The organism is Ruegeria sp. CDSC051, assembly GCF_059610665.1.
Map to the genome: position 1 here is coordinate 337,141 of NZ_JBXWOC010000004.1, position 55,552 is coordinate 392,692.

Sequence of the window (55,552 nt, forward strand, 5' to 3'; positions counted from 1 at the left end):
GCCTGATCGTCGTGATGCCGGTACTAGGCCACGCCACCTGGCATCTCTATCGGCGTGCTGTGGCCTGAAACATAGCTTTATCCCGCAACTTTCAGAACAATCTTGCCAATATGGCCAGAGCTTTCCATCCGGGCATGGGCCGCCGCCGCATCAGCCAGATCAAACTCACTATCCATGACAGGGGCAACTTTTCCCGCCTCGAGCAAAGGCCAGACCGCTTCGTGCAGATCCGAAGCGATTTTTGCCTTGGCCAGATCGCTTTGCGGGCGCAGGGTACTGCCAGTCAAGGTCAGGCGTTTGACCATCATAAGCGCAAAATTCAGCTCGACCACGGGCCCCTGAAGGAAGGCTATCTGCACCAGCCGCCCATCCTCGGCCAGCGCCTTGACGTTGCGTGGGATATAGTCGCCGCCCACCATGTCCAGTATCAGGTTCGCCCCGCCCTCGGCCCGCATCGCGGCTACGAAATCCGCGTCACGGTAGTTGATCGCCTGTTCGGCACCCAGCTTTTCACAGGCCTCACATTTTTCAGCCGAGCCTGCAGTCGTAAAAACCCGCGCTCCAAAGGCGTTCGCCAGCTGAATCGCCGTTGTGCCGATACCACTGGAACCACCATGCACCAGAAACCGCTCACCGGCCTTCAGGCTGCCGCGCATAAAGACGTTGGACCAGACGGTAAAGAAGGTCTCGGGCAAGCAGGCGGCTTCTTTTAGGCCCATCCCCGCTGGCACCGGCAAACAATGCGCCGCAGGTGTGGCCACATATTCGGCATAGCCGCCGCCCGGCAGCAAAGCACAGACCTGATCGCCAACGGATAGGTCTTCGACCCCCGCCCCGACGGCCACGACCTCTCCCGCGGCCTCAAGACCCGGCAGATCACTGGCACCCGGAGGTGGATTATAGGCACCGGCGCGCTGCAGAGCGTCCGGGCGGTTCACCCCCGCATAGGCGACTTTGAGGATCACTTGACCGGCCAAAGCTTGGGGCATCGGGCGTTCTGTCAGTTGCAGAACATCCGGACCGCCGGGTTCGGTGATTTCAACGGCGCGCATCATCTGAGTCATGGGTAGATCTCCTTTGGCCAATGCCTAGCAGGCTGAAACGTCAAGGCCCAGTAGCAAGAGGACTACTTGCGCGGTGTCAGGAATCCGGGAAGCGTGCCGTGGGTTTTAGTCGGAGCCTTCACCTGCCCGGCCAACCAATTCGGAACAGCAAGAAACGGTCTGAACAGAGGATTGTCCCTCACCTGCCCCTTAAGCTTTTCGAACTGCATGACATTGTCGATACGACGGTCCAGAAACTCCCACGTTTTCTGATTCCCGGGCGAATCGTCCCCCAACCAGAACAACAGGGTCGAGGAATAGACCCCCGACAATGTCGCCCGCTTGGTGTACCAGTTCACGTCGTCGGACGTATCCCCCAGCGTGTCCCAGATCAGATCACAGGTTTGCCATACTGCCCTTGCGCCATCAGCCGCGTGGCTTGGCAGCGAAAACATGGTCATACCCCGGCGCACGAGTTCCTTATCCGGCACGGCCTGCAGCCGGAACCGGACGGCAGCAGCGATCCGGTCACGGAATTTGATATCGCCCAAATCCTCAGTTTTAAGGCGATCTGCCATCACAGCGTCCCCGCGCGCATGAAATGCCAACGCTAGGTCAACGGCACCACGCGGACAAATCGCCCGCACCAGAACGTCATCCATTCCACATTCTTCAATCGCCGCGCGAAAGCTGGTTTCCGACCAGCCATCGAAGGGAACATGTGTCAGCATCGCATCCAAAAGCTGCTGCTTGGCGTCTTCATAGGTGGTTGTCATGGCGGTTCTCCGGTTATCAGGACCAGTACTAGACAAGATAGAGGCGCTTTGCTATACGGCCAATTCCTGCAATTTCCTTGCAACTCTATCTAGAAAGGTGGTGACAACCACATGCAGGTTAGTGTTCGCGACAATAACGTCGATCAGGCGCTTCGTGCCCTGAAGAAAAAGCTGCAGCGCGAAGGCGTGTTCCGCGAAATGAAGCTTAAGCAACATTTCGAGAAACCGTCCGAGAAAAAAGCGCGCGAGAAAGCTGAAGCGATCCGCCGTGCCCGTAAACTGGCACGTAAGAAAGCACAGCGCGAAGGTCTGCTCTAAGCACCTTCCTCGTCCAGTTTTGGATGACACTATTTGACGACCCCCGAGGCATCGCCCGGGGGTTTGTCGTTTTCAGGGTGACGTTGCGCGCTTTTTCGCGACTGGCTGACGCAACCCAGCGTCAATGCGCGATAAATCGCGAACTCAGATTCAACTTCCGGTGGCGATCTGCCCACCAACCGCGAGCGGCACGATTGTGTCTTCTCGTCGCCAAGTTCTCGCCACTAATGTCCCGCCAAAATAACGCAATCTATTGGAGGCAGAATCATGTCAACGGCCAGCGATCTAGAACGGCAGATGCTCGCATTGATCAATGCAGAGCGGGCGAAGGCGGGCTTACAACCGGTCAAGCTTGAGCTTCGGCTGAACGCAGCGGCGGAAGATCACAGCGAGTGGATGCTGAACGTCGATAAGTTCAGCCATACCGGCGCCGGAGGTTCGCGACCATCGGACAGAATGGAAGATGCGGGCTTCGAATTCTCCGGAAGCTGGCGTGCGACTGAAAACATCGCATGGCAGAGTGTCCGCGGTGCGCCGGGGCTGTCGGATGACGTTCAGGATCTGCACAACAGCCTGATGAATAGTTCCGGCCATCGCGCGAATATTCTGGACGCCAACGTGACCGTTATCGGAATTGGGATTGAGGTCGGAAACTATGACGGCTGGAACGCCATCATGGTGACCCAGAACTTTGCACGGACCTCTGCGCCTTTGCAGCTTGATACCAGCAGTTCGGGTGGTTCCGGTGGTTCCACACCTCCACCGCCCTCGGGGCAGTTGGACGTCAGGGCTGGCAAGATCGGCACTGCTGCGGATGACTGGTTCGTTTTGAAATCCGGACAGGCTGGCCTTTTGGATGGGCGCGGCGGTGATGATACCCTGGTTGGCGGCGGCGGCCGAGATAAGCTGCTTGGCCGCTCCGGCGACGACACCCTGAACGGCGAAGGCGGAAATGACACTCTGGTTGGCGGTGCTGATAATGACGACCTGAATGGGGGGGATGGCAAAGACCTTCTGAAAGGCGGCTATGGCATTGACCAGCTGGACGGTGGCGGCGGAAAAGATGTGCTTAAAGGCGGAGGAGGCAACGACATTCTTGTCGGCGGCGCGGGCAACGACAAACTGATTGGCGGCAATGGCGCAGATGTCATGACCGGTGGCACCGGAGTGGATCAATTCTACTTCACCAAGGGCGCGGATACTGTAACGGATTTCACTGACGAGGATATCGTCAACCTCCGGCAGGCCAAGTCTATCGTTGGGTATAACGATCTGATGAAGAACCACATTTCGCAATCCGGAAATGACGTCATCATCGATGCCGGTAACGGCCACACCCTGACACTAGAAGATACCTTGTTATCAGACCTGGCAAGAGACGACTTTGTGTTCTGAAGGCCGGACAAGCGAAAACTAAAGCCACGCCCCCGGAATCCGGGGGCGTTTATCGTGATCAGTAAATCTTGGGCACGTACAGCTCGTCCGGCAAAACACGCCGTTCGTATTCCGGATTATATTTGCGATCCGGGAGGTCGACTTTTTCCTGCGGTACATCCGTATAGGGGATCTTGGTCAGAAGATGCTCAATACAGTTCAGGCGCTCACGCTTTTTGTCGTTGCCTTCGACGATGTACCAGGGCGCCTCTCGGATGTTGGTACGGAACAGCATGTCCTCTTTGGCTTTGGTATAGGCCTCCCAGCGGATACGGGATTCCAGATCCATGGGGGACAGTTTCCACTGTTTCATAGGATCGTGAATCCGCATAAGGAATCGCAGCTGCTGTTCCTCATCCGTGATCGAGAACCAGTATTTCAGCAAGATGATCCCGGATCGAACCAACATCCGTTCGAATTCGGGAACGTCCTGAAAGAACTGATCAACCTGATCTTTGCTGGCAAACCCCATCACCCTTTCGACCCCGGCACGGTTATACCAGGACCGATCGAACAGAACGATCTCACCGGCGGCGGGCAGATGCGGAACGTAACGCTGGAAATACCACTGGCTCTGCTCACGACGACTGGGCGCCGGCAGAGCTACCACCCGGGCAACACGCGGATTCAGACGCTGCGTAATCCGCTTAATCACCCCACCCTTGCCAGCACTGTCCCGGCCTTCAAACAAGATACAGACCTTGGCACCGGTATGTTGCACCCAGTCCTGCACCTTGATCAGTTCAGCCTGAAGTCGCAGCAAGTTACGGAAATAGACCTTGCGATCCAGCATGTCGGGATGCTGATCCTTGTAGATCTTCCGCACTTCCACCGACAGCATGGGCTCGCTGAATTCGATCTCAAAATCTTCGTCCAGCGCGTCTTCCAACTCGGCTTCGAGCCAGTCTTTTGGTGCATGGTTAAACTCGTCGGTCAAGGTCTGCTCCTTATCAATTGTCGGGTCAGGACCCTATCAGGCGCGTGTAACCGCCTGATGTCATCACAGAGGTAGATGAAAGCCTTTTTCTAAGCTTATCTGCCGGGGTCAGCAAGATCACTGCCCTAGGAATTCGGAAACTTGGCATTTCCGCTCGGCTGGATCATTCAATCGCCAGAGCCACTCCTACTTCAGTTTGTATGAAACCTGTTAACACGACTTGCCAGCCCGAGTGTTCTGAGGGCATCAAAGCACAGGTCATTTCAGAGAGGGGCCGTGGCGCATTTCATATCTGTTCTGCCGGTTGTTTGGCCCTGGTTTATCCTGATCGCCGCGCAGATATGCGCTGTTTCGGGGAAATGGTCTTTGGGGATCGTTCTGCTGACCTGTTTTGGCCTGATTGCCCTGACCTTGGGTCTGGTCACGCCCTTTGCCGCAGCTATTTCGTCAGCAGGTCTTGCCGGGGCGTTGATGCTACGCGGTTTGAACGGTGCGTTTTCCTTTGTTGGACATATCGCCTTGATCCTGTGGTGCTTGGCCATGGGCGCACATCTGGTTCCGGGCTTTCATAACCTTCTGGTACTGGACCGGGTTCATTCCGGTCCGGGCAGCACCGATTTCACAATGTACCTGAACCTGGACAAGCCTCTGATCCTGTTCGCCGTCCTTCTGGCGTGGCCACGCATGAATGATGGGGTAGCGTATATACGCAAATCGCCGCTGGCGGTCGGGCTGGTCGCATTGCCGGCCCTGTTTCTACTGGGCCTCTCAGTTGGTGCCATCCGGCCAGAGTTCACCCTTCCCCATTGGTGGATGATCTTTGCACTTTCCAACCTGTTTCTGACCTGCCTCACGGAAGAGGTCTTTTTCCGTGGCTATCTGCAATCAGCACTTTCCAAACGCCTGGGGGCTGCTGCGGGGATTGCTGCGGCCAGCCTGCTTTTCGGGCTTGCACATTTTGCAGGTGGACCTGCATTGGTTTTCTTTGCAGCCCTTCTTGGCGCGGCATGTGGCCTGGGATATTACGCGACAGGACGTCTTTGGGTTCCGGTTCTGATGCATTTCGCCTTTAACGCGGCGCATCTGGTGATTTTCACCTATCCCGGCCCAGCCTAGGTTAAACCGGCAACGCCGTCGTCTTGAACACAGTCCGAAGCGCGAATGAACTTTGCATCTGCGCCACGCCTGGAAGTCGAGACAGATATTGGCGGTGGATGCGGGCGAAATCCTCGGTGTTTTCGGCAACGACCTTCAGGATGTAGTCCGCAGTTCCTGCCATCAGGTGGCATTCCAAAACATCCGGGATCCGCGCAACGGCTTTCTCAAAAGCCTCCAGTACTTCCTCGGCCTGGCCCTGCAAGGTGATCTCGACAAACACCGTTGTTGGCACATTCATCTTGCGCGCGTCCAACAAGGCAACGTAGTTGCGGATATAGCCATCGGCCTCAAGCCTCTGTACCCGCCTGTGGCAGGCCGAAGGCGACAAATTCACCTGCTCGGACAATTCGGCATTCGACATACGACCATTCCGCTGCAAGGCGGCCAGAATCTTTCTATCTGTCGTATCAAGGCTCATCCACGCAATTCCTTTGCGGGTTTTACCCATTGTAGCGAAGATTTTCCCGAAGAAAAGCCGGAATGCGGGCAGAGTTTCACAGAAATTGCACCCGAAACCGCCCATTATTTAGGCAGTTTAGGAACGGAGAGACCTAATGAAAATCGGTTGCCCCAAAGAAATCAAGCCGCAGGAATTCCGTGTCGGCATGACGCCCAACGCCGCACAAGAGGCGGTGTCTCGTGGCCATGACGTGATAATCGAAAACGGAGCTGGCATTGGCGCCGGGTTTGATAACGATGATTACGTCGCCGCAGGTGCCCGCATCGTGGACAGTGCAGAAGAAGTTTTTGCCACCGCAGATATGATTGTCAAAGTCAAAGAACCCCAGGCGGGCGAACGCAAGATGCTGCGTGAAGGGCAGCTTTTGTTCACCTACCTGCATCTGGCCCCGGATCCGGATCAGACCAATGACCTGCTGGAATCGGGCTGTACGGCTATCGCCTATGAGACAGTGACCGATGCAAATGGAGGTCTGCCCCTGCTTGCACCCATGTCCGAGGTTGCGGGCCGTCTGGCACCACAGGTCGGATCTTGGACGCTGCAAAAGGCCAATGGCGGCCGCGGAGTTCTGATGGGTGGCGTCCCCGGCGTTGGTCCAGCAAAAGTTGTGGTTATCGGTGGAGGCGTCGTCGGCACCCATGCCGCCAAGATCGCCGCAGGTATGGGCGCGGATGTGACGGTACTGGACCGGTCCCTGCCCCGGTTGCGTTATCTGGACGACGTGTTCGGCGGTCAGTTCAAGAACCAGTATTCAACTGCAGGTGCGACCGCGGAGCTGATCCAGACCGCCGACATGGTGATTGGCGCTGTGCTGATCCCGGGTGCGGCAGCACCGAAACTGGTGACGCGCGCGCAGCTGTCCACCATGAAGCCCGGCGCGGTTCTGGTGGATGTTGCCATCGACCAGGGCGGCTGTTTTGAAACCTCAAGGGCCACAACCCATGCGGACCCGATCTATGAAGTTGACGGCGTCATGCATTACTGCGTGGCCAACATGCCCGGCGCGGTTGCAAGAACGTCAACAATAGCACTGGGCAACGCCACAATGCCGTTCATGCTGGCGCTGGCGGATAAAGGATGGAAACAGGCCTGTCAGGATGATCCGCACCTGCTGGCTGGCTTGAACGTTCACGCCGGCCAACTCACCTATTATGCGGTTGGCAAAGCGCTTGGGATTGACGTGGTATCCCCCAACGTCGTCATCAAATCCTGACGAAAGCCTCCAGCCCCTGAAGCGCCCTCAACCGAGGGCGTTTGCAGCGTTGGGCATAGCGCCGCCTTTTCGAAGCGGCGTGACCTGTTTACAGCGTTGAACGGGGCACCAAAAACAACGACGCCGCGCGATTAGCGCGGCGCCGGGCCCAACCGGAGGAGGGTATTTCAATGCCCGAGCGACGGGCGGGAGCATCATCCCTGTTTCTGGATCTCGACCGAATGCGGGTATGGAATCGAAACGCCTTTTGCATCAAACGCTTCTTTGACTGCTTTGGTCATTTCAAATTTGACATCCCAATAATCGACAGCGGCACACCACAAGCGCGCCGTCAGATCGACCGAGCTGTCCCCCAGATTTGTGACCCGCACCCAGGGCTCGGGATCGCCGTGGATGCGCCCGTCAGCCATTGCGAGGTCCAGAATGATTTTCATCGCCTCATCCGCGCTATCGCCATAGTCGATACCAAACACCAAATCTACACGACGCGTCTCGTGTGCCGAGTAGTTGGTGATAACTGACCCCCAAGCCTGGCCATTGGGTACAATGATCTGCACATTGTCGGGGGTCACGAGTTCGGTCGTGAACAGATTCAGATCTTTGACAGTTCCGGCTGTTCCGCCGATGTCGACATATTGACCAAGCTTATACGGCCGGAAGACAACCAACATCACGCCTGCCGCCAGATCACTAAGTGTACCCTGCAGCGCCAGGCCTATGGCCAGCGAAGCAGCGCCCAAAATGGCAACGATACTGGTTGCTTCGATCCCGAAGATGCCCAGAACAGCCACAATTACCATGGCCAGAATGGCCCATTTGATCATGCTGGCGGCAAAATTGCCCAGCGTCGGATCAATATGGGGCGTTTTGTTGATACGGCGGCGAACAACCCCAGCGATCATTCCTGCCGCAATCCAGCCCAATATCAGAACAATCAGAGCCTTGCCCGCACTCATCAAGATTGGCACATAGCCGTTTGCCATATCCATGGCTTGATTTGCCATTTCCATCGTCTGCTCCAATTCGGGTTTCCTTCTGCTTTCAGATCGTTAATTGAATCCCACCTATCTGGTGGGCTCCTCTTCTGCCGTAACTGCAGGAGTCACTTTTTCAGTGCGTCGCGGATTTCCATCAGGATGTCCAGCTCGCTTGGCCCGGCTGGCGCTTCTTCTTCCGCCGGTGCTTCCTCTTCTGCCGCCTCTTTCACCCGGTTCACCATCTTGACCAGCATAAAAACCACCCAGGCGATGATCAGAAAGTTGATGATCGCCATGATGAACGCACCATATGCAAAAACAGAAGCACCGGTTTCCCGCGCCGCTTCCAAGCTCGCCCCTTCGGCGACATCACCGGCCAGAACGGAGTAGTTGTTGGTGAAATCAACCCCACCCGTGAACAGACCAATCAATGGATTGATCAGATCGCCAACAAGCGACGTAACAATTGCGGTAAATGCGGCTCCAATGATGATACCCACCGCCATATCCATAACATTGCCTTTGGCAATGAATGTCTTGAACTCCTGGAACATAACTTCCCTCTTTCCCTGTTGTCATTTTTTATGCGCCTAAACGCACGGCAACTGTGCGCTAATTGCACTATAAAATGTATGTTTTTATGGGAAATCGTGACTATTTTTCCCCAATCGGCTTATTCAGGAGACCCTATGACACATTTTGCGTCTTATTCCATTACAGACAAATGGCCCGCCAAAGACCCTTCGGTCATTCAGCTCTATTCTTATCCGACGCCTAATGGCGTCAAAGCCTCGATCATGCTTGAGGAAACCGGCCTGCCCTACGAGGCGCATCTGGTCACGCTTGCGGATGCGGATGTCAAAAGCTCCGAGTTCCTGTCGCTGAACCCAAACAACAAAATCCCTGCAATCATTGACCCGAACGGTCCTGATGGACATCCCCTGGGCCTGTTTGAAAGCGGTGCGATCCTGTTGTATCTGGCCGAGAAGTCAGGGAAATTCATGGGCCAGACACAAAGCGACAGACATCGCATTACCCAATGGCTCATGTTCCAGATGGGTGGAATTGGTCCCATGCTTGGGCAACTTGGCTTTTTCCACAAATTCGCCGGGAAAGAGATCGAAGATCCGCGCCCCCGTGAGCGTTATCTCAACGAGGCAAAGCGGCTTTTGAATGTCGTGAACAATCAACTTGATGGCCAGGAATGGATCTCCGGGGATTACTCGATCGCCGACATTGCAATCGTCCCCTGGCTGCGCGGGTTGGATTTTTATGGTGCCCGAGACATTGTTGGCTGGGATGAGTACGCAAATCTCCAACCTTATCTTGATCGGTTTCTTGCGCGTCCCGCCGTTCAGCGCGGGCTGCAGATTCCTTCCCCAGGTTAACACGTGTGGGGTGAGGCAATACCTCACCCCATCCATTTAACTTGGAAGCTTGCCCGTCAGAACATACCGCAACACATCCACCACCTGCGAGGGATGTTCAGCAACAGCCAGGGCGGCTGCATCCACCTCTTTCAACGCGTGCTGATGATCTGGCCCGTGCACTACGATGATCGACTTGCCCAAAGCCGCCGCATATCCCGCGTCAAAGGCTGCGTTCCATTGCTTGTATTGATCGCCAAAGCGGACGACCACGACATCCGCGTCTGAAATGCCCTTGCGGGTTCGGATCGCATTGACCATCGCACCCTTGTGGTCATGCCAATACTTGTTTGGCTCGGACCCCAAAATTGCAACGCCGCAATCGTCGCTAGCTTCGTGAACCGTGACAGGGCTGTTGAACGAAATGTCCAACCCTTTCGCCCCGTCAATGATCTGCTCGCGCCAGTCGGTGTGTATCTCTCCGGACAGGTAGACGTTCAGGCCCATTGATTTCTCCTTTGATTTTATTGGCGACCCTAAAGACAAAATGGACCTGACCCAAGGGGGGCTCAGAAAGCTAGCCTCCAAAACACCGGCTGCCCGTTGGGAACTGCCCTACGGGCCGCGCTGCGCTGCTTGCTTCCCAGAAACCCCGGCATCTCGGATGTTGGCTCGAACCCGAAACTGCGGGGTAAACGGGTATAGATCGACCGCGGCGGCAACCGCCCCCAGGTGATCCCTTTCAGCTGCGCGCCCGGTTCTGGCTGGTGCATCCAGACTTCGCGAATGGCGAATTCGTCGCGCAGCAGCACCAACACTGCCAACATCATGACCTCGGCCCATATTTTCGCGTATTTCTGCTGCAGCGCCTGCTCGTATTCACGCGTCAAACGCAACTCACGCGACCGGGGCGCCCGGCATTGCAGTCGACGCCGGGCATGGCCGACAAAGCGCAACCAGTCGGACTGAATTTCTTCAATCAGACAATAGCCACTTGTTAAATCTATATCCAAGCGGCACCAGGCCAGAGTCGGACGGCCATGCGTGCGTACCGGGTGCCAACAGCTTTGGAACGCACCTACCGCCGCGCGCTGTTCGAATTTCCACAACAGCTCGGCATGCTCGGTCGGGAAGCCCAACTGCACCACAAGATTATGCGCCTTGCGCGTGGTTTGTTCACCAGACCAGCGCTCAAAGCTCAGGCAGAAATCCAGCCATTCGGACTGATAGACCGCTTCTAAACCATGGAACGCCGCAGGGCTTAGCCCCTTCAGACGCACGGCGCGATCCGCATGGGCCACGGCCAGCACATCGTGCCGCCGCAAAACCCCGCCGCACCGCGCGATCATGGGTTTCAGCAAAGGACGCGCCAGCAAACGGGACAGCCCCGATTGCTTTAGATCCGAAACCGACATTTCGGCCTCCATCGACTGGCACAGCAACCAGGGGCTTTGCCGGTCGGTATAATAGTAGAATGGCATCTCTTCCGGCAGAATCTGCCGGATCATCGAGATGTCTTGGCGTTTCATGACAACTCTCCAACGGGAAAAAGGCCCGCCGGTCAGTTGGCGGGCAATCAGGGTTTGGGCATTGCTTTTGCGAGGCTGGGATCTGGCATTGGGCCGACTCCGGATTGTAATTGCATCAGGGGGCTGGGCTTACGGCCAGGGGGTGATTCCACTCAACCCCTGGATTTTCAGGACGCAGGGACGTTGCAGCACGGCAACACTGGCGTCTGAGAAACGAGAAAAGCGCGCCGAAGGGCGCGCTTTGCATTTGGATTACTATGGCGTTAGCCGCGCAAAACGCCGCCTGTTGCCTTGGACACCTTGGCGATGATCTTTTCAGCCACCGCTTCGATATCTTTTTCCTTCAGCGTCGCATCTGTCGGCTGCAGCCGAACGGTGATGGCCAGAGATTTCTTGCCCTCACCCAGGCTGCCGCCAATGAATTCATCAAAGACGCGCACATCTTCGATCAGCGCCTTGTCGGCCCCGGCAGCGGCATTCACCAGCGTCAGTGCCTCGACGCCTTCATCGACGACAAAGGCAAAGTCACGCTCGACCGCCTGCAGATCGCGCAGTTCCAGCGCCGCGCGGGTCGCCCCGGATTTACGCGGCAGAGGCACCTCATCCGGCCAGATAGTGAAAGCCACCGCCGGGCCCTTGATGTCCATCGCCTGCAACACACGCGGATGCAACTCGCCGAAAACGCCCAGTACCTTTTTCGGACCCAGACAAATTTTGCCGTGCCGACCCGGATGCCACCAGGCGTCGCCCTCGCGTAGGATCTGAACCTTGGCGGGTGCGCCGATGGCGGCCAAAACGGCCTCGGCATCTGCCTTGGCGTCGAACACATCCGCCGGGCGTGTGGCGCTATGCACATCCTTGGGGCCGTCGCGACCGACCAGCAGGCCGGTAATCTGGATTTTCTGATCGCCTGGCTCGCCGTCGTGAAAAACTGGGCCAACTTCAAACAGCGCCACATCCGCATAGCCGCGCGCCTGATTGCGGGCGGCAGCTTGCAGCAGACCGGGCAACAGATCGGGGCGCATATGGCTCATCTCGGACGAAATCGGGTTTTCCAACTGCGTCGCCTCATCGCCACCGCCAAACAGCGCAGCGGCGGCCTGATCAATGAAGGTATAGCTGACGCATTCGTTATAACCCAAGGCGGCACAGGTGCGACGCGCCATCGATTGGCGGCGCTGCGTGGCCGTCATAACCGGTTTCGGAATACCATCGGTCACACGCGGCAGCGGCTTGCCTTGCAGCTTGGTCAGGGACGCAATCCGTGCGACCTCTTCCACCAGATCAGCCTCGCCCATGACATCGGGGCGCCAGCTGGGGACATGGGCCATCTCACCTTCAAGGCGGAAACCCAGACGGGTCAGGGTCTGGCGCTGCTCGCTTTCGGGAATGACCATCCCGACCAGCGATTGCACCCGGGCCGAGTCCAACTTGTAGGATCGCGCATGGTTCGGCGCTTTGCCCGCCTCAACCACTTTAGAGACCTCGCCACCGCAGATATCCAGGATCATCTGCGTCGCTTGTTCCAGCCCTTCCAGCGTATATTCCGGATCAACACCCCGTTCGAACCGGTAGCGCGCATCCGAGTTGATTTTCAACGCCCGGCCTGTCAGTGCAATTTGCACATGATCCCAAAACGCGCTTTCGAGGAAGACGTTCACGGTACCCTCGGTACAGCCGGTTTCTTCGCCGCCCATGATCCCTGCAATGGATTCCGGGCCGTTGTCGTCCGAAATCACCATCATGCCGGGTTGCAGCGTGTATTCCTTTTCGTCCAGCGCCACCAGCTTTTCGCCGCCCTTGGCCCTATGTACGCGCAGGTTGCCCTGAACCTTGTCCGCATCAAAGACATGCAGCGGACGGTTCTGGTCGAAGGTCATATAGTTGGTGATATCCACCAAGGCCGAGATCGGACGCAGGCCGATCGCCTTCAACTGATCCTGCAGCCACTGCGGGCTGGGGCCGTTCTTGACACCCTTGATCAGACGCCCGGTGAAATGAGGTGCTCCGTCCAGCGTGTCATCATCAATCGTCACCTTGATCGGGCTGACGAAATCGCCCGGCACCGGCACATAGTCGCGCTCTTTCAGCGTGCCGACCCCGCGTGCCGCCAGATCGCGCGCGATCCCGGCGACGCCCAGCGCATCGGGACGGTTCGGGGTGATCGCAATCTCGATCATCGGATCGACCTTTGCGGGATCATTCTCGGCCAGCCAGTCAACGAACTGATCGCCGACCTCACCCGAGGGCAGCTCGATGATGCCGTCATGCTCTTCCGACAGCTCCAGCTCGCGCTCCGAGGCCATCATGCCAAAGCTTTCGACACCGCGGATCTTGCCGACGCTGATGGTGATGTCCAGGCCCGGAATATACATGCCCGGTTTGCAGACCACGACAGTGATACCTTCGCGCGCATTGGGCGCGCCGCAGATGATCTGCAGATCACCCTCATCCGTCGCAACCGTACAGACCCGCAGCTTGTCGGCATCAGGGTGCTGTTCGGCATGGGTCACTTTTCCCAGCGTAAAGCCCGCCAGTCGGTCCGCCGGATTGACGATCTCTTCGACTTCGAGCCCCAGATCGGTCAGCGTTTCGGCGATCTCATCGACCGACGCGTCAGTGTCCAGGTGATCCTTGAGCCAGGAAAGGGTGAATTTCATCGGTCGTATTCCGCATAATCTTGGGTCAGCCCGCGTGTAACGGATATTCAGACAAGGGGAAAGAGGCCGTGTGCCACATGATCACCTACTGTTCGGCAACTGTGTTGGCGACGCTATCCGATCCGGCAAACACCGCCAAAATCCGCGCGATGCTTTCGCCAGTATTCGCCCCCACATGCGGGGATCGGAACGCTTCGACAAAGGCATCACCGGCTTTGTAGGTCTTTGTCCCCGCCGCGCCGTAATCGACAGTGATTTCCCCTTCCAGCACATAGGCCACCAGCGGAGCATTATGTCGGTGACTACCGGTCACTTGACCCGGCTGCATGGTAATGATGGCCATGGTGATCTGCGGCGTGCCGTCCGGGTATTCCAGCGCCTCTCCGATCACGGATTTGTCCGTTTGCAGCAACACATCAACAGGCGGATAGGCATCACGCGCCAGGGCAGAGGTTGCGGCCAGGATCGCGGCGGTCACCAGCAGGGGTTTCATCGGGCAAGGCTCCTTGGTCAGATGGCCTGCGCAGATGACCCCGGATGTAGGGGGCTGTCAAACGGGTCAGGGATAGACCGGCGCTCGTCCGGCCAGCTCATCCAACTGCCAGCCGATCCAGCCATGAGGGATGAAATGCCCGCCCGGATGCGTGTCCAACGTAACCTGCCCCTGCGCGCAATCGGTCCATTCCAGACGGCTGAGGGTCAGGAAAGGCTTCACGCTCCAATCGCCACGCGGGGTTGCACCGTTGCAATCGAACTTCGCCTTCCACAACGCCACCGGATAGGTCGTGTCCCCGCCCGGACCCAAGGGAAAATCCATCACCGTGTCGTCCAACCCATGCACATGGCGCACCTGGCGCGGGGCTTGCGAGCAATCCTCGGTCTGGCGAATGCTACCAGCCACCGCCAGCAGGGCCGCAATATCATCGCCGGATTGACAGACAAAGCGCCACGCCATCGCACCGCCATAGGAATAGCCCGAGACATAGATGCGATCCGGGTCGATCGGATAGCGCGTCGCCACATCCTCTAGCACCCGATCGGCAAAGGGGACGTCATCAGTGTCGGACGTCCAGAAATCCCAGCTTTTGCCGCGCCCGTTCGGGGCCACCAGCAGCACGCCGCGCAGTTTGGTGGCCCCTGCGATCCTTTCGTGGTTGACCACCACATCCCCCTGCCGCGCCCAACCATGGAAGTGCAGCAATACCGGCAGAAGGGTTTCGCCGTCCCAGCCATCGGGTTCAAGCACATGATAGGAACGGTCGCCCAGCGGGCAGGCTGTGTCGCCGTGGCAGCCATTTGCTACAGCTTGGAGCGGGATCAGGAAAAACAGGCAGGTCAGAATCCGGAACATAACTCGGAGCCTACCCGGCCAGCGCACGAAGTCACGTCACAACCCCGTGGGAGGCTGAAACAAGCCGCGCTATCGCCAGACCGTGGGGTGGCGATCCTTGGGCTGTGGAGGGAAGTTTATCTTAGCAAAATCCGTGCGCTGTTCGAGCGTTGCGCTAGCTGAGACAAATCGCCAGCCCGTGCGGGCGGTCTGGCGATGGCGCGGCGGCCTATCGGCCTTTGCTCCGCACCAGTTTTTTGCAATTCAAAGCCTGAACTAGACAGAGGAGACTACTTCGATTTTTGTTTTGCGTATTCATCAATGAGTTTTTTACCCATATCTTTTTGCCTTTGCGCCTCTTTCATTTGGTTCATTTTATTTGAAAAAATCGAAAAAGACGCCCAAAGGCCGGGCAGTAGAGCAAGCCCTACAATTGGTAATGCCCACGCAAAAACCGATCCGAAGAAACGGATAGCCAAATATTGAAGAAAGTTTCCCGCAACAATTATTCCAACCATCCACAAAAAGGGAGCATTGGCTACACGGCGGCGCCACCATTCGATGTATCGAGCCAGATATACGCCTAGTGGATACACCTACCGGCTCAAACCACCATGCAGGTTCGGCATATCCAGCGCCGCAAAGCCGTAGTGGCGCAGCCACCGAAGATCGCTATCAAAGAACGCCCGCAAATCCGGAATACCGTATTTCAGCATCGCCAGACGGTCGATCCCAATCCCGAACGCAAAGCCCTGATAGACCTCGGGATCAATTCCACCGGCGGCGATCACCTTGGGGTGGACCATGCCCGAGCCCAGAATCTCCATCCAGTCGTCGCCCTCGCCGATCTTCAGCTGGCCGTTATCCCAGGAACAACGGATATCGACCTCGGCCGACGGTTCGGTGAAGGGGAAGTGCGAGGCGCGGAAACGCAGTTCGACATCGTCGACCTCGAAAAACGCCTTCACGAATTCTTCCAGAACCCATTTCAGGTTCGCCATCGAGATGTCCTTGTCGATGGCCAGACCTTCGACCTGATGGAACATCGGCGTGTGGGTCTGGTCATAGTCGGCGCGGTAGACGCCGCCCGGGCAAATGATGCGGATCGGCGCGCCCTGCAGCTCCATCGAGCGGATCTGGACCGGCGAAGTATGGGTGCGCAGCACATGCGGCGGGCGCTCGTCGCCCTCGGCACGGTGCATATAGAACGTGTCCATCTCGGCGCGCGCGGGGTGGTGGCCGGGGATGTTCAGGGCGTCGAAATTGTGCCAGTCGGTCTCGATCCGCGGCCCTTCAGCCACCGAGAAACCCAGTTCGGCAAAGATCGCAGTCAGTTCCTCGGTCGCCTGGCTGACCGGGTGGATCGAGCCTTGGCGGCGCGCGCGCGTCGGCAGGGTAACGTCCAGCCATTCGGTGCGTAGACGTTCGTCCAGCGCGGCATCGGCAAGACCGGCTTTCTTGGCGGCCAGGGCCGAGTTGATCTCATCCTTCAGGGCGTTCAGCGCGGGGCCAGCGACCTGACGTTCCTCGGGGGTCATCTTGCCCAGCTCGCGCATCTTCAGCGCGACCTCGCCCTTTTTGCCCACGGCGGCGACGCGGATCGCCTCAAGCGCGTTCTCATCGCCCGCCTCGGCGATTTGCCCCAGATATTTTGCCTTAAGATCGTCCATGACGCCCTCTGAATTTGGTCGCCAACCTGCTATCGGCCCCGCCCCGCGAATGCAAGCGGGACGCGGTGGGTCAATAGCTGTATTCGGGATAAATTCGGGTCAGGTCGCCGTTCCAGTCGCCATTGTAGTGTTCCAGCAACTCATCCGCCGGAACCTTGCCGGTATCGAGACTCTCCTTCAGCGCGTTCAGGAAATGTGTCTCATCGGGAACCAGACCACCTGCGCCGGGATAGGCCCGGGCCTTGAGACCACTTTCCGAGATCGCAACCACTTCGCGGGCAAGATCATGCATGTTGATGTCGCCAACCTGCGCCTGCAGGCCATTGACGGCCGCCTGAACGCGCAGTTCCTCGCGCGTTTCGGCATCCCAGCCCTTGACCAGATCCCAGGCCGCATCCAGCGCGCCCTGATCATAGGTCAGGCCAACCCAGAAGGCAGGCAGCGCGCACAGACGCCGCCACGGGCCACCATCCGCGCCGCGCATCTCCATGAATTTCTTGATCCGCGCCTCGGGGAAGGCGGTGGTCAGGTGATCGGCCCAATCAGACAGGGTAGGTGTTTCACCCGGCAGCGCGGGCAGTTTGCCCTGCAGAAAGTCACGGAAGGACATGCCCAGCGCGTTGATATACTGGCCATCGCGATAGACAAAGTACATCGGCACATCCAACGCGTATTGCACGTAGCGCTCGAACCCAAAGCCCTCTTCGAACACGAAGGGCAGCATGCCGGTGCGCGCATCGTCCAGGTGCCGCCAGATATGGCTGCGCCAGCTTTTCTGGCCGTTGGGCTTGCCCTCAAAGAAGGGTGAATTGGCAAACAGCGCGGTCGCCACCGGCTGCAAAGCCAGCGCGACGCGCAGTTTCTGCACCATGTCGGCCTCGGACCCAAAGTCGATATTGACCTGAACCGTGCAGGTGCGCCGCATCATGGCACGACCCATCGAGCCGACTTTCTCCATGTAATCGTTCATCAGCCGATAACGGCCTTTGGGCATCAGAGGCATCTGCTCATGGGTCCAGATCGGGGCCGCGCCCAGACCGATAAAGCCCACGCCGATTTCATCAGCGATATCCTTAACCTCGCGCAGGTGGGTGTTCACCTCGTCGCAGGTCTCGTGGATGGTTTCCAGCGGAGCACCCGACAATTCCAGCGCGCCGCCCGGTTCAAGGCTGACATTGGCGCCGTCTTTTTCCAGACCGATCAGATGCCCGGCCTCGCGCACCTCGGCCCAGCCGTGCCTGTCACGCAGCCCTTCAAGCACCGCCACAATCGACCGCGTGCCTTCGAATGGCAGCGGTTTCAGTGAGTCTTTACAATAGCCGAACTTTTCATGTTCGGTTCCGATGCGCCAATCGGCTTTGGGCTTGCAGCCCGCTTCCAAATATTCGGCAAGTTGCTCGTGGCGTTCGATCGGTCCGCCGCCGGACTGGGGGATGGACATGAACCGTGCTCCGATCCTGATGTGTCTGTCTTGTTGGTCAGTCGTGGTCGCAAACGACAGCGGTGTCAATGCAACCGCATATGCGCAGGGCGCATCGGCTGACGCTCCCAAATTACTACGGGATGTACGGCCCCACCGTTCAATTCCGACAACATGTGTTCTGTTTTCAACCCCGGCAGCGCCGAGAACACGTCAAACAGCGCTTCGGCCCCTTCGGCATTCACAGGAATGTGAAGTGTCGGCTGGCCAGGCTGTTCCAACACCCAATGCGCCGGATTCGAGGATGGGTCCAACGCCAACCGTTCGATTTCCCGCGTCGCTACCATGCCACCGTCCAGCGGGCCAAAATAGGATATCTGGCCTTCGTCGATGGTCACAACTCCGGGGCCACCGACGCCGGTGCGAAACCTGGCGCGCTGAACCCCGATCACGGCCAGTGCAAGCGACACCGCCACCAAAACCCAGCCCAACCAGCCCAGCAACCCACCCGGGCCGCTGATCCAGCTGAGGCCAACCAACAGAATGACACCGGCAACCAGCACTTCGCGCCAGCGCCACAGGGCCAGTTTCGCTTCGGGTCGGATGAAACTCATGCGGTATCCTCTGGGTTTATGAACAGGATGAGCGAGTACTGCCCCGCGGATTGAAAACCGATACCGATATAAGCACGCGCAGCGGAATCGGAAGCCGCAAACAAAACCGCGCGTTTCGCACCCGTACGGCGCGCCTCCTCCAGATGCAGCGCGACGGCCAGACGCGCATATCCACGGCCGCGCATTTCACGAGGTGTAAAGACCCCACCAATCTGCACGACTTCTTGCAAGCGCGCGTTAAAACCAGTCATGGCGACAGGCCGATCGTCGACCAGCAACACACGATGAGAATCGCGTTCGATATAGGCGTCGTAATCCAAGCCAGCCTGTTTTTGCGCTCGTGACGAATTGAATTCCATTGCTTCGATCAGGTAGTCAGACCGCCACCTTACGACGATTTCACGATCAAACGCACCCAAAGGCACCAATTTTGCGCTTGTAGCATCCGGAATAGCAAGTTGTTCCAAATCCAGCGTGAAACCCGGTTCATCGCTGTTCAGCGTTGCCGGCCGATCTTCCCACCCCGCAAGACGCATGATCCGGCGGGCCTGTGTTGCCTCAGCCGCCATTCCAAACAAGGCACGCCCCCGGATCAGATCAATCGCAGCGGCCAGTTCTTCATCTGTGCAATCGGGACATTGCGGTAAAACCATGCCCTCATTCGTGATGGAGAAAACAGCCCGGGGGTCATCGCCCAACACCCAGATATTAACGGCACGTCGGTCCGTGCCCCGCAATCCAAAATCACGCAGATTGGCCAAGGGGAACATCGACGTCTGAATGTGGCGCATTAGAAACTGGTCGATCTTCGGTACATCCGCCTCCTGCGCGAGACGCCAAATCATGACCAGTCCCCCAACGCCTGCTGCCACATGGTCAGAGCCGCAACGGCTGCTGTATCCGCGCGCAGGATACGCGGGCCAAGACTGACGACATGGGCATAGGGTAAGGCGGTCAGCCGGGCGCGTTCACGTTGGGAAAAGCCGCCCTCGGGTCCGATAAGGATCGCCCATGGCAACCCCTTTTCATTCGCCGCCAGGCGCAGGGCCGAGCCGACCTCGGCCTCGTTACAGAACATCAGTTGACGCCCCTCGGGCCAGCTATCCAGAACTCGGTCCAGCCGCTGCAGATCGGCGACCTCGGGCACAAAGGTACCGCCGCATTGCTCGGCGGCCTCTACCGCGTGGGCCTGCAAGCGGTCCTGACGGATACGTTCGGAATTGGTGAATTCTGTCTGCACCGGCATGATCCGCGCCGCACCCATTTCCGCCGCCTTTTCAACGATGAAATCGGTGCGTGCCTTTTTGATCGGGGCGAACAGGAACCACAGGTCAGGTGGCCGTTGCAGCGGTTTGGTCTGTTCGACACAGGTCAGTACACCGCCACGCTTTCCCGCTTCGGCCACTTCGGCCTGCCATTCTCCGTCCTGTCCGTTAAACAAGGCAACCTGCCCCCCCACAGCCAGGCGCATGACACCGAACAGGTAATGTGCCTGCTCGCGCGTCAATTCTACCGATTGCCCCGGACCCAAAGGGTGCTCTACATACAGTCTGATCTTTGCACTCATGAGACCTTACATATGCAAGGCAATGCGCCAACACCAGACGGTCAGGTCGCTGATGCGGTCAGCGGCAACTGGGTCGACACCTATGCGCCGGAATTCTCGCGCCCTTACCTGCGGCTGAGCCGGGCTGATCGGCCTATCGGCACATGGCTGCTGCTGATCCCCTGCTGGTGGGGGCTGGCGCTGGCCATCCTCAGCGACGGCACCCCGCGGTGGGAGGACCTCTGGATCGCCATCGGTTGTGCCATCGGTGCCTTTTTGATGCGCGGCGCGGGCTGCACATGGAATGACATTTCGGACCGCGACTTTGATGCAAAGGTGGAACGGACCCGGTCGCGCCCGATCCCTTCTGGGCAGGTCAGTGTTCGGCAGGCCGCGATCTGGATGGTGCTGCAATGCCTGCTGGCATTGTTGGTTCTGCTGAGCTTCAACCAGGCCGCCATCGCCATGGGCGTGCTGTCCCTGTTGCCCGTCGCTGTCTACCCCTTCGCCAAAAGGTTCACCTGGTGGCCACAGGTATTTCTAGGACTGGCCTTCAACTGGGGCATCCTGCTGACCTGGGCCGCGCATACTGGAACGGTCGGCGGCCCGGCTATCACTCTGTACCTGGCCGGCATCGCCTGGACGCTGTTCTACGACACGATCTATGCGCATCAGGACGCCGAGGATGACGAGCTGATCGGTATCAAATCCACCGCCCGCCTGTTCGGGACAAATACTGCGCATTGGTTAAAGTATTTCCTGGTCGCCACTGTATCCCTAATGGCGCTGGCCATTATCGACGCCATGACAGGGCAGGAGCCGATTACAGCCATGTTCGTGGCACTTGCCGGACCTTGGGCGATGGGATGGCACATGACGTGGCAACTGCGTGGGCTGGACACTGAAGACAACGCCAAATTACTGCAACTTTTCCGCGCCAATCGTGACACCGGCCTTATTCCGCTGATCTTCCTTTGCATTGCTGTGCTGCTCTGATTGCACCTCGGCGCGGGCCTCTGTAAGAGTCCTGCTCAATAACTTCAGGAGTCGTCTGCCCGCACATGCGCCTGCCCTATTTCCTAGCTGCCTCCCTGATATTCCTCGTTTCGGCCAGCCTTTCGCTCGTGGCCGCAGGATATGCGGTAACCAAAGTCGAAGAAGCGTCGGAACTCGCCGTGCGGCGTGCGCTTGACCTAAAAGGGCATGACTGGGCCGAAGTCGAATCCGATGGCCTGCGCGTTGTCCTGACCGGCACAGCCATTGACGAAGCAACGCGGTTCAATGCGCTGACCGCAGCCGGGACCGAGGTTGATACCTCACGCGTTATTGATGACATGCAGGTCGCCCCCACCCGGCAACTGGCAGCACCGCGCTTTTCCGCTGAAATTTTGCGAAACGACAGCGGTATTTCGATTATTGGTCTGATACCCGCAAGCCAAGACCGCAGCGAGCTGATCGAAAGGTTGCGCCGGATGGACGGCGACACCGTTTCGGACCTGATGGAAACGGCGGATTACCCTATACCCGAAGGCTGGGACGACGCGTTGAACTATGCGCTCGAAGCGTTGACCCGCCTGCCGCGCGCCAAAATATCGGCCAGCCCCGGTTTGGTGAAAATCACCGCCATTGCAGACAGCCTGCGGGAAAAAGAACGACTGGAACAGAGCCTGACCCGCGCAGCACCTCCCAGTTTGCGAATCGGGTTGTCGATCTCGGCTCCGCGCCCCGTAATCACCCCCTTTACACTGCGCTACCTGATTGATGCCAACGGCGGCCAGTTCGATGCCTGCTCGGCCCAGAATGAAAAAGCGCGGGATGCCATCGTCGCTGCTGCCAAAGAGGCAGGCCTTGCCGGCCCGTTTAGCTGTACAATCGGTTTGGGCGTGCCCTCACCCCGTTGGCCCGAAGCGGCAACGCTCAGCATTCGCGCCCTGTCCGAGATTGGTCAGGGTTCGGTCACGATTTCGGATGCGGATATCACGCTGGTGGCGGCGCAGGGAACAGAGGCTGGGGTCTTTGACCGTGTGGTGGGCGAGCTGGAAAATGCGCTGCCCGAGGTTTTCGCCCTGCACGCCGTCCTGCCCGAACCCGAAACCGACGACTCCACCGGCCCCCCCGAGTTCTCGACCACGCGCAGCCCCGAAGGGCTGGTCCAAATGCGCGGTCGTCTGAGCAATGAGACATCGCGCGACATGGCCGACAGTTTTGCCCGCGCGGCATTTGGATCGGAACAGGTTTATACCGCCACCCGCATCGCCTCCGACTTACCCGCAGACTGGCCGGTGCGCGTTCTGGCGGGGCTGGAAGCGTTGTCTCTGCTGCATAACGGCGCTCTGACTGTTACCCCTGACGACGTTTCTCTCAGCGGGGTCAGCTACGACCCGGACGCCAAAGCCCGTATCGCCGGATTGCTGTCGGAAAAGCTGGGGGATGCCAAAGGTTTCACCCTTTCGATCACCTATCAAGAGCCGCCGAAACCCGCAGACAGCCTGCCCGACCCAGAGCTGTGCGAAGACCAGCTTGCTGAGGTTCAGGCCAGCAGCAAAATCGCATTCGAACCGGGATCGGCCACGGTTGCAGCGGATTCGCGCGATACCGTCAATCAGATCGCCGAGATTCTGCGCGAATGCGGCCCCATCCGGATTGAAATTCAGGGCCATACAGATAGTCAGGGCCGCGAAGAGATGAACCAGCAACTCAGCCAGGCGCGGGCTCAGTCGATCCTGAATGAGTTGCGCGGACGCCGCATCCCAACGTCAAGCTACTCGGCCGTGGGATATGGTGAAACGCAACCGATCGCAGACAACGATACCGAGGCAGGCCGAGAAGAAAACCGTCGCATTGAATTCCGCCTGATCCGGCCCGAGCCCATTGCCAATTCCGAGACCGGGCTTGAGGCGCTGGAGGCCGAGACAGAGACGCCAGAAGGCGCCGTAGATACCGGCGCAGAGGATCAGTAAGTTGAACAGAATAGAATTCATCATTGCCACCGCCATCATCCTGTTCGCAGCCTTCTGCATGGGGTGGTTCGCCAACTGGCTGGCCCATCGTCTGTCTCGTGTTCGCCAAAGCGACGTCGCCGATCTGGATCGCATGAGCCAGGAATTGCATGAGGCCGAAGAAACCCGCGATCAGGCCATCACCTATCTGCAACAGCGTGAGGCCGAGCTAACCAATCAGCTCACCCAGACCGAGGCGGAACTGGGCGCTGCCATGGACGGGTTGCGCGCCGCGCGGCAGGAGGCCGAAGAATTACGCGGCCGGATCAACAACGCGGACTAAGAGAACCAGAGGAATCGGCAACTTGCGACACCCGCAAATATAGGGCGCCGTTGTGTGTTTCAGACACCTGCCAAACCGGGCCCGAAAATCCCCTCAGCTTGATGAAGCTTGGGCACAGCTCAATTCATGATCATGTCTCAGAGGTTGTCTCTGCCTCGTCCAGAACCTTGCGCGCGACACGAAAGCATTCCAGCGCCTGCGGCACGCCACAATAGATGCCGATCACGTGAATAATGGCCCGGATTTCTTCTTTGCTGACGCCGTTGCTGATGGCGCCGCGACAGTGGAGTTCCCATTCGTGCATCTTGCCCAGCGCGCCGATCATGGACAGGTTCATCATTGACCGGGTCTTGGCGTCAATCACATCGTCGCCCCAGCCGAAACCCCAGCACCAAGCGGTCATTGCCTCTTGAAACGGCCGGGTAAAATCGTCGGCGGCAGCCAGGTTTTTCTCAACATATTCCGCGCCCAGGGTGCTTTTGCGTTGCTCCAGCCCTCTGAGGAACAGATCTTCGTCGAAAGTCTCGGCCATTTTGGTCTCCGGTAATCGTCACAATGAAGCGGTGCGCTGATGCACTCTACGCCTCTTACAGGTACTATCAACGCTTGCACTTTACGCCGGATAAGAAAATGCGACGGATTTTCTAGCCCCATGGCACGAGGATCATTCCACTGACCCGCGCATCCAGTCTTGAAGCCAGGCAATTATATGTACTGACATCGCTTCACCAGCGGGCCGCGATTGTGCAAGCGGTTCAAGACGTCGCGGCGATTTAAGGCACCCAAAAGTAAACGGGCCGCCGTCTTAATGAGACAGCGGCCCTTACTGACTGAATGTCGGGGTTTGGTCTCGCCCCCTCGAATACCACTTAAAAATGGACAGACTAACAAAAACTTTCGACTTCTTCGAGACCAACCCGATTTCTCAATCGGTGTGCATCCTTAATGCCTGATCTTTGGAAGCGCGACAGTGAACTAGTTCACATTAAATAAATTTTTCTTCAATTCTTCCAATCAAAGAACCCGGGGCCGGCCTTTGTCAGTAGTTTTTCGGCCATTGCGCGCGCCATTTCTGCACCATCACCAATCACGCCAGTGGCGTCTTCAGCGATAGAATCAGACCCGTCCGGGCGCAGGACTTCTCCGCGCAGGCGCAGAATGCCACCACTGATATCAGCCAGCCCGGCAATCGGAGTCTCGCAGGACCCGTCAAGCGCGGCCAGCAAGGCGCGCTCGGCCAAAAGTCGATACCCGGTTTCGCTATGATGAATTGCCTCCAACATCCCTGCAGCACGGGGATCGTCACTGCGACGTTCGATACCGATTGTACCTTGTGCAATAGCGGGCAGCATATCCTCGGGCGAGATAGCAGTTGCGGGAACGTCGTCCATATTCAGGCGCCGGATACCTGCCATCGCCAGAAACGTGCAATCCGCTACGCCATCGGTCAGTTTCTTCAGGCGCGTTTGCACGTTGCCTCGGAACTCGACCACATTCAGGTCAGGGCGCCGGTTCAACAGCTGAGCCCGGCGGCGCAAAGACGAGGTGCCAACCACCGCGCCATTGGGCAGGTCATGAATAGAATTCAGGCTGGGCGAAATAAAAGCGTCGCGCACATCTTCGCGCGGCAGGAACGTGTCCAACACAAGACCCGCGGGCTGTTCGACCGGCATGTCCTTGGTCGAATGCACAGCAATGTCGATATCACCTCGCAGCATCGCTTCTTCGATTTCCTTGGTGAACAGGCCTTTGTTGCCGATCTCCTTCAGCGGGCGGTCGGCGTCGATCATCGCGCGATTGTCGCCGGTGGTCTTGATCACCACGATTTCGAATGCATCTTCGGGCAGATCAAAGGCTGTGCCTAACCGCTGCCGGGTTTCATAGGCTTGCGCCAGCGCCAGGGGCGAACCACGGGTGCCGATTTTCAGCGGTGAGGCGGGTGAAGGCAGGGTCAATGTCATGGACACAGCTTTAGTCGCGTCACATTGCCCTGACAATGGGGGCAGAGCTTGACAAATTGCCGCCGAAGGAAGACCCGTTGCCACAAACCAGACGATTGGGGGCACAGATGGCCGAAACAAAGAAACTGCTGCGGGCATTGGCAGGACAGGTGCAGGATGTGCCTCCGATCTGGATGATGCGCCAGGCCGGGCGGTATCTGCCAGAATATCGTGCAACGCGCGCGCAGGCCGGGGATTTCCTGTCGCTGTGCTACAATCCCGAGCTTGCGGCCGAGGTCACATTGCAGCCGATCCGTCGCTATGGGTTCGATGCAGCTATCATGTTTGCGGATATCCTGCTGGTACCACAGGCGCTGGGTGCGGATCTTTGGTTTGTCACCGGTGAAGGCCCGCGTTTGTCGACTATCACGCAACAATCCGAGTTTGATGCGCTGAAATCGGTCGAGGATATCCACGAAACACTCTCGCCAGTCTATGAGACAGTGCGCATCCTGTCACGGGAATTGCCATCCGAGACAACCTTGATCGGTTTTGCTGGCGCCCCGTGGACAGTGGCGACCTACATGATCGCCGGACGCGGCACCCCGGATCAAGGCCCCGCCCATGCGCTGCGCGAGGGGAATACTGCGCTGTTCGAAGCATTGCTGGACCGGATCACGCTGGCCACGATCGAATATCTTTCAGCCCAGATCGAGGCCGGGGCCGAGGTAGTCAAGATATTCGACAGCTGGGCCGGATCGCTGAAGGGTGAGGCGTTCCGCAAATATGCGGTCGAGCCGTGCCGCGTAATCACCCAGGCCATCAAGGAACGTCACCCCGGCATCCCGGTGATCGGATTCCCGCGAGAGGCCGGAGATGGCTATATCGGGTTCGCCAAAACCACGGGGGTTGATTGCGTCGCGTTGGACAATTCGGTCTCGCCGGAATGGGGCGCCGAGCATGTCCAGGTGGATGGTTGCGTACAGGGCAATCTGGCGTCGTCGCATATGGTGACCGGCGGTCAAGCGCTGGTGGACGAGACCCGGCGGATTGTCGATGCATTCTCCAAAGGGCCGCATATCTTCAATCTGGGTCATGGCATCACGCCCGATGCCGATCCCGACAACGTTCAGCGTATGATCGACGCAGTGCGCAACCGCTAGGCTTTGGGTCGGGCGTCCAGCTCGGTCAGTATGTCTTGTGTATGATCTCCGCGGCGCGGGCTGGGTCTGGGCTTCCACTCCCGCTCGGAAAACCGCGGCGCGGCGGCGGCCTGTAGCATACCGTCGGGGGCAAGCCAGGTCTGGCGTGCTGTGTTCATGGCATGGTTCTGCGCCTCGGACGGGTTGAGCACCGGTGCAACACAGGCGTCACTTGCTGCAAACAGCGCCGCCCAATGATCACGTGGTTTGCCAGCAAAGATTTCAGCCAGCCGCCGGGTCAGCGCGGGCCAGGTGGAAGCATCATATTGCTGCCGAAATTCGGGATCGCCAGACAGGTCCAATATCTGCAGGAACTCGGCATAAAATTTCGGCTCCAGGCACTGCACCGCCACAAATCCACCATCAGAGCAGGCATAGGTTCGGCTCCAATGGGGACCGTCCAGAAGGCTGTGTCCGCGCGTATCTGACAGGTTTCCGGTTTGGCGCAGGCTCATCAGCAGGTTCATCATATGGGCCGAGCCGTCATAAATAGCGGCGTCCACGACCGTGCCCTTTCCTGTGCGTGCCGCATTCAGCAATCCGGCCAGAATGCCCGCGACCAGATACATGGCACCGCCACCGATATCACCCACCAAAGTGGCCGGGGTTTGCGGCGGTTGGTCCGGTTGCGACGCATACCAAAGCGCCCCGGACAGTGCGATATAGTTCAGATCGTGCCCGGCATTCTTGGACAAGGGGCCGTCCTGTCCCCAACCCGTCATACGGCCATAAATCAGCTTTGGGTTCAGATCGCGACAGATATCAGGGCCAAGGCCCAGCTTTTCCATCACACCGGGTCGAAACCCTTCGATCAGTGCATCAGCCGTGGCGATCAGGCGCCGGGCCACATCCAGATCGGCCGGGTCTTTGAGGTTCAGGCTGATCGACCGCTTGCCCCGATCCAGAACTGACTGTTCGGGCATGCCCGGAGTCGCGGCCTGACCCTTGCGGTGGATGGTGATCACATCTGCACCAAGATCGGCCAACAGCATGGCGGCAAAGGGACCGGGGCCCAAGCCCTCGATTTCGATGATCCGAATTCCACTTAACATACCAGTCCTCCTGCCCGCGCAGGGTTTCGGGGCCAGCCAGAAAATGCAAGCCCGGACTGGAAAGGCCAATTGGAAAGCTGAGCAAAATGTGTGAATTGGGCCTGTTCTGTGGCTAACTCGCAGGGTAGTGTCGCCGCCAGAACGGGGGAGGCGCATGACAACAATTCTGTCCATCAGGGATTTGCGAAAGTCCTATGCCGGAGGTTTTGAGGCGCTAAAGGGCGTGTCTCTGGACATCGAGCAGGGAGAAATCCTGGCTCTTCTGGGTCCCAACGGTGCAGGCAAGACCACGCTGATTTCGACCGTGTGTGGAATAACGACGCCAACCTCAGGAAGCGTGACCGTCGGCGGCCACGATATCCAGACCGATTTTCGCGCAGCACGCCGGATGATCGGTTTGGTTCCGCAGGAGATCGCGCTCGAACCCTTTGAAAAGGTCTGGAACACTGTGCGATTGTCGCGCGGGCTGTTCGGGCTTGGGCAGAACAACGCACGTATCGAAGAAATTCTGCGCAAATTGTCTTTGTGGGAAAAACGCAAAAACGCGATCAAAGAACTATCGGGCGGTATGAAACGTCGGGTTCTGATCGCAAAAGCGCTGGCACACGAGCCGCGTGTTCTGTTTCTGGACGAGCCGACCGCAGGTGTTGATGTCGAACTGCGCAAAGACATGTGGGAAATCGTGGCCGAGTTGAAGCAGGCCGGTGTCACCATCATTCTAACCACCCACTATATCGAAGAGGCCGAGGCCATTGCCGACCGTGTCGGCGTCATCGACAAGGGTGAACTGCTACTGGTTCAGGACAAAGACACTTTGATGGCGCAGATGGGAAAGAAGCAGATCGAAGTCATGCTGACCCAGCCCATTCAAACCGTCCCCGACAGTCTGGCCGCACACAATCTCAAACTGAATGGCAAGGGTGACGCGCTGGTTTATACCTACGACACAAATGCCGACCGCACTGGCATCACCACCCTGTTGAACGATGTGGCCGAGGCCGGGCTGATTTTACGCGATGTACAGACGCGTCAGTCCAGCCTTGAAGAGATCTTTGTCAATATGGTGTCGGGAGAAGCCACATGAACTGGTCCGCCATTACTGCCATCTACCGGTTCGAAATGGCCCGGTTCTTCCGCACCCTTGCGCAAAGCTTCATATCTCCGGTCCTGTCGACATCGCTGTATTTCGTTGTCTTTGGCACGGCGATTGGCAGCCGCATACAAGAGGTCGAAGGCGTATCCTATGGGGCGTTCATCGTTCCGGGGCTGGTCATGTTATCTGTTGTGACGCTGTCGATCTCGAACGCCTCTTTCGGGATCTATTTCCCAAAGTTTCTGGGAACGATATATGAGCTTCTTTCGGCGCCGGTGAATTTCATCGAGATCGTCATCGGCTATGTCGGAGCGGCAGCGACAAAATCGCTGTTTGTGGGTGTCGTGATCCTTGTGACCTCTGCATTCTTTGTGGATTTGCGTATTGAACACCCGCTTGCCATGGCGACATTTCTAGTCCTGACCTGCCTCAGCTTTTCCTTGCTGGGCTTCATCATCGGCATCTGGGCCAGCAATTTCGAACAGATGTCTTTGGTTCCGCAACTCGTGGTGACACCGCTGATCTTTCTGGGCGGTACCTTTTATTCGATTTCGATGCTGCCCCCGCTGTGGCAGACCATCACCCTGTTCAACCCGGTCGTCTATCTGATCTCGGGCTTTCGCTGGTCGTTTTACGGCCTGGCCGATGTGCCGATCATGTTCAGCCTTTTGGCCATACTGGCGTTTACCGGCGTGTGTCTGGGCATCATCGGATGGATCTTCAAAACTGGCTGGCGCATCCGGAGTTAGGCAATGGACGGCGTTGCATTTTTGCCCATCACCTTCAGTAAATACGTTCACGCGACCGATAACGGTCAGCCGCTCCCTTGTTTACCGCGTGGGCGCACTCTACATCGGCACCCATGAAGGTCAGCCTGCCGTTTCTCAAAAAACAGCCAACCGTTTCGGTCGTGCGCTTGTCGGGTGCAATCGGCATGTCCGGGCGCGGGTCGATGTCTGACACAACTCTGGCACCGGTTCTCGAAAAAGCATTTCGCAAAGGCAAACCTGCCGCCGTCGCGCTTGAGGTCAACTCGCCCGGCGGATCCCCGGTCCAAAGTTCATTGATCGGTGCGCGCATTCAGCGTCTTTCGAAAGAACTGGATGTTCCCGTCTTCGCATTTGTCGAGGATGTGGCAGCTTCGGGTGGCTATTGGTTGGCAGCGGCAGCTGATGAGATTTACGCCGATGACAGTTCGGTACTGGGTTCGATTGGCGTGATCTCTTCGGGGTTCGGCGCACATCTTTTCCTTGAGAGGCAGGGTTTCGAACGGCGAGTGCACACGGCGGGCCATTCGAAATCCATGTTGGATCCCTTTGCCCCGGAAAAACCTGAAGATGTCGCAAGGCTTGAAGGCCTGCTACGCGATATCCACGAGAACTTCACTGCTCATGTCAAAGCACGACGCGGGGCAAAGCTTGAAACGGGTGCTGATCTGTTCACTGGCGAAGTCTGGCTGGCACGCCGCGCGCATGAACTTGGCCTGATCGACGGCATCGCTCATCTCAAACCCAAAATGCAGGACCGGTTTGGCGATAAAGTAAAATTCCGCCGTTACGGGCTGCGCAAGCCATTCTGGTCACGGTTCGGCGCCTCCTTGGCACAGGACGCGGTTGCCGGACTTGAGGAGCGTGCCGCATACGCACGTTTCGGTTTGTAGCGTGATTATCAAGATCGTGACCCTCTTTTTGATTGCCATGGGCGTCCTGGCAATGTTCGGCAAACTGCGGTTCCCGGGGCAGAAAAAACTGCAATCCGCAAGATGCCCGCGCTGTCATCGGTTCAGGATCGGTAAAGGTCCCTGTGCCTGCGAAAAAGGAGGCCGCGCATGACGGCATGGCTGTTATCCGGTCTCGGTTTGTTGATCCTGTTGCTGGCGGGTGATGCGCTGGTACGCGGTGCCGTGAACCTCAGCCTGCGGATTGGAGTACCGGCGTTGATCGTTAGTTTGACGATCGTGGCATTCGGCACCTCGGCGCCAGAACTTCTGATTGCAATCAGTGCAATTAAGGAAAACGCACCGGGCATCGCCCTGGGTAACGTTGTGGGGTCGAACACGGCCAATATCCTGCTGGTGCTGGGCCTGCCTGCGCTGCTTGCCACGCTGCACACCAGCGAATGCGACAGCCGCAAGAACTATGTGTTCATGTTGCTGGCAACCGTTCTGTTCATCGGCCTTGCCTTCTGCGGCGTGTTCAACCTGTTCAGCGGCGCGATTTTGCTGGCTGCTCTCAGCTTTGTTCTATGGACCGCCTTCCGAGAAGCCCATGCCCATCGTAAGGCCTGTGGCAAAGCCTGCGCCGAGGATGACGATTTTGATGGCCTCGAAGAAGCCGATCCAGACATGCCCTATTGGAAGATTTCAGTCTACCTGGTGCTCGGACTGATAGGCCTGCCGATGGGCGCACATCTTCTGGTCGACAACGCTACAATCATTGCCCGCACTTACGGCGTCAGCGAGACTGTAATCGGATTGACACTTATAGCGGTGGGAACTTCTCTGCCGGAACTGGCGACCACTGTTATGGCTGCACTGCGCCGACAAGCCGATGTCGCATTGGGCAATGTTATCGGGTCCAACATGTTCAATCTGTTGGCCATCGTCGGCATTGCAACCCTGTTTGGGCGCATTCCTGTTGATCCAGAATTCCTGCGATTTGATCTTTGGGTCATGCTGGGCGCATCACTCCTTTTGGTCCCCTTTGTATTTTTCAAACGGGATATCACCCGCGGATGGGGAATTCTGTTGACAAGCCTTTACGCGGTTTACGTTATTTCCTTGTTGGTGTGACACAAAGAGAGGCCGCATGACCCGAGCCCTAGTTACCGGTGCCGGAATTCGCCTTGGTAGGGCAATGGCCCTTTATCTGGCCGGGCGTGGGTACGACGTGGCGGTCCATTACGCCTCCTCTGAACAAGAGGCATCTAAGGTTGTCGCTGAAATCAGGGCCCTAGGCCGCAATGCGGTAGCTCTGCAGGCCGACCTGTTAGAAGAAGCAAGCGTGGCTGCCCTGCTGCCACGCGCATCCGAGGCGCTGGGCGGACCCATTACCTGCCTGGTCAACAACGCTTCGATATTTGAATACGACAACATCCACACGGCCACCCGGCAAAGCTGGGACCGCCACATGAACAGCAACCTGCGGGCGCCATTCGTTTTGACTCAGGCGATGGCTGAACAGGGTCTGGAACCTGAAACCGATGATACGGGCGAGCCGCTGGCAACGGGCCTGATTGTAAATATGGTCGACATGCGGGTCCGCAAACTGACGCCCGAATTCATGTCCTACACCGTCGCCAAAATGGGGCTATGGGCGTTGACCCGTACTGCAGCTCAGGCGCTAACCCCGGCGATCCGCGTCAATGCCATCGGACCGGGACCGACGATGCAGGGTCACAGGCAATCCGAAGATCACTTCAAAGCACAGCGCGCCAACACCATTCTGGAACGTGGGTCAAACCCCTCTGACATCACCGCTGCACTTGGGTATTTCCTGGATGCTCATGCGGTCACCGGCCAGATTCTCTGCGTGGATGGCGGACAGCATTTGGGGTGGCAGACACCGGATGTTCTGGGCGTGGAATAACGTTTGGTGCTGGAAGTTTTGCACCGCTCTCATTTCTGTTATCAATCCGTTACAAAAATGTCTTTTTTTTCATACACTTGCCATGTGTAGAAATTTTTACTGTTTAAATTCAATAGATTACATATGTGCCTATTTTTTAAGCAAATCAAGGAATCCTTAATGAAACAAGGGAAAATTCAAGCCCCACAAAAGTTATCTGCACAGTTATCCACAGAATACGTGGATTTGTTTTCCCTTGATCTGAAGCGCTCAAGATTGCAGCCATGGTCAAAGAATCACATATTTTGGCCATGACCTCTCAAGACGACACCAACAGCTCTCAGAATGACGCCCAGTCGACAGGATACGCCTGCATCCAGCGATATGCGAAAACGCTCGACAGTTCACCTGGCGTGTACAGGATGCTGGATGCGGACAGCCGAGTTCTTTACGTCGGCAAGGCGCGCAATCTGAAGGCACGGGTGTCGAACTATACAAGACCGGGACACTCTGGCCGGATCGAGCGGATGATTGCGGCCACGGCCTCGATGATGTTCCTGACGACCCGGACCGAGACCGAGGCGCTGCTGCTTGAACAGAACCTGATCAAGCAGCTCAAACCGAAATACAACGTCCTGCTGCGCGACGACAAAAGCTTTCCCAATATTCTGGTGGCAAAGGACCATGTCTTTCCACAGATCAAAAAGCATCGGGGAGCAAAAAAGGAAAAAGGCGCGTATTTCGGCCCATTCGCCAGCGCGGGTGCCGTGAACCGAACCCTGAACCAGCTGCAAAAGGCCTTCCTGCTGCGCAACTGTTCTGACTCGATGTTCGAAAGCCGCACCCGTCCCTGCCTGCTCTATCAGATCAAGCGGTGTTCTGGGCCTTGTGTCGGGTTGATCTCGGATCAGGATTACCGTGAAAGCGTCAAGGATGCGGAACGATTCCTGTCAGGCCGGTCGACCAAAGTGCAAGAGGAGCTGGCCGAACAGATGATGGCCGCGTCTGAGGCGATGGAGTTTGAACGCGCCGCTGGCCTGCGCGATCGCATCAGGGCGCTGACGCAGGTGCAGACCTCGCAAGGCATTAACCCGCGCGGTGTGGCCGAGGCGGACGTGATCGGCCTGTATATGGACAGTGGGCAGGCTTGCGTTCAGGTGTTCTTCATCCGCGCCAACCAGAACTGGGGCAACAAGGACTTCTATCCCCGCGTCGGGGCAGATGTGTCAGCCGCCGAGGTGATGGAGGCGTTTCTGGGTCAGTTCTACGACAACAAGGAACCACCCCGTCAGTTGATCCTGTCAGATTCCATTGAAAACGCCGATCTGATGCAAGAGGCGCTGACCGAAAAAGCCGGTCGCAAGGTAGAAATCCTTGTGCCCCAGCGTGGTGAGAAACAAGAACTTGTCGCAGGGGCCATACGCAACGCGCGTGAATCCCTGGCCCGGCGGATGTCGGAAAGTGCCACGCAGGCCAAACTGTTGCGCGGGATCGCCGAGGCATTTAATCTGGATGCCCCGCCAAACCGGATCGAAGTCTACGACAACTCCCATATTCAAGGCACCAATGCCGTGGGCGGCATGATCGTGGCCGGCCCCGAAGGTTTCATGAAAAATGCCTATCGCAAGTTCAACATTCGTGGAGATGACCTGACCCCCGGTGACGACTTTGGCATGATGAAAGAGGTGCTGACCCGCCGCTTTACCCGCCTGCAAAAAGAAGATCCCGACCGTGACAAGGGAATGTGGCCCGATCTGCTGCTGATTGACGGTGGCGCCGGGCAAGTGAGCGCCGTCCATGAGATTATGGCGCAGCACGGGGTCGAGGAGATTCCCATGATAGGTGTCGCCAAAGGCGTTGACCGCGACCATGGTAAGGAAGAATTTCACCGCACCGGCCAAAGGCCCTTTGCGCTGAAACGCAACGACCCGGTGCTCTATTTCATTCAGCGCCTAAGAGACGAGGCCCACCGGTTTGCCATCGGCACCCATCGAGCCAAGCGTGCCAAGGCCGTGGGGGCCACACCGCTGGATGAAATCCCCGGCGTGGGGGCCGCGCGCAAACGTGCCCTGTTGGCTCATTTCGGCAGCGCCAAAGCAGTTGGCCGGGCCAACCTGGCCGATCTGAAAGCGGTCGAAGGGATTTCGGCCGGCTTGGCGCAAAAGGTCTATGATTTCTTCCACGACAAGGGCTAGGCCCGCCGCCCGCGCCACAGGATGTACAGCCCCGAGGCCACAATCAGCGCGCTGCCGATCCACATGGTCTGGTCTAGTTGCTCGCCGAACAGGAACACGCCCAGACCGATACCGAACAGCAGACGCGTATAGCGGAACGGCGTCACGGCCGAGACCTCTCCGATCCGCATCGCCTTCATAAGCGAGGCATAGGCCATCACACCCATAAGCACCGCACCGGTCAGAAACAGACCGTTGTACAGATCGAGCGGGACGATTGGCACGCCCTCCCACAGGCGATAGGCCAAACCGGCAACGATGATGCTGAGGAAGCCGTAAAAGCCCAAAACCTCAGTCCCCAGTGTCGCCGGGGCTGCGCGGCTGGCCAGATCGCGACCGGCAAAGCCCAACATGCCCAGCACCGCCAGAATGGACAGCGCCGAAAAGCTGTCTCCGGTCGGTTGCAGGATGACTACAACGCCAATCAGACCGATCAGAATCGCGCTCCACCGTCGCCAGCCAACTGTTTCGCCAAAGATCAGCGCAGCGCCAGCGACCACGACCAACGGAGTCGCCTGCAAAATCACAGTAGCTGAGGACAAAGGCGTCAGCACAATGGCTAAGACATAGAATAACCGTCCGAATACCTCGAAGAGCACGCGCACTTTCATCGGGCGCGACAGGACATCCGGCTGAAACAGTTGCGTGCCGCGCGCCAGTGCAACCGCCGCAAAGACCAGCGCCCCACCCACCCCGAACAGAACCATCACCTGCCAGATCGGTACGGCACCCGAAGCCGCTTTCAACAGCGCGTCTTCCAGCGCAAACCCCGCCATTGCAGCGATCATCCACAGGCTGCCGGTCAGATTTGACCGGGCATCGGTTTGTATATGAGCTGTCATGATGTGCCTTCTGTCCCGGATACGTGCGGTGAACCTGACCGCAAAAAGAACAAACTCCAAGGGGCATGGGCGCACCACGCCTTGCCTGCGGCGCTTTGACCAAGTTCAGGGGACAAGTACGGTTTTTTGACTGTCTATCTTTTCTGTTGGATTTTAGCGATGTAGGGTCCGCTGCATGAAGTGGAACCTGCCCAATATTCTGACCGTCCTGCGTCTGCTGGCAGCCCCGGGGCTGGCCGTGATGTTTTTGTATTTCACCCGGCCCTATGCCGACTGGTTCGCGTTGATCCTGTTTCTGACAGCCGCCTTAACCGACTGGTTCGATGGCTATCTGGCACGAGCGTGGAAGCAGGAAACAAAAATTGGCGCCATGCTGGACCCGATTGCCGATAAGGCGATGGTGGTGATCGCGCTGATGATCTTGGTCGGGTATTCGGCCGAACACTGGACGCCGTGGCTGGTCCTGCCTGCCACTGTGATCCTGTTCCGAGAGGTCTTTGTGTCAGGCCTGCGCGAATATTTGGGTGATACGGCTGGAACGCTGAAAGTTACCAAACTTGCCAAATGGAAAACCACGGCTCAGATGGTGGCGATAGCCGTCTTGTTTTCACAGGGCATCTTCGAGCATTACTTTGTGATGGCCAGCTTCGGCATGGACCCAACGCTGATCGACCAGATTCTGACCGGGCAGGAAGACGACCTGAACGGCCTGCGCTGGCATCTTGAAGGGATGTTCTGGTCCAGTCGGATCGGCCTGTGGCTGCTGTGGATCGCAGCAGCGCTGACATTGATCACCGGCTATGACTACCTACGTAAAGCCATGCCACACCTGAAGGAGAACTAAGGGATGGATGTGCTGTATTTCGCATGGGTCCGCGAACGGATTGGCCTGCCGAAAGAACGGGTTGAAACCGAGGCCGCCACCGTATCCGATCTGGTCGCAGAACTTAGCGCGCGCGAGGATCGCTATGCAGCGGCCTTTGCGGATCTGTCGGCCTTACGTGTTGCGCTGGATCAGGAATTGTCGGATTTTGACGCCCCGTTGGCGGGCGTTCGTGAGGTTGCCTTTTTCCCACCAATGACAGGTGGCTGAAGTCATGCGCATCGTGGTGCAGGAAGACCCGTTTGACCTAGGTACCGAGGCAAATGACTTTGCGGCGGGCGATGCTGCAAATGGCGCAATCGTGACCTTTACCGGTGTTGTGCGTGATCTGGCCACGGGCGATTTGGACGTGATGGAGATTGAGCATTATCCGGGCATGACGGAACGGGCCTTGACCCAGATTGCGCAAGAAGCAATAGACCGCTGGTCGCTGGGCAATGTGCTGGTGATCCATCGGCATGGCAGGCTCGCTCCGGGGGATCGGATCATGATGGTGGCCACTGCCGCACCGCATCGCAAGGATGCGTTCGAGGCGGCCGAATATCTGATGGACTACCTAAAATCCCGCGCCCCCTTCTGGAAGAAAGAAATCACCACCGCTGGTGCGGAGTGGGTTTCGGCCAAGGACGAAGACGAAGATGCACTGACCCGGTGGTAAACACGGGTCCCTGCATATAAGCCTTTGCACCATGCTGTTCGTATTCGGTGCTCACATGCTTATCACCGTGTGCTGCAAATTTGGATCCGCCAAAACTATGCTGGATAAAGGTGTTGGTTTCAGGCAGCCGCTCAGTTTCGATCAACTCTAGAACCGAAAGCAAAACATCCCGCATGTGGGCAAAGATGTTGAGACAATCTTCTTCCGCCGAAGCCGCAAAAGAAATGACTATCGACAGGAAAGCGGTAATTAGCGCTGTCAGAATGCCGGTTCCGAATAGATAGTCGTTGAACGGATTTTTGACATCGTAGAAGCCCCTGAAGGTTAGAGTTTCCCATTCGATTTCGACCCTAAGTACAGACGGAAGATGCCGACTGGAACTTGGCGGCATATCACTCAGCTGCGTGGATCCAGGAAGCACCAAAACCAGCTTGTTTTGGAGTTCTGGACTACCTGACGTTGCACAAGGCCCTTATCCGGAAACAGGGAATCGCGTTCACGGGATCGATGCGCATGTCCTAGCCTGAACAACGAAGCACGTTCTCGGGGCTCTTTGGCGCACCCGGCAAAGCACCGGCCAATAAATTCGGTCACTTTTCGGAGGGGTCACTTTCTGCATAGTCTCGCAGTACTTGAATGTCCGAGAGCAGGGCATGTGTCCGGTCAATTTTAACGCCAAACGGCTTTAGCCGGGAAAAGGCGCGGCTCAGGCTTTCGGGCTTCATGCCCAGGCGCCCGGCAATCAACATCTTGTCATAGGGCAGCTCGACAATGCAGTCCCCCATCTCGGCTTCGCAGAGAGTCAGAAGAAATTCTGCCACCCGCTGTGCGCCGGTCTGGGCCTTAAGCTGCTCAAGCTGGGCGACCAGAGAATGCAGATGGGTAAAGGTAGCTGCCAGAATTGACACCCCAATTTCCGGGTCCTCTCGCATAAGGGACAAAAGGACCGGACTTGGAATGTGCATGATCTCACAGGCCGAAACTGCCTCGGCCGAAACCGGATAGGGAACGTTACGCAAGGCGACCGCTTCGCCAAAGCTTTCGCCGCGGGTGAAAACGCTGACAACTGCTTCGGCACCGGTAGGGGACATGCGAAACAGCTTTACCCAGCCCGACAGAACCACATGAATGGCCTGGGCTTTTTCTTCCTGTAGAAAAATCGTCTCTCCGCGATCATATTTCCGCCAGATCGCGTGACTTAACAGCGTGTCGATATGATGCTCGGGAAAGCTCTTGAGCAATAGTGACTGCTTGGCGATCGCTTTTAGTGCCTCATGCGCCACGAAGCTTTCCCCTCTTTTCTAGTTGCGTACCCGATCAGTACGTCCATCCTCTTAAGGCTATGCCAAACCTTCGGCTTCCAAGCCAGCCTTTCCTTTCTGCGGCTTGACATTTGTCATGTTGCGTAGCGGGCCCGGCACATAGTCTTGCTGGAAAGCCAGTATTCCCGGGAGTGTTCGAGATGGACTACGAGCGATTTTTCAGCCAAAGCCTTGAGCATCTGCGCGACGAAGGCAACTACCGCATCTTCATTGATCTACAGCGCCGCTGTGGCGCGTTCCCGAATGCACGCCAGACAGATGGCGCTTTACAGCGCGACGTACGAATTTGGTGTTCCAACGACTATCTGGGAATGGGCCAGCATCCTGACGTAGTCGGGGCAATGCACGATGCACTCGACCGTTGCGGCGCGGGCGCAGGGGGCACACGCAATATCTCGGGCACGACACATGACCACGTTTTGCTGGAACAGGAACTGGCCGACCTCCACGGGAAAGAAGCCGCCCTTCTGTTCACCTCGGGCTATGTGTCGAACTGGGCGGCACTTGGGACGCTGGCTGCGAAGATCCCAGGTCTGATCGTATTCTCGGACGCTTTGAACCATGCCTCCATGATTGAAGGCATCCGCCATTCGCGGGCACAAAAAGTGATCTGGAAGCACAATGATCTGGCGGACCTCGAGGCAAAGCTGGCCGCAGCCGATCCAGATGCGCCCAAGATGATCGCCTTCGAATCTGTCTATTCGATGGATGGGGATATCGCTCCGATCAAAGAGATTTGCGACCTGGCAGATAGATATGGTGCGATGACCTATCTGGACGAGGTCCACGCCGTTGGCCTTTATGGCTCGCGCGGTGGTGGCATCGCCGAACGCGAAGGGTTGATGGATCGCCTGACCGTCATAGAAGGGACCCTGGGCAAGGCCTTCGGCGTGGTTGGTGGTTACATCGCGGCATCCGCTGCCTTGTGTGACTTTGTCCGCAGCTTTGCCAGCGGGTTCATATTTACCACCGCCCTCCCACCCGCAATAGCAGCTGGCGCTGCCGCCTCGATCCGACACCTCAAGCAATCCAATACCGAGCGCGATCTGCAGAAAACCCGCGTTGCGCAGGTGCGCGCCAAACTGGACGCCGAAGGCATCCCGCATTTGCCCAATCCCAGCCACATCATCCCGGTGATGGTAGGTGACCCGGTGAAATGCAAATTCATCTCGGATACGCTGCTGGAAGAATTCGGGATCTATATTCAGCCGATCAACTATCCGACCGTTCCCAAAGGCACCGAACGCCTGAGAATTACCCCCTCTCCGGTTCATACAAACGAAGATATCGACCATCTGGTCGGTGCCTTATCGGCCCTGTGGCAACGGTGTCAGATCGCGAGAATGCCGATGGCCGCACAATAACCGAGGCGTCCCCGCACTTGGAGAACTGCCGCCCCACGGGGGCGGCTTTTTTCATGTCAAAACAGTGAGAGGCCGAAGATCACCATCGCAAATCCGGTCAGTACCATGGTGAAACCGCACAGCCAGGCCGGGCTGTGCGTCAGGTCCAGATATCGTGCAAGGATAATGCGGGCTTTAGACAGGGCCAGGATCAAAATGCCTGCGCTCAACACCGGTGCGGACAGAGGGAGTATCGTCAGCAGGGCCGAAGCGGTGCTCAGAACCAACAGGCTGAGCCATGCGCGGGTGAGCGGGTTTAAGAGCATCCAGCGGGAGCTTTTTGGATCCGATGAGGTTTGGGTCATGTCCGTCATCCCAACAGGTAGATCACGGGGAACAGCATGATCCAGACGAGATCGACCATGTGCCAAAACTGGGCGCCGGCCTCGATGTTGCGGGGATTGTCCCGCCAGGCGACCAGCAGCAGGATAACAACCCCAGCCAACACATGTGCCGCGTGGAAGCCGGTGAGCAGATAGTAGAACAGGAAGAACGGATGGGTCTCGTAGGTAATTCCTTGTGCAGCCTTGTCCGCGTATTCCACGCCTTTGATGATCAGGAATACAACGCCCAGCGCGGCAGCTGCGATTAGCGCCAGGCGGGCAGCAGTCCGACGCGCAATCTGCCGCCAATGCAAGGCTTGCGCGGCCAGATAGCCAGAGGTGACCAGAACCGCAGTGTTCAGCGCGGCTCCGGTGCTGTGTAGATGCGATTGCGCCTCGGCAAAGCCCGCCGGATCGGTCAGGCGCACGCCCATGAAAGCGATCAGGCCCGCACCAAAGACCAGCAGTTCCGAAATGATCAGAACCCACATCAGTAATTCGCCGGGCAACTCGTCGATTAGGGACGCTTCGCTCATGCGCCGACCAGTTGGCGGTAGATTTGCGGCAGCGCCATGGTCAGGCGATGCGGGTCCGGGATGACGGCGAAGCCGCCCTGCCCGAACATCCGCGGGAACCAGCTTTTACCTGTCTTGTCGATGGTGACGCCAAAGACCGATTGCCCGGCTCGGCGCGCCTCGCGCACGGCCATGTGGGTGTCTTCGATTCCGTGGCGGCCTTCGTAGTGGTCAAGATCATTGGGTTTGCCATCGGTGATCACCAGTAACAACCGGCGCTTACGCGTTTGGGTGGCCAGATCGGCCGAGCAATGGCGGATCGCGGCACCCAGCCTTGTATAGTGCCCCGGGCGTAACGATGCGATGCGCTGTTCAACCTGGCTGCCCATCACCTCATCAAACCGTTTGCAGCGTTGCACATAGACCCGCTGTCGTTTCAGTGAACTGAAGGCGTGAATGGCGAAATCGTCACCACAGGCGTTCAGGCCCCAGGCCAGCGCTGCCAGCGCCTCGCGTTCGATGTCGATCACGGCGCGGCCAGTCACGGCACTTTCGGTCGAGCGGCTGACATCCAGCAGGATGGAAACCGCCAGATCGCGTGCCTCGGGGCGGGATTGTTGCCAGATGCGTTCGGTACCTTCACCGTTGGCACAGCGGTCAACCTGCGCCCGAACGGCGGCCTCGATATCCAGCTGATCGCCGTCCAGATGGCCTCGGGTCATCACGCGGCCCGGGCGCAGCGCTTCGAACTGGCGTTTGACGGCGCGGATACGGCGGGCGGTGGCGGGGTCTTTTCCAAACTCGGCGGCATCCTCACGAATATCGGCGTCCGAGGTTAGAACGTTGACGTGATCGGGCAGGTATTGCCCGGTGCGCACGTCCCATTCCGGATAGAGAATACGGCCCGACAGACGTTCGCGATTCACATCCTCAGGTGCCAGGTCCAGATGCAATTTCAGCTTGGTCGGCGGCGCCTTGGAAATCTGGCCCAAACCGATCTCATCCTGATCATCGGCGGCCTTTTTGGCATTGTCGGGATCATCGTCATCAATGCGACGGTTGATGTTCAGAAACTCGGCCCAGCTGAGGATCGCTTCGAATTTATGAAGGATGAAACTGTCACTGCGTTCAGCCTGGTCGGATTTGCGCCGCCGGGCACGGTGGGTTTTCTCACCCGATTCCTCGGGCGGGCCTTCGGTATCGGGGTTTTCGACATCGTTATGCTCTGAAAAACCAACAGCGCGTAATTCCGGCCACAGAGGGACAGGGCGGAAATGTTGATATCCGCGTGGGGCAGTCAGGTCATCGTCAAATGACATGAATTGCCTAGCCTTCGGGGATAAAGGCGCGGGGTCGCCCAGCCGATGGCGGATCAGTTCTTCAACCGCTGTTTCCACAGGCGGGAGGCCGGATTTGTTGCGGTCATGCAGAACACCTTTGCAAAGCTCGGTGTAAAGCGGTCGCAAGCCGGGGGCGTTGTCCAAGGTTGCATTAACCATGGTTTGTGCAGCGCTCAGCGCGTGCAGATCGGCGCGCAACGGATCACCTTCGACGATCCGGGTTCCCGCATGGGCCGCTGCGGCGGCCAGCCAAACATACAGCGCTCCGTTCGCCTCGCGCGCGGGAAACACCGCCAGACGGTCCGGGAGGCGCAGCACTTCGCCATCGAACGAAGCGCGCGGCATCAGTTCAACTTCGGTACCCAACCGACGGCGCCAGCTTAGGCGATGGTGTGAAACCTCGGGCGAGACCGGGCGCAATTCAACGCCCGGGCTGCCCCCAAGCCCGCGAAAAAGGACTGCCAGCCGCCCCGCGACCTCAGAAAGGTCGACCGCGGCTCCAACATGCACCTGGGGTGCATCGAGACGGCTGGCAAGGGAGTGCCACAGTTTCCCGATCGTTTCTTCGGGTTCCCATGGCTCAAAATCGATCCTGACCATCGGCCGGCCTCACCCAAAGACAGCCGTGACAAGATCGAGGAGCCCGCGTTTGATGTCCTCGTCATCTGTCAGAGGTTCGATCATGGCGGCAAGGATCGCGCGGTCGGTGGACATGCCCTGCGCGATCAGCGTGGCGGCATAGACGACCAGACGGGTTGAAACGCCCTCTTCAAGATCCTGCCCCCTGAGCCCGCGCAGTTTACCTGCCAAGCGGATCAGTGGCTTGCAGCGTTCCAGCGCCAGCCCGCTTTCTTTAGCGACCACCTTTGCCTCCATCTCGGGCGACGGAAAGTCGAACTCCAGTGAGATGAACCGCTGCCGGGTCGAGGGTTTCAAGGTTTTCAGGATATTCTGATATCCCGGGTTATATGAGGCGACCAGCATGAAACCGGGCGCGGCCACAAGCTCCTCACCGGTGCGGTCGATCGGCAGGATGCGCCTGTCGTCAGTCAGCGGGTGCAGCACGACGGTCACGTCCTTGCGCGCCTCGACCACTTCATCCAGATAGCAGATCGCGCCTTCGCGCACCGCGCGGGTCAGGGGGCCATCGACCCAGATCGTTTCCCCGCCTTTCAGCAGGTAGCGCCCGATCAGGTCCGCAGCGGCAAGGTCATCGTGACAGGCCACCGTGTAAAGCGGGCGGCCAAGGCTGGCGGCCATATGCGCCACAAACCGGGTCTTGCCGCAACCTGTCGGGCCTTTCAGCAGGACCGGCAGGTTGTTGGTATAGGCAGCAGCGAACACGTCACATTCATCACCCTGTGGCAGGTAGAAGGGGGCGTCAGCCGCCCCCGTTCTCAGTTTCATGGAGCCATCCATATCCATCACTCCGCTGGGGTTTCGGCCGCGCCGGCTTCAATGATCTCTTTCCGGGGAACCCAGATCGAGTAGATGAACAGCAGCGCACCCAAGACCACGACGATGCCAGAGCCAAGGCGCATCCAATAGAAGATCGCGACCTGATCCTGCACATCCATGAAGTAATCTCCGACCACCCGCTGCATGTGCGTCTGCACTGTTCCAGCAAAGGTCAGCACAAAGGTCATGAAAACCATACCGCTGGACATCAGCCAGAAGCTGCCCATGTTCAGAACCTGATTATAAGGATCGCGGTTCTTCAGGATCGGCATTGCATAGCTGAAGATTGCCAGGTTGAGGCAGACATACGCACCATAGAACGCCAGGTGACCGTGAGCCGCAGTGATCTGCGTACCGTGGGTATAGTAGTTCACCCCGTGCAGCGTGTGCAGGAAGCCCCAGACACCGGCACCGAAGAAGGCCAATGTGGCACAGCCCAGCGACCACAGCAGCGCCGCTTTGTTCGGGTGGTCCCGACGGCCCTTCCAGACCATCACAAAGGCAAAGGCCATCATCGCAAAGAAGGGGATCACTTCGAGGCTTGAGAAGATCGAGCCGATCCACTGCCAGTACCCTGGTGTGCCTATCCAATAGTAATGGTGACCTGTACCAAGGATACCCGAAAACAACGCGGCGGCGACAATGACATAGAGCCATTTCTCGACTACCTCACGGTCTACCCCGGTCAGCTTCAGCATCAGATAGGCCAGGATCGAGGCCATGATCAGTTCCCAGACACCTTCGACCCACAGGTGGACAACATACCACCAGTATTGCTTGTCCAAGGACAGGTTGCCCGGGTTGTAGAAGGCAAACAGGAACAGCAGCGCCAGACCCCAAAGACCCAGCAACAAGATGTTGGTGATCGCGGTCTTCTTGCCCTTCAGAACGGTCATCGACACGTTGTACAGGAAGATCAGTGCGGCCACGACGATGCCGGCCTTGACCCATTTGGGTTGCTCAAGGAACTCGCGCCCTTCTTTACCCAGCAGCCAGTTGCCTTCAAACAGGTTGAACGTATAGGTCAAGACCACGCCCAGTGTACCGACCACCAGAATGATCAGCTGCAGATAGGCCAGCATGGGCGAATGGATCTCACGCTCGGCCTCTTCCGGGATCAGAAAATAGGCCGCACCAAAGAACCCGAGGATCAGCCACACGATCAGCGAATTGGTGTGCAGCATCCGCACAATGTTGAACGGCAAAAGCTCGCTCAGGAAATTGGGTGATACATAGATAAAGCCGGCCAGAAGGCCGCCCAGAACCTGTATCGCGAACAGGGCCATTGCCACCGCAAAGTAGGCATAGGCGATTTTTTGGGATTCGTATTTCATTGCTCCGTTCCCTTCTCAGCCCGCCTCGTTGGGCGGCCAGTCCTGAGCGTCGATATTGTCCGTCCAGATCAGAAAGTTGGTCAGATCACGGATGTCTTCGTCGCTGAGGTTGAAATTGGGCATCTGACGACGACCGGGAATGTCTGTCGGCTGCGCCTCCATCCAGCCTTTGAGGGCTTCAAAGGCCGATTCCGGGTCGTCCAGCACGCCCCAACGTGTCATCACATTGCCAACCTCTGGTGCAAAGTATGCACCTTCGCCAAGGATGGTATGACAGTTGATGCAGGCGTGTTTTTCCCAGACGTGCTTGCCCCTGATAACACTTTCATCGAGCTTTGCTGCGTTCTCAGAGTTCACGATATACCAGTGAGAATGGGCCGACAGAGCCAGAAAGATGAGGATAAAGAACAGTGACCCGCCATAGAATATATTGCGTGCCATGCTCTTGGTCATGACTTCTCGCATTGCGCTCTCCTTTGCGCAGATTAGCTAGTCTGGCTAAAATGACGGGATGGGCACGGTATATCCTTAACGAAAGTCAAGACTTGCAAAAGGAAATCAAATCACGCTGACCGTTGCACCTTGGGACCCGTCAGCGCGGGCCACATCGCGATCAGGAAAAGCGCAAATGCGCTGACCCATAACCCGTCCGACAGCAGCATCGCAACCATGTAACCTGCATTCAGATCTGCCCCAATCCACCGAGACAGGGCCGCCACCGCCATCAGACCATAGGCCACCGCCATTGGGCCGGGTGCCACCAGCGCGCGACCACTGTGGCCAAGCGCGGCGCGGCTCATGACCGCTAGGGTCATGCCGCCGACGCATCCGATGCCCAGGATGTGTAGGGCTGCGATCTCGTTTCCGAAACCCAGCACTGACAGCCCCCAGAGGATCAGTCCCAGCGCCAGCATTGCAAGCCCAAGATACAGTGCCAATAGGATCGGCTCCCGCGCAGCCCAGCCCGCGCGCCAGCGGGCCATGCGCGAAACCTGCGCCACCCCTAGAACCAACGCCATCGATCCAGCCACAGCACCTGACCCCAGCCCCAGAACGATTGGTGGCAGGGTCAGGGCAACCGCCATCGCTGATTTGTCCAGAATTGGCACAGATATTGGCCAGTTCGCCTCGGGAACGCCCGCGCGTCTCATGGCGTTTCGGGTAAAGGCCGGGGTGATCCGTCCGCCAAGAATGGCAATCATCGCGCAGAGCGCCAGCAACCCCGCGCGCAGCCCGGTATGCAATGTGTCATCCGTTATCCCCGTCCATTCAAGATGCGTGAACAGATCAGCAATCCAGATAAAGCCGAGCAACAGCAGAAAGAGCATGTTCTGAGGTTTCGGCCTCCGGATGAGCTGGGTTGCAATCTTGGCCGCCAGAATCGGTACAAAGGCCAGGTCGACCACCGCCACAAGCGCCGCAGGCAGCATTCCCGAAAACCACATCGCCATCCGACCAGCTAACCACAATCCGGCGGCCAACGTTATGAACTGCGCACGCGCATCTGGTGCGCCGGTCCAATTTGGCACCGCGGTCAGAAAGAACCCGCCCAGCGCGGCTGTTGCATAGCCGAAGATCATCTCATGCGCGTGCCACATGGGCGGGGCCATGCCATAATCCGGCACTGCATATGGAACCGTCAGCCACAGCCCCCAAACCACTCCGACAAAGAGGCCATAGAGGCCGGCGGACAGAAAGAATACACGAAACCCTTCACCAAACACGCGGGTGATGATTGCGGGCATGGCTGCTCTCCTTGGTGTTTTCCAAGCCCTAGCAAGCCGCCCGGCTGCGCGACTTAACAAAAATCAAACCGGCCGAAAAAGTGTGCCAAAGATACAGATTTTCCCAGCCGGAAAATTGACGTTTTTCCCTGCCCGCCACCTGAATTGCGCGACTGGTGTTGACTTTCGTCAAGGAGCACCCTTGCGCGATGCCCCACGCTTGGACCGCCTCACCAGCAAATGGAGAGTGATCATGTCACTTGGAATCAGCTATACCAAAACGGGCCGCGTCTTCGGGGTCGGTTTCGCGATGTTGCTGGGCAGTGTCGCTGCACCAGCTTTCGCCGAAGAGCCAACTTTGAACGAAGAAGCGTTTGAAGCGTCCAAACAACTTTACTTTGAACAATGCGCGGGGTGCCACGGTGTCTTGCGTAAAGGCGCCACTGGCAAGAACCTTGAACCGCATTGGAAGAAAACCGCAGCTGACGGCGCCGTGACCGAAGGCGGTACACTTGCGCTTGGGCAAGAGCGGCTTGAGAAGATCATCGCCTGGGGCACCGAAGGCGGGATGAACAACTTCTCGGACATCATGTCCGAGCAGGAAATCAAAGACATGGCGACTTACATCATGATGGAGCCGCCCAAACCACCTGAAATGTCGCTGGACCAGATGATGGCGACCCGCAAGATATATGTTGAAGAAGAGGACTACCCAACCGAGCCGATGCATGGCCGCAACTGGGAAAACTTCTTTGTTGTTATCGAGCGCGACGTCGGCAAAGTCGCTGTTATCGATGGCGACACCAAAGAGGTGCTGACACATATTCCGACCGGCTATGCGGTGCACGTTCTGAAAGCATCCGAACACCATTCGCTGGAAGAGCCGGAACAGCCCGGTCGTTTCTGGTACACCATGGGCCGCGACGGCAAGATGACCAAGATCGACCTCTGGCAGACGCCGGACAAGATGTTGGTGTCTGAGGTAAAGATTGCCTATGATGCCCGCGACGTTGCTGTTTCCGGCGATGGCAAATACGTCATCGGCGGGGGCTATTGGCCGCCGCACTTTGCAATCGTTGACGCCCAAACGATGGAGCCGGTCAAGGTTGTATCGACCCGCGGCGTGAACGTGGACGGGGACTATGTGGAAGAGGCTCGCGTGGCCGCTATCTACACAACTCCAAATGAGCCGACCTGGATCGTTGCCGTCAAAGAGCTGGGGCAACTGTGGCAAGTAGATTATACTGATCTAGACAATCTGCGGATCGACAAGATCGACAGCGCCAAATTCCTGCATGACGGGTTCTTCGATCCGACGGGCCGGTATTTCCAGATCGCTGCAAACGCATCGAACAAGATGGTGGTTGTAGATACCGAGACCCACAAGCTTGAGGCGATGATCGACACGGCCGCGTTGCCGCATCCCGGTCCGGGCGCTAACTGGATTGACCCGAATTGCGGGCCGGTAGCTGGCACAACCCACCTCGGGGTTGGCACCGTGACGGTCTGGGGCAACGACCCCGAAAACCGACCCGATGACGCCTGGAAGATCTGCTACGAAGTGGAAACAGACGGCCCGGGCCTGTTCGTCCGTACGCATCCGGAATCGGACTATATTTGGGCTGACCAGACCAAACACCCGGAACCGGAAGTGCAGCAATCTGTGCAGGTCATCTCGAAAGAGACCGGCGAGATCGTGAAAACCATCCAGATCACCGAAGACGAAGGCAGCGCCGCTGTTCACTTTGAATTCAACGCGGATGGAACCGAGGTCTGGGTGTCCAAGTGGAACCTGTCGGATTCAAAAGAACCCAACGGTCAGATCGTGATCTTTGACGCCAAGACTTTGGAAGAGATCGGTCGCATCGAAGGGCTGTACGCCCCGACCGGCAAGTTCAACGTCTACAACCGGTCGAACCACGTCACCTGACGGGTTTCGATCAACTCGGAGCAGGGCGGGCCCCTCGCCCGCCCTGTCCTTGTTTCATCCATCAGCCGAATGCGCAGGCCTGACACGCCGCGCCAGTCAACACAGCCAAAACGGAGCCCGGACATGACCTCCGATCCAGATAAGAAACCACCGATCTGGCGTCGGTATTTCCTGTGGGGAATGCCTGTGGCCGGTATTGCCGCTGCCTTTGCCGCCGGGATCGTCTTTTGGGGTGGGTTCAACACCGCCATGGAAGCCACCAACACCAAAGAGTTCTGTATCTCGTGCCATGAGATGCGCGATTTCGTCTATGAAGAATACACCGGGACCATCCACGATGTGAACCGATCGGGGGTCGGGGCGGTCTGTTCCGACTGTCACGTACCCAAGGACTGGACCCACAAGATGATCCGCAAGATCAAGGCGTCCAAAGAACTGTATGGCAAGGTGGTTGGCTCGATCAGTACACCCGAGAAGTTCGAAGCTAAGCGTATCCATCTGGCGATGAATGAATGGGAAAGGATGAAGGCCACAGATTCGCGCGAGTGCCGCAACTGCCACGACTTTGAATCGATGATGCCCGAGTTCCAGCGCCCCCGCGCGCGCCAGCAACATTTGAACGCAATGGAGACAGGCCAGACCTGTATCGACTGCCACAAAGGGATTGCGCATTCGAACATCCGCGACAGGGCCACAGATGAATATCTGGAACAGATTGAAGCCCCGAATCCTGATTTCATTCGTGCAATTCCGCCAGAATACCTGGCCAGTCTCGACCGTGTAGAAGCCAAGGAGGCGGCTGAGGCCGAAGCCGAAAAATCGGCCAAGACAGCACAACAAGAGGCGGTGCAAGCCCAGATCGCAGCCGCTGTGGACGCTGCAGTCGCCGAAGAGCGCGCCAAATCAAGCGGTGAAGAATCTACAGCCCCGGCAGGCGGTGGCAGCGATATCGGAGGCGATATCGACTGGACCAGCATCGCAAGCGCGGATCTGAAGCTGTTTTATCCCGGTCAGGCTTCGTTTGAATGGGTTCAGAATGGCAAGTTCCACGGCGGCGCCCGGCCACTGACAAAAGGTGGCGACCAATGTTCGACTTGTCATGCCAAGGAATTGGACATGATTGGAAACAAGATCGTCGCAGGCGGTGAGCTGGAACCAACCCCGATCCCTGGAAAACGTGGTGTGATCGACGCAACTGTTCAGGCGGCCCATGATGCCGAAAACCTCTATATCCGCCTGCAATGGCCGGATGCAGGGCACAATCCTGCACCATTTGTGGATGGCGGGAAGATGGACCCGGACAACCAGATCAAGGTCGCCATGATGATCACCGGAACCGGGATCGAAATGGGGGATCAGGTGGGCTGCTGGGCCTCGTGCCACGCGGACAACACCTATATGCCGTTTGATCCGGGTGCAGATGCGATTGTCGCCAATGGCGATGTTGCAGGCCGCCTGGCCGCTCAGGACACTGTGACCAAATATATCAGCGAAAGCCGCACCGAGGTCGAAGTCAAAGGCCGGCGCGGGAAAGCTCTGGGTGGCTGGGACAAATTGCAGGCCGAAGCGCAGATCGCGCAATATCTGGATGACGGCACCTATCTGGATCTGATGCGCGTCTATGCCGATGGCAGCGCCAGCAACGGCTATCTTCTGGAACAGCGCATAGTCAATGATGGCGAAATCGCCGCCTCGGCCAACTTGTCGGGTGGTATTTGGACCGTCACGTTCTCGCGGCCCTTAAACTCGGGCGCACCGGGTGATGTGCCATTGGAACCGGGCAAGACCTATACGGTCGGCTTTGCAATCCACGATGACTTTGCCGCGGCACGATTCCACCACGTGACGCTGAACACAAGCTTCGCGCTGGACGACGACAGTGCCAATATCAACGTGGTCGGACAATGACTGATGGGGCCGGGTAAACCGGCCCCAATGTATTTGGTATGGAGACTTGGACGATGAAGATCCGCCTACTTCTTCCTGCATTTCTGGCTTTGGCGTCACCTGCGGTGGCCGCTGACGAAGACACAGCTGAGATCTGCGCCGAGGCAGAAACCCGCTACGTGGATCTGTTCGGTCAGCCGTCTTCAGATGTGGAAGATGCAGAGGTTGTGCTGATGTACAAATACAATTTCTGCCCAGCCCAACTGACGGTCAAAGCGGGGACCACAGTGCGTTGGGTGAACGTAGACAAACGCACCAGCCATAGCGTCCTGCTGAAAGATGGCAGCAAAGCCGAGAGTGACCGCCTGTTCCCCGAGGAATTTGTTGATCTGACATTTCTTGTTCCCGGCGCCCAGGATTACCTGTGCGGACCACATTGGGAGACACAGAACATGTTCGGAATGGTCACCGTAGAGCCCTGATAAGCGGCAGGCTGAAAGATGCGCGGGCGCAATTCCCGTGCTCCTTAACTTAAGTCAAGGAGGTCGGTTTACCTGTGCGCCAACTTGTTTCCATGACACGCCCGGTTCCCCAGCAACGTCCCATATTCGCGCATGGAAACGACCAAAACACCGGGTTCCGAAGACATTCAGAACAAGCGAGTTTGCACATGAGCGGTAAGGTTTTTCTGATTGGTGCCGGCCCTGGTGATCCCGAACTGATCACCATGCGCGCCCTGCGTATGCTGCAGGAGGCGGACGTGGTGGTCTATGACCGCCTTGTTTCGGATGAAATTCTGGCCATGCACACCGAGGGCGCGCGGCTGATCGCCGTCGGCAAGGCCCCCAAGTGCCACACTGTTCCTCAGGATCGCATCAACGAAATCCTGCTGGAACACGCACGCGCAGGTCACGTTGTGGCCCGGCTGAAAGGCGGGGATCCGATGATCTTTGGTCGCGGCTCGGAAGAGGCCGCTTTTCTGATGGCACACGGTGTTACGGTCGAATACGCACCGGGCATCACGGCGGCACAAGGCGCATCCTGTTCGACCGGCGTGCCCCTGACCCATCGCGGACTGGCGACCTCGGTTCAATATGTCACCGGGCACAGGCAGTCCGACAAGGTTCTTGATCTGGATTGGAAACGGCTGGCGGACCCGGATACAACGCTGGTCGTCTATATGGGCGTGGCCAATATCGGCCAGATCGCCATCGGCTTGATGACCGAGAACCTACCCGGATCCACCCCGGTCCTGGCTGTTGGGCAGGCCACCAGTGCCTCTGAACGCCGCCTTGTATCCCGACTGGACCAGATTGCCGCGGATGTGCGCAAGGCGGATCTGAAGGCCCCTACCTTATTCATTATGGGAAAGGTCGTTTCGCTTTATGCCAATCAGGCCCTGACCGAGATTTTGGAGCGGGCGCATGGGTAGCCTGGCGAATATGGACCGCAAGCAGCCGGGCTGGGCCGCGCATACTGTTCTGACTGCCGTCGTTCTGGTTGCCACTTCCGCTCTGGCAGCTGACGCCATCGACCCAACCGCCCTGAAACGGTTGGTCCACCAGGATTGCGGCTCGTGCCACGGATTGTCCCTGAAAGGCGGGCTTGGTCCTGATCTGCGACCGGAAACTCTGGAACATTACGAGGCAGACGTCCTGACGGGGGTCATACTAGACGGCATCCCCGACACGGCTATGCCCCCCTGGCGCCCCCTGATCAGCGAAGAAGAGGCCGAATGGATCGCCCGATACCTGCTGGAACAGGAGGCAAAATGAAACAACTTGCCCTTGGCATCGTTGCCCTAATGATGATGACACCTGCCAATGCAGACCCCACCGCCACCGGAGATCTGGGCCTTGTGATCGAACGGGCAAAAGGGTCGGTCTTATTGGTGGACCAGTCGGACCGGGCCGCATTGGCACGGATCGAAGGGTTGGGCGATCTGTCCCACGCCTCCCTGGTCTATTCACCCGACGAACGCTTTGCCTATGTTTTTGGCCGCGATGGCGGGCTGACCAAGGTTGATATAGTGACCCGTCAGATTGCAAATCGGGTCGTGCAGGCTGGCAATTCCATTGGCGGCGCGATTTCGGATGACGGCCAACTGGTTGCGGTGTCGAACTATGAGCCGGGTGGCGTACGCGTGTTCGACGCGGATACTCTGGAACTGGTTGCCGACATTCCCACCGACAGCAAAACCATAGGTCTTGTCGATGCGCCGGGCCGTCGGTTCGTGTTTTCCATGTGGGACACGGGCGAGACCTGGATTGCTGATTTCGCAAATGGCGCGCCCGAGATCACCAAGATCACCGATATGGGTAAGAACCCCTATGACGCGCTGATCACCGCCAATGGTCGCACTTATATCACCGGTCTGTTTGGCGAGGACGGGCTGACCGCGCTGGACCTATGGGCAGACAATCCAAAACCGATCCGCGTGCTTCCGGGCTATGGGCGCGGACAGGAAGAGATGCCGGTATACAAGATGCCTCATCTTGAGGGCTGGGCACTGACGGATCGCGAATTTGTCCTGCCCGCGGTCGGCCACCATGAAGTTCTTTGGATTGACGCCGAAACCTTGACAGAAACAGGCCGCACCCAAACCCATGGTCAGCCGGTCTTTGCCATGGCGCGCCCGGATGGGCGACAGGTCTGGGTGAATTTTGCCCATCCATTGAACGATACGATTCAGGTCATCGACAGCGTCAGCAAACAGGTCATCCACGAATTCTCTCCGGGCCCTGCCGTCCTGCATATGGAGTTCACGGCACGCGGGCATGAGGTCTGGATCAGTGTCCGCGACGCCAACAAGGTCGTGGTCTACGACACGCATAGCTTTGAAAAGCTGCGCGAGATCGCGGCGGACAGCCCCTCGGGTATCTTTTTCACCGCCCGCGCGCACAGAACAGGGTTGTAACCCATGCAACATATCACTGACCCGATCGACCGTCGCTTGCTGGACGATTTTCAGCGCGAATTTCCGATTGTCGACCGCCCGTTTCAGCCAGTGGCCAAGGCGCTGGGGCTGGACGAAGCTGAAGTGCTGAACCGCCTGGCGCGAATGCGTTCGACCGGCCGGATCACCCGGGTCGGGGCCACGATCACTCCGGGCGCGGTGACGGCCAGCACTCTGGCCGCGGTGGCCGCACCCGAGGAGCATCTGGAGGACATTGCCGCCCTGATCGACGCAGAGCCCGGTGTGAACCACAATTATCAACGTGAGGACAAATGGAACCTCTGGTTTGTAGCGACCGGCCCTGATCGCGCGCATGTGGACGCCACTTTGGAACGGATTGGCCTGCAAACCGGTTTGCAGGTTTTGGACTTGCGTCTGGTTCGGCCGTTCAATGTTGATTTGGGCTTTCGAATGACAGGCAAGCAACGCAACGTACCGGCACCGCGCAAGGTGGACTGTTCCGTTCTGCAAAAGGGTGATCGCTCGTTGATGCAGGCGCTTAGTTCCGGCTTGCCGCTGGTTTGCGAACCTTACGCAGCGCTGGCCGCCTCTTTGGACCGTAAACCAGATGACGCTATGACGCGGATCCGGATCTTACACGAGGCTGGAATTGTCTCGCGTCTTGGCGTGATCGTAAGACACCGGGCACTGGGCTGGTCGGCCAATGCGATGGTGGTCTGGGATATGCCAACTGATCAGGTCGATCGTGCCGGACCTGCGCTGGCAAAATACCCTGGCGTGACACTGTGTTATGAGCGTCGACCAGTTGAAAACATCTGGCCCTACCGCCTGTATTCCATGATCCACGCCCGCTCGCGCAGCGAAGCGCGAAACGTCCTGGCTGGGGCTGCGGCATTGCCTGAGCTGTTTGGCGCGCAGCACAAGGTGTTGTTTTCGACTCGCTGTTTCAAACAGACCGGCGCGCTGATCCAACCCAAGGAGACAGCGGCATGACCCTGGACGAAACTGATCGGGCAATCCTGAACCGAATGCAGGACGACTTACCTCTGACCTCACAACCCTATGCGATGGTGGCCCAAGAACTGGGGATTTCGGAACAGGATCTGTTGGTTCGCCTATCACGAATGAAGGATGACCGGGTCATCACGCGCTTTGGCCCGTTCTTTGACGCGGCCGCGATGGGCGGGGCTTTTTGCCTATGTGCCATGGCCATACCGACAGAGGCATTTGAATCCGTCCTGACCAAAGTCAATGCGCATCCCGAAGTTGCCCATAATTATGAACGTACGCACCGGCTGAACATGTGGTTCGTGTTGGCCACCGAAACGCCCCAAGGGATTGAGGCCTGCGCCGATGCGATCGAACAAGAGACGGGGATCGAAGTTCTCAGATTTCCCAAGTTGCAGGAATTCTTCATCGGCTTCCGGGTGGCGGCATGATCGACGCAAAAGACAGACTGATTATCGAGGTTCTGCAGGGCGGATTGCCCCTGGTGCCTTCGCCCTACGCTCGGGTCGCTGAAAGCCTTGGGATGGACGAACAAGCGCTGCTGTATCGCCTCGCAGAACTTAAGGCGCGCGGCGTTATACGTCGTATCGCCGCAGCCCCGAACCACTACAAACTGGGCATGACTTCGAACGGTATGACAGTCTGGGACGTCGATGACAGTCAAATCGCTGATTTGGGGGCACATATTGGCGGTCTGCCTTTTGTCACCCATTGCTATGAACGTCCACGTGCCCTGCCCGACTGGCCTTACAACCTGTTCGCCATGGTCCATGGCAAAGACAGGGGTGAAGTCGAAGAAAAACGGGCCGAGATTGCCGGTATTCTGGGCAGTGCCTGCCGGGCCAAGGACATCCTGTATTCAACGCGCATCCTGAAAAAGACCGGGCTGCGCCTGAAACCGAAAGGCCAAACGCCATGTTCCGCCTAACTGAATACATGCAGCAACTGGTCACCCCGACCCCCGTGCGCAAGCGCCGCCCCGGCCCGGTTAAGCCGGTGGTCATCTGGAATCTGACCCGGCGCTGCAACCTGAAATGCCGCCATTGCTATACTGTTTCGGCGGATGTCGCGTTCCCGGGTGAGCTCAGCCACGAGCAAGCCATGGTAACCCTTGAGGATCTCGGCCAATTTCGCGTCCCGGCCCTGATCCTCTCGGGGGGGGAACCGCTGGATCGGTTCGATTTCTT

Annotated in this window: 59 protein-coding genes (2 of these 59 running past the window's edge); 30 read left to right on the forward strand and 29 right to left on the reverse strand. The window is 57.9% G+C overall.

Translation table 11 applies throughout. The annotated features are described in order from the left end of the window. Window positions 1–68 carry the 3' end of a DUF2189 domain-containing protein gene (locus AC2FH0_RS12280; RefSeq protein WP_496789440.1) on the forward strand. The gene continues 790 nt to the left of window position 1, outside the view, so 68 of the gene's 858 nt are visible here — the last part of the coding sequence; its start codon lies off the left edge, out of view; the stop codon is at window positions 66–68. Window positions 69–77: 9 nt separating this feature from the next. On the opposite strand, the gene AC2FH0_RS12285 is transcribed toward AC2FH0_RS12280, so the two are convergent. Beyond that, window positions 78–1,064, reverse strand: a complete 987-nt coding sequence (locus AC2FH0_RS12285) for an NAD(P)H-quinone oxidoreductase (RefSeq protein WP_496749977.1) — start codon at window positions 1,062–1,064, stop codon at window positions 78–80. A 62-nt stretch (window positions 1,065–1,126) separates the two neighbouring features. Continuing rightward, entirely contained in the window at window positions 1,127–1,819 is a 693-nt protein-coding gene (locus tag AC2FH0_RS12290; protein WP_496785860.1) for a COQ9 family protein, read from the reverse strand. Window positions 1,820–1,930: 111 nt separating this feature from the next. On the opposite strand from AC2FH0_RS12290, the gene rpsU reads away from it, so the two are divergent. Next, a complete protein-coding gene (rpsU, locus tag AC2FH0_RS12295) occupies window positions 1,931–2,137 on the forward strand; it encodes a 30S ribosomal protein S21 (RefSeq protein ID WP_005614280.1) in 207 nt (68 codons plus the stop codon). Window positions 2,138–2,404: 267 nt separating this feature from the next. Next, window positions 2,405–3,532 carry a CAP domain-containing protein gene (locus tag AC2FH0_RS12300; RefSeq protein ID WP_496789442.1) on the forward strand — a complete coding sequence of 376 codons (1,128 nt, stop codon included), beginning with the start codon at window positions 2,405–2,407 and terminating at the stop codon, window positions 3,530–3,532. Window positions 3,533–3,590: 58 nt separating this feature from the next. On the opposite strand, the gene ppk2 is transcribed toward AC2FH0_RS12300, so the two are convergent. Then, window positions 3,591–4,508 carry a polyphosphate kinase 2 gene (gene ppk2, locus AC2FH0_RS12305; RefSeq protein WP_496689073.1) on the reverse strand — a complete coding sequence of 306 codons (918 nt, stop codon included), beginning with the start codon at window positions 4,506–4,508 and terminating at the stop codon, window positions 3,591–3,593. A 276-nt stretch (window positions 4,509–4,784) separates the two neighbouring features. Here ppk2 and AC2FH0_RS12310 point away from each other — a divergent pair, with 276 nt between their 5' ends. Next, window positions 4,785–5,624: a CPBP family intramembrane glutamic endopeptidase gene (locus tag AC2FH0_RS12310; protein WP_496691846.1), complete on the forward strand. Its 840-nt coding sequence runs from the start codon at window positions 4,785–4,787 to the stop codon at window positions 5,622–5,624. A 1-nt stretch (window position 5,625) separates the two neighbouring features. Here the strand turns inward: AC2FH0_RS12310 and AC2FH0_RS12315 are convergent, their stop codons facing one another. Beyond that, window positions 5,626–6,084, reverse strand: coding sequence for an Lrp/AsnC family transcriptional regulator (locus AC2FH0_RS12315; protein WP_142635322.1), 459 nt, complete (start codon window positions 6,082–6,084; stop codon window positions 5,626–5,628). A 136-nt stretch (window positions 6,085–6,220) separates the two neighbouring features. On the opposite strand from AC2FH0_RS12315, the gene ald reads away from it, so the two are divergent. Continuing rightward, entirely contained in the window at window positions 6,221–7,339 is a 1,119-nt protein-coding gene (ald, locus tag AC2FH0_RS12320) for an alanine dehydrogenase (RefSeq protein WP_496789444.1), read from the forward strand. Between the two features lie 194 nt (window positions 7,340–7,533). Here ald and AC2FH0_RS12325 read toward each other — a convergent pair whose 3' ends face one another. Beyond that, window positions 7,534–8,343: a mechanosensitive ion channel family protein gene (locus tag AC2FH0_RS12325; RefSeq protein ID WP_281995264.1), complete on the reverse strand. Its 810-nt coding sequence runs from the start codon at window positions 8,341–8,343 to the stop codon at window positions 7,534–7,536. A 98-nt stretch (window positions 8,344–8,441) separates the two neighbouring features. Beyond that, entirely contained in the window at window positions 8,442–8,870 is a 429-nt protein-coding gene (gene mscL, locus AC2FH0_RS12330) for a large conductance mechanosensitive channel protein MscL (protein WP_142635318.1), read from the reverse strand. Window positions 8,871–9,005: 135 nt separating this feature from the next. On the opposite strand from mscL, the gene AC2FH0_RS12335 reads away from it, so the two are divergent. Next, on the forward strand, window positions 9,006–9,704 hold the full coding sequence (locus tag AC2FH0_RS12335) for a glutathione S-transferase family protein (RefSeq protein ID WP_496691849.1): 699 nt from the start codon (window positions 9,006–9,008) through the stop codon (window positions 9,702–9,704). A gap of 36 nt (window positions 9,705–9,740) precedes the next feature. Here the strand turns inward: AC2FH0_RS12335 and AC2FH0_RS12340 are convergent, their stop codons facing one another. The 11 genes from AC2FH0_RS12340 to AC2FH0_RS12390 form a co-directional block, all read right to left on the reverse strand. Continuing rightward, on the reverse strand, window positions 9,741–10,190 hold the full coding sequence (locus AC2FH0_RS12340; RefSeq protein ID WP_271948554.1) for a YtoQ family protein: 450 nt from the start codon (window positions 10,188–10,190) through the stop codon (window positions 9,741–9,743). Window positions 10,191–10,252: 62 nt separating this feature from the next. Continuing rightward, window positions 10,253–11,212, reverse strand: coding sequence for a hypothetical protein (locus tag AC2FH0_RS12345; RefSeq protein WP_496709235.1), 960 nt, complete (start codon window positions 11,210–11,212; stop codon window positions 10,253–10,255). Window positions 11,213–11,475: 263 nt separating this feature from the next. Further along, on the reverse strand, window positions 11,476–13,872 hold the full coding sequence (gene pheT / locus AC2FH0_RS12350; RefSeq protein WP_496789445.1) for a phenylalanine--tRNA ligase subunit beta: 2,397 nt from the start codon (window positions 13,870–13,872) through the stop codon (window positions 11,476–11,478). Between the two features lie 85 nt (window positions 13,873–13,957). Then, on the reverse strand, window positions 13,958–14,365 hold the full coding sequence (locus AC2FH0_RS12355; protein ID WP_496706139.1) for a cupin domain-containing protein: 408 nt from the start codon (window positions 14,363–14,365) through the stop codon (window positions 13,958–13,960). Window positions 14,366–14,431: 66 nt separating this feature from the next. Continuing rightward, complete coding sequence (locus AC2FH0_RS12360; protein ID WP_496789447.1) at window positions 14,432–15,223, reverse strand: CE1 family esterase; 792 nt, start codon at window positions 15,221–15,223, stop codon at window positions 14,432–14,434. A gap of 269 nt (window positions 15,224–15,492) precedes the next feature. Continuing rightward, window positions 15,493–15,720, reverse strand: coding sequence for a hypothetical protein (locus AC2FH0_RS12365; RefSeq protein WP_496693533.1), 228 nt, complete (start codon window positions 15,718–15,720; stop codon window positions 15,493–15,495). A 78-nt stretch (window positions 15,721–15,798) separates the two neighbouring features. Beyond that, window positions 15,799–16,872 carry a phenylalanine--tRNA ligase subunit alpha gene (pheS, locus tag AC2FH0_RS12370; protein ID WP_281972601.1) on the reverse strand — a complete coding sequence of 358 codons (1,074 nt, stop codon included), beginning with the start codon at window positions 16,870–16,872 and terminating at the stop codon, window positions 15,799–15,801. 70 nt (window positions 16,873–16,942) lie between these two features. Then, window positions 16,943–18,313 carry a glutamate--cysteine ligase gene (locus AC2FH0_RS12375; protein WP_281995270.1) on the reverse strand — a complete coding sequence of 457 codons (1,371 nt, stop codon included), beginning with the start codon at window positions 18,311–18,313 and terminating at the stop codon, window positions 16,943–16,945. Window positions 18,314–18,378: 65 nt separating this feature from the next. Next, window positions 18,379–18,906, reverse strand: coding sequence for a hypothetical protein (locus AC2FH0_RS12380; protein WP_142635298.1), 528 nt, complete (start codon window positions 18,904–18,906; stop codon window positions 18,379–18,381). Beyond that, the gene (locus tag AC2FH0_RS12385; RefSeq protein WP_496789448.1) at window positions 18,903–19,751 is read right to left on the reverse strand and encodes a GNAT family N-acetyltransferase; all 849 of its coding nucleotides are present in this window, start codon (window positions 19,749–19,751) and stop codon (window positions 18,903–18,905) included. Before AC2FH0_RS12385 ends, AC2FH0_RS12380 begins: the two co-directional genes overlap by 4 nt. Then, the gene (locus tag AC2FH0_RS12390; RefSeq protein ID WP_496696533.1) at window positions 19,748–20,473 is read right to left on the reverse strand and encodes a 16S rRNA (uracil(1498)-N(3))-methyltransferase; all 726 of its coding nucleotides are present in this window, start codon (window positions 20,471–20,473) and stop codon (window positions 19,748–19,750) included. The genes AC2FH0_RS12385 and AC2FH0_RS12390 overlap by 4 nt, the downstream gene beginning before the upstream one ends. Before the next feature lie 12 nt (window positions 20,474–20,485). On the opposite strand from AC2FH0_RS12390, the gene ubiA reads away from it, so the two are divergent. From ubiA to AC2FH0_RS12405, 3 genes are all read left to right on the forward strand, one after another. Further along, a complete protein-coding gene (gene ubiA, locus AC2FH0_RS12395; RefSeq protein WP_496701006.1) occupies window positions 20,486–21,448 on the forward strand; it encodes a 4-hydroxybenzoate octaprenyltransferase in 963 nt (320 codons plus the stop codon). Window positions 21,449–21,513: 65 nt separating this feature from the next. Then, on the forward strand, window positions 21,514–23,412 hold the full coding sequence (locus AC2FH0_RS12400; RefSeq protein ID WP_496789450.1) for an OmpA family protein: 1,899 nt from the start codon (window positions 21,514–21,516) through the stop codon (window positions 23,410–23,412). A 1-nt stretch (window position 23,413) separates the two neighbouring features. Continuing rightward, a complete protein-coding gene (locus AC2FH0_RS12405) occupies window positions 23,414–23,734 on the forward strand; it encodes a hypothetical protein (RefSeq protein WP_142635291.1) in 321 nt (106 codons plus the stop codon). A gap of 130 nt (window positions 23,735–23,864) precedes the next feature. On the opposite strand, the gene AC2FH0_RS12410 is transcribed toward AC2FH0_RS12405, so the two are convergent. Continuing rightward, window positions 23,865–24,266 carry a carboxymuconolactone decarboxylase family protein gene (locus AC2FH0_RS12410; protein WP_142635290.1) on the reverse strand — a complete coding sequence of 134 codons (402 nt, stop codon included), beginning with the start codon at window positions 24,264–24,266 and terminating at the stop codon, window positions 23,865–23,867. 469 nt (window positions 24,267–24,735) lie between these two features. After that, window positions 24,736–25,695, reverse strand: coding sequence for a hydroxymethylbilane synthase (gene hemC, locus AC2FH0_RS12415; protein ID WP_271948580.1), 960 nt, complete (start codon window positions 25,693–25,695; stop codon window positions 24,736–24,738). A gap of 107 nt (window positions 25,696–25,802) precedes the next feature. Between hemC and hemE the strand changes: the two genes are divergently transcribed. Beyond that, entirely contained in the window at window positions 25,803–26,837 is a 1,035-nt protein-coding gene (gene hemE / locus AC2FH0_RS12420) for a uroporphyrinogen decarboxylase (protein WP_496789451.1), read from the forward strand. Here the strand turns inward: hemE and AC2FH0_RS12425 are convergent. Then, complete coding sequence (locus AC2FH0_RS12425) at window positions 26,834–27,928, reverse strand: CaiB/BaiF CoA transferase family protein (RefSeq protein ID WP_142635287.1); 1,095 nt, start codon at window positions 27,926–27,928, stop codon at window positions 26,834–26,836. The two genes, hemE and AC2FH0_RS12425, sit on opposite strands and share 4 nt — an antisense overlap. A 154-nt stretch (window positions 27,929–28,082) precedes the next feature. Between AC2FH0_RS12425 and AC2FH0_RS12430 the strand changes: the two genes are divergently transcribed. The 6 genes from AC2FH0_RS12430 to uvrC all read left to right on the forward strand — a co-directional run bounded on the left by AC2FH0_RS12430 (window position 28,083) and on the right by uvrC (window position 34,782). Further along, entirely contained in the window at window positions 28,083–29,012 is a 930-nt protein-coding gene (locus AC2FH0_RS12430; RefSeq protein ID WP_142635285.1) for an ABC transporter ATP-binding protein, read from the forward strand. Further along, window positions 29,009–29,770 (forward strand): ABC transporter permease, encoded by a 762-nt coding sequence (locus AC2FH0_RS12435; protein ID WP_142635283.1) that lies wholly within the window; start codon window positions 29,009–29,011, stop codon window positions 29,768–29,770. The genes AC2FH0_RS12430 and AC2FH0_RS12435 overlap by 4 nt, the downstream gene beginning before the upstream one ends. Window positions 29,771–29,883: 113 nt before the next feature. Further along, the gene (locus AC2FH0_RS12440) at window positions 29,884–30,681 is read left to right on the forward strand and encodes a S49 family peptidase (RefSeq protein WP_142635281.1); all 798 of its coding nucleotides are present in this window, start codon (window positions 29,884–29,886) and stop codon (window positions 30,679–30,681) included. Between the two features lie 168 nt (window positions 30,682–30,849). Further along, complete coding sequence (locus tag AC2FH0_RS12445) at window positions 30,850–31,812, forward strand: calcium/sodium antiporter (protein ID WP_142635277.1); 963 nt, start codon at window positions 30,850–30,852, stop codon at window positions 31,810–31,812. A gap of 16 nt (window positions 31,813–31,828) precedes the next feature. Then, window positions 31,829–32,608: an SDR family oxidoreductase gene (locus AC2FH0_RS12450; RefSeq protein ID WP_496701012.1), complete on the forward strand. Its 780-nt coding sequence runs from the start codon at window positions 31,829–31,831 to the stop codon at window positions 32,606–32,608. 290 nt (window positions 32,609–32,898) lie between these two features. After that, the gene (gene uvrC, locus AC2FH0_RS12455; RefSeq protein ID WP_496789453.1) at window positions 32,899–34,782 is read left to right on the forward strand and encodes an excinuclease ABC subunit UvrC; all 1,884 of its coding nucleotides are present in this window, start codon (window positions 32,899–32,901) and stop codon (window positions 34,780–34,782) included. Here uvrC and AC2FH0_RS12460 read toward each other — a convergent pair. After that, window positions 34,779–35,663, reverse strand: coding sequence for a DMT family transporter (locus AC2FH0_RS12460; protein ID WP_496701014.1), 885 nt, complete (start codon window positions 35,661–35,663; stop codon window positions 34,779–34,781). The genes uvrC and AC2FH0_RS12460 overlap by 4 nt on opposite strands. A 175-nt stretch (window positions 35,664–35,838) precedes the next feature. Between AC2FH0_RS12460 and pgsA the strand changes: the two genes are divergently transcribed. The 3 genes from pgsA to AC2FH0_RS12475 are packed head-to-tail and all read left to right on the forward strand — an operon-like array spanning window position 35,839 to window position 37,204. After that, window positions 35,839–36,507, forward strand: coding sequence for a CDP-diacylglycerol--glycerol-3-phosphate 3-phosphatidyltransferase (pgsA, locus tag AC2FH0_RS12465; RefSeq protein ID WP_142635269.1), 669 nt, complete (start codon window positions 35,839–35,841; stop codon window positions 36,505–36,507). A 3-nt stretch (window positions 36,508–36,510) separates the two neighbouring features. Further along, window positions 36,511–36,756 (forward strand): molybdopterin converting factor subunit 1, encoded by a 246-nt coding sequence (gene moaD, locus AC2FH0_RS12470; RefSeq protein ID WP_142635267.1) that lies wholly within the window; start codon window positions 36,511–36,513, stop codon window positions 36,754–36,756. Window positions 36,757–36,760: 4 nt separating this feature from the next. Beyond that, window positions 36,761–37,204 (forward strand): molybdenum cofactor biosynthesis protein MoaE, encoded by a 444-nt coding sequence (locus AC2FH0_RS12475; protein WP_142635265.1) that lies wholly within the window; start codon window positions 36,761–36,763, stop codon window positions 37,202–37,204. Between the two features lie 590 nt (window positions 37,205–37,794). Here AC2FH0_RS12475 and AC2FH0_RS12480 read toward each other — a convergent pair. After that, window positions 37,795–38,487 (reverse strand): Crp/Fnr family transcriptional regulator, encoded by a 693-nt coding sequence (locus AC2FH0_RS12480; RefSeq protein WP_271948599.1) that lies wholly within the window; start codon window positions 38,485–38,487, stop codon window positions 37,795–37,797. Window positions 38,488–38,666: 179 nt separating this feature from the next. On the opposite strand from AC2FH0_RS12480, the gene hemA reads away from it, so the two are divergent. Next, window positions 38,667–39,890, forward strand: a complete 1,224-nt coding sequence (gene hemA, locus AC2FH0_RS12485; RefSeq protein WP_496789454.1) for a 5-aminolevulinate synthase — start codon at window positions 38,667–38,669, stop codon at window positions 39,888–39,890. Window positions 39,891–39,946: 56 nt separating this feature from the next. Here hemA and AC2FH0_RS12490 read toward each other — a convergent pair whose 3' ends face one another. The 7 genes from AC2FH0_RS12490 to AC2FH0_RS12520 form a co-directional block, all read right to left on the reverse strand. Continuing rightward, window positions 39,947–40,234 (reverse strand): cytochrome C oxidase subunit IV family protein, encoded by a 288-nt coding sequence (locus AC2FH0_RS12490; RefSeq protein WP_496789456.1) that lies wholly within the window; start codon window positions 40,232–40,234, stop codon window positions 39,947–39,949. 5 nt (window positions 40,235–40,239) lie between these two features. Further along, the gene (locus AC2FH0_RS12495; protein WP_496789458.1) at window positions 40,240–40,788 is read right to left on the reverse strand and encodes a cytochrome c oxidase subunit 3; all 549 of its coding nucleotides are present in this window, start codon (window positions 40,786–40,788) and stop codon (window positions 40,240–40,242) included. Next, window positions 40,785–42,707: a nitric oxide reductase activation protein NorD gene (locus AC2FH0_RS12500; protein WP_496676738.1), complete on the reverse strand. Its 1,923-nt coding sequence runs from the start codon at window positions 42,705–42,707 to the stop codon at window positions 40,785–40,787. The genes AC2FH0_RS12495 and AC2FH0_RS12500 overlap by 4 nt, the downstream gene beginning before the upstream one ends. Window positions 42,708–42,716: 9 nt before the next feature. Beyond that, a complete protein-coding gene (locus AC2FH0_RS12505; RefSeq protein ID WP_416383916.1) occupies window positions 42,717–43,526 on the reverse strand; it encodes a CbbQ/NirQ/NorQ/GpvN family protein in 810 nt (269 codons plus the stop codon). Between the two features lie 5 nt (window positions 43,527–43,531). Further along, a complete protein-coding gene (locus AC2FH0_RS12510; RefSeq protein WP_496676741.1) occupies window positions 43,532–44,899 on the reverse strand; it encodes a cbb3-type cytochrome c oxidase subunit I in 1,368 nt (455 codons plus the stop codon). 15 nt (window positions 44,900–44,914) lie between these two features. Further along, on the reverse strand, window positions 44,915–45,364 hold the full coding sequence (locus AC2FH0_RS12515; protein WP_142635251.1) for a c-type cytochrome: 450 nt from the start codon (window positions 45,362–45,364) through the stop codon (window positions 44,915–44,917). Between the two features lie 98 nt (window positions 45,365–45,462). Next, window positions 45,463–46,644, reverse strand: a complete 1,182-nt coding sequence (locus AC2FH0_RS12520; protein WP_496789459.1) for an NnrS family protein — start codon at window positions 46,642–46,644, stop codon at window positions 45,463–45,465. 232 nt (window positions 46,645–46,876) lie between these two features. On the opposite strand from AC2FH0_RS12520, the gene AC2FH0_RS12525 reads away from it, so the two are divergent. From AC2FH0_RS12525 to nirJ, 10 genes are all read left to right on the forward strand, one after another. Beyond that, window positions 46,877–48,553 carry a cytochrome D1 domain-containing protein gene (locus AC2FH0_RS12525; RefSeq protein WP_142635247.1) on the forward strand — a complete coding sequence of 559 codons (1,677 nt, stop codon included), beginning with the start codon at window positions 46,877–46,879 and terminating at the stop codon, window positions 48,551–48,553. Between the two features lie 123 nt (window positions 48,554–48,676). After that, window positions 48,677–50,461, forward strand: a complete 1,785-nt coding sequence (locus AC2FH0_RS12530; RefSeq protein ID WP_496691872.1) for a NapC/NirT family cytochrome c — start codon at window positions 48,677–48,679, stop codon at window positions 50,459–50,461. A gap of 53 nt (window positions 50,462–50,514) precedes the next feature. Then, entirely contained in the window at window positions 50,515–50,922 is a 408-nt protein-coding gene (locus AC2FH0_RS12535; protein ID WP_281972618.1) for a cupredoxin domain-containing protein, read from the forward strand. 188 nt (window positions 50,923–51,110) lie between these two features. Next, entirely contained in the window at window positions 51,111–51,872 is a 762-nt protein-coding gene (gene cobA, locus AC2FH0_RS12540; protein ID WP_496789460.1) for a uroporphyrinogen-III C-methyltransferase, read from the forward strand. After that, a complete protein-coding gene (locus AC2FH0_RS12545) occupies window positions 51,865–52,215 on the forward strand; it encodes a c-type cytochrome (protein WP_496691873.1) in 351 nt (116 codons plus the stop codon). Before cobA ends, AC2FH0_RS12545 begins: the two co-directional genes overlap by 8 nt. Then, entirely contained in the window at window positions 52,212–53,357 is a 1,146-nt protein-coding gene (locus AC2FH0_RS12550) for a cytochrome D1 domain-containing protein (RefSeq protein WP_496691874.1), read from the forward strand. Before AC2FH0_RS12545 ends, AC2FH0_RS12550 begins: the two co-directional genes overlap by 4 nt. Before the next feature lie 3 nt (window positions 53,358–53,360). Continuing rightward, window positions 53,361–54,350 (forward strand): siroheme decarboxylase subunit beta, encoded by a 990-nt coding sequence (gene ahbB, locus AC2FH0_RS12555; RefSeq protein ID WP_496789461.1) that lies wholly within the window; start codon window positions 53,361–53,363, stop codon window positions 54,348–54,350. Then, entirely contained in the window at window positions 54,347–54,796 is a 450-nt protein-coding gene (locus AC2FH0_RS12560) for an Lrp/AsnC family transcriptional regulator (RefSeq protein ID WP_142635234.1), read from the forward strand. The genes ahbB (AC2FH0_RS12555) and AC2FH0_RS12560 overlap by 4 nt, the downstream gene beginning before the upstream one ends. After that, window positions 54,793–55,293 carry a siroheme decarboxylase subunit beta gene (gene ahbB / locus AC2FH0_RS12565; protein ID WP_496691876.1) on the forward strand — a complete coding sequence of 167 codons (501 nt, stop codon included), beginning with the start codon at window positions 54,793–54,795 and terminating at the stop codon, window positions 55,291–55,293. Before AC2FH0_RS12560 ends, ahbB (AC2FH0_RS12565) begins: the two co-directional genes overlap by 4 nt. Further along, window positions 55,281–55,552, forward strand: partial view of a heme d1 biosynthesis radical SAM protein NirJ gene (gene nirJ, locus AC2FH0_RS12570; RefSeq protein ID WP_496691877.1) — the start only. 943 nt of this gene lie beyond the right edge of the window; only the first 272 of its 1,215 coding nucleotides appear in the window; it begins with the start codon at window positions 55,281–55,283; the stop codon falls past the right edge of the window. The genes ahbB (AC2FH0_RS12565) and nirJ overlap by 13 nt, the downstream gene beginning before the upstream one ends.

What these genes read in the sequence shown, in the direction of transcription:
- AC2FH0_RS12285 (WP_496749977.1), bottom strand. Translation starts at nt 1,064, where the DNA reads ATGACTCAGATGATGCGCGCCGTTGAAATCACCGAACCCGGCGGTCCG.
- AC2FH0_RS12290 (WP_496785860.1), bottom strand. Translation starts at nt 1,819, where the DNA reads ATGACAACCACCTATGAAGACGCCAAGCAGCAGCTTTTGGATGCGATG.
- rpsU (WP_005614280.1), top strand. Translation starts at nt 1,931, where the DNA reads ATGCAGGTTAGTGTTCGCGACAATAACGTCGATCAGGCGCTTCGTGCC.
- AC2FH0_RS12300 (WP_496789442.1), top strand. Translation starts at nt 2,405, where the DNA reads ATGTCAACGGCCAGCGATCTAGAACGGCAGATGCTCGCATTGATCAAT.
- AC2FH0_RS12315 (WP_142635322.1), bottom strand. Translation starts at nt 6,084, where the DNA reads ATGAGCCTTGATACGACAGATAGAAAGATTCTGGCCGCCTTGCAGCGG.
- ald (WP_496789444.1), top strand. Translation starts at nt 6,221, where the DNA reads ATGAAAATCGGTTGCCCCAAAGAAATCAAGCCGCAGGAATTCCGTGTC.
- AC2FH0_RS12325 (WP_281995264.1), bottom strand. Translation starts at nt 8,343, where the DNA reads ATGGCAAATCAAGCCATGGATATGGCAAACGGCTATGTGCCAATCTTG.
- mscL (WP_142635318.1), bottom strand. Translation starts at nt 8,870, where the DNA reads ATGTTCCAGGAGTTCAAGACATTCATTGCCAAAGGCAATGTTATGGAT.
- AC2FH0_RS12335 (WP_496691849.1), top strand. Translation starts at nt 9,006, where the DNA reads ATGACACATTTTGCGTCTTATTCCATTACAGACAAATGGCCCGCCAAA.
- AC2FH0_RS12340 (WP_271948554.1), bottom strand. Translation starts at nt 10,190, where the DNA reads ATGGGCCTGAACGTCTACCTGTCCGGAGAGATACACACCGACTGGCGC.
- AC2FH0_RS12345 (WP_496709235.1), bottom strand. Translation starts at nt 11,212, where the DNA reads ATGAAACGCCAAGACATCTCGATGATCCGGCAGATTCTGCCGGAAGAG.
- pheT (WP_496789445.1), bottom strand. Translation starts at nt 13,872, where the DNA reads ATGAAATTCACCCTTTCCTGGCTCAAGGATCACCTGGACACTGACGCG.
- AC2FH0_RS12355 (WP_496706139.1), bottom strand. Translation starts at nt 14,365, where the DNA reads ATGAAACCCCTGCTGGTGACCGCCGCGATCCTGGCCGCAACCTCTGCC.
- AC2FH0_RS12360 (WP_496789447.1), bottom strand. Translation starts at nt 15,223, where the DNA reads ATGTTCCGGATTCTGACCTGCCTGTTTTTCCTGATCCCGCTCCAAGCT.
- AC2FH0_RS12365 (WP_496693533.1), bottom strand. Translation starts at nt 15,720, where the DNA reads ATGGTTGGAATAATTGTTGCGGGAAACTTTCTTCAATATTTGGCTATC.
- pheS (WP_281972601.1), bottom strand. Translation starts at nt 16,872, where the DNA reads ATGGACGATCTTAAGGCAAAATATCTGGGGCAAATCGCCGAGGCGGGC.
- AC2FH0_RS12375 (WP_281995270.1), bottom strand. Translation starts at nt 18,313, where the DNA reads ATGTCCATCCCCCAGTCCGGCGGCGGACCGATCGAACGCCACGAGCAA.
- AC2FH0_RS12380 (WP_142635298.1), bottom strand. Translation starts at nt 18,906, where the DNA reads ATGAGTTTCATCCGACCCGAAGCGAAACTGGCCCTGTGGCGCTGGCGC.
- AC2FH0_RS12385 (WP_496789448.1), bottom strand. Translation starts at nt 19,751, where the DNA reads ATGATTTGGCGTCTCGCGCAGGAGGCGGATGTACCGAAGATCGACCAG.
- AC2FH0_RS12390 (WP_496696533.1), bottom strand. Translation starts at nt 20,473, where the DNA reads ATGAGTGCAAAGATCAGACTGTATGTAGAGCACCCTTTGGGTCCGGGG.
- ubiA (WP_496701006.1), top strand. Translation starts at nt 20,486, where the DNA reads ATGCAAGGCAATGCGCCAACACCAGACGGTCAGGTCGCTGATGCGGTC.
- AC2FH0_RS12400 (WP_496789450.1), top strand. Translation starts at nt 21,514, where the DNA reads ATGCGCCTGCCCTATTTCCTAGCTGCCTCCCTGATATTCCTCGTTTCG.
- AC2FH0_RS12410 (WP_142635290.1), bottom strand. Translation starts at nt 24,266, where the DNA reads ATGGCCGAGACTTTCGACGAAGATCTGTTCCTCAGAGGGCTGGAGCAA.
- hemC (WP_271948580.1), bottom strand. Translation starts at nt 25,695, where the DNA reads ATGACATTGACCCTGCCTTCACCCGCCTCACCGCTGAAAATCGGCACC.
- hemE (WP_496789451.1), top strand. Translation starts at nt 25,803, where the DNA reads ATGGCCGAAACAAAGAAACTGCTGCGGGCATTGGCAGGACAGGTGCAG.
- AC2FH0_RS12425 (WP_142635287.1), bottom strand. Translation starts at nt 27,928, where the DNA reads ATGTTAAGTGGAATTCGGATCATCGAAATCGAGGGCTTGGGCCCCGGT.
- AC2FH0_RS12430 (WP_142635285.1), top strand. Translation starts at nt 28,083, where the DNA reads ATGACAACAATTCTGTCCATCAGGGATTTGCGAAAGTCCTATGCCGGA.
- AC2FH0_RS12435 (WP_142635283.1), top strand. Translation starts at nt 29,009, where the DNA reads ATGAACTGGTCCGCCATTACTGCCATCTACCGGTTCGAAATGGCCCGG.
- AC2FH0_RS12440 (WP_142635281.1), top strand. Translation starts at nt 29,884, where the DNA reads ATGAAGGTCAGCCTGCCGTTTCTCAAAAAACAGCCAACCGTTTCGGTC.
- AC2FH0_RS12445 (WP_142635277.1), top strand. Translation starts at nt 30,850, where the DNA reads ATGACGGCATGGCTGTTATCCGGTCTCGGTTTGTTGATCCTGTTGCTG.
- AC2FH0_RS12450 (WP_496701012.1), top strand. Translation starts at nt 31,829, where the DNA reads ATGACCCGAGCCCTAGTTACCGGTGCCGGAATTCGCCTTGGTAGGGCA.
- uvrC (WP_496789453.1), top strand. Translation starts at nt 32,899, where the DNA reads ATGACCTCTCAAGACGACACCAACAGCTCTCAGAATGACGCCCAGTCG.
- AC2FH0_RS12460 (WP_496701014.1), bottom strand. Translation starts at nt 35,663, where the DNA reads ATGACAGCTCATATACAAACCGATGCCCGGTCAAATCTGACCGGCAGC.
- pgsA (WP_142635269.1), top strand. Translation starts at nt 35,839, where the DNA reads ATGAAGTGGAACCTGCCCAATATTCTGACCGTCCTGCGTCTGCTGGCA.
- moaD (WP_142635267.1), top strand. Translation starts at nt 36,511, where the DNA reads ATGGATGTGCTGTATTTCGCATGGGTCCGCGAACGGATTGGCCTGCCG.
- AC2FH0_RS12475 (WP_142635265.1), top strand. Translation starts at nt 36,761, where the DNA reads ATGCGCATCGTGGTGCAGGAAGACCCGTTTGACCTAGGTACCGAGGCA.
- hemA (WP_496789454.1), top strand. Translation starts at nt 38,667, where the DNA reads ATGGACTACGAGCGATTTTTCAGCCAAAGCCTTGAGCATCTGCGCGAC.
- AC2FH0_RS12490 (WP_496789456.1), bottom strand. Translation starts at nt 40,234, where the DNA reads ATGACCCAAACCTCATCGGATCCAAAAAGCTCCCGCTGGATGCTCTTA.
- AC2FH0_RS12495 (WP_496789458.1), bottom strand. Translation starts at nt 40,788, where the DNA reads ATGAGCGAAGCGTCCCTAATCGACGAGTTGCCCGGCGAATTACTGATG.
- AC2FH0_RS12500 (WP_496676738.1), bottom strand. Translation starts at nt 42,707, where the DNA reads ATGGTCAGGATCGATTTTGAGCCATGGGAACCCGAAGAAACGATCGGG.
- AC2FH0_RS12505 (WP_416383916.1), bottom strand. Translation starts at nt 43,526, where the DNA reads ATGGATGGCTCCATGAAACTGAGAACGGGGGCGGCTGACGCCCCCTTC.
- AC2FH0_RS12510 (WP_496676741.1), bottom strand. Translation starts at nt 44,899, where the DNA reads ATGAAATACGAATCCCAAAAAATCGCCTATGCCTACTTTGCGGTGGCA.
- AC2FH0_RS12515 (WP_142635251.1), bottom strand. Translation starts at nt 45,364, where the DNA reads ATGCGAGAAGTCATGACCAAGAGCATGGCACGCAATATATTCTATGGC.
- AC2FH0_RS12520 (WP_496789459.1), bottom strand. Translation starts at nt 46,644, where the DNA reads ATGCCCGCAATCATCACCCGCGTGTTTGGTGAAGGGTTTCGTGTATTC.
- AC2FH0_RS12525 (WP_142635247.1), top strand. Translation starts at nt 46,877, where the DNA reads ATGTCACTTGGAATCAGCTATACCAAAACGGGCCGCGTCTTCGGGGTC.
- AC2FH0_RS12530 (WP_496691872.1), top strand. Translation starts at nt 48,677, where the DNA reads ATGACCTCCGATCCAGATAAGAAACCACCGATCTGGCGTCGGTATTTC.
- AC2FH0_RS12535 (WP_281972618.1), top strand. Translation starts at nt 50,515, where the DNA reads ATGAAGATCCGCCTACTTCTTCCTGCATTTCTGGCTTTGGCGTCACCT.
- cobA (WP_496789460.1), top strand. Translation starts at nt 51,111, where the DNA reads ATGAGCGGTAAGGTTTTTCTGATTGGTGCCGGCCCTGGTGATCCCGAA.
- AC2FH0_RS12545 (WP_496691873.1), top strand. Translation starts at nt 51,865, where the DNA reads ATGGGTAGCCTGGCGAATATGGACCGCAAGCAGCCGGGCTGGGCCGCG.
- AC2FH0_RS12550 (WP_496691874.1), top strand. Translation starts at nt 52,212, where the DNA reads ATGAAACAACTTGCCCTTGGCATCGTTGCCCTAATGATGATGACACCT.
- ahbB (WP_496789461.1), top strand. Translation starts at nt 53,361, where the DNA reads ATGCAACATATCACTGACCCGATCGACCGTCGCTTGCTGGACGATTTT.
- AC2FH0_RS12560 (WP_142635234.1), top strand. Translation starts at nt 54,347, where the DNA reads ATGACCCTGGACGAAACTGATCGGGCAATCCTGAACCGAATGCAGGAC.
- ahbB (WP_496691876.1), top strand. Translation starts at nt 54,793, where the DNA reads ATGATCGACGCAAAAGACAGACTGATTATCGAGGTTCTGCAGGGCGGA.